The 45,842-nt window shown below is 54.4% G+C and carries 42 protein-coding genes; 36 read left to right on the plus strand and 6 right to left on the minus strand.

From position 1 onward, the window contains the following. Positions 1-118: 118 nt before the first annotated feature. Positions 119-718, minus strand: coding sequence for a 30S ribosomal protein S4 (rpsD, locus tag IM700_RS21310; RefSeq protein WP_155605556.1), 600 nt, complete (start codon positions 716-718; stop codon positions 119-121). Positions 719-1,193: 475 nt separating this feature from the next. On the opposite strand from rpsD, the gene IM700_RS21315 reads away from it, so the two are divergent. The 5 genes from IM700_RS21315 to IM700_RS21335 all read left to right on the plus strand — a co-directional run bounded on the left by IM700_RS21315 (position 1,194) and on the right by IM700_RS21335 (position 6,314). Next, the gene (locus IM700_RS21315; RefSeq protein ID WP_193418645.1) at positions 1,194-3,194 is read left to right on the plus strand and encodes a diguanylate cyclase; all 2,001 of its coding nucleotides are present in this window, start codon (positions 1,194-1,196) and stop codon (positions 3,192-3,194) included. A 148-nt stretch (positions 3,195-3,342) separates the two neighbouring features. After that, positions 3,343-4,248, plus strand: a complete 906-nt coding sequence (locus IM700_RS21320) for a hypothetical protein (RefSeq protein WP_336244921.1) — start codon at positions 3,343-3,345, stop codon at positions 4,246-4,248. Between the two features lie 149 nt (positions 4,249-4,397). Then, positions 4,398-5,513: an aminopeptidase gene (locus IM700_RS21325; RefSeq protein WP_193418643.1), complete on the plus strand. Its 1,116-nt coding sequence runs from the start codon at positions 4,398-4,400 to the stop codon at positions 5,511-5,513. An 82-nt stretch (positions 5,514-5,595) separates the two neighbouring features. After that, positions 5,596-5,841, plus strand: coding sequence for an HPr family phosphocarrier protein (locus IM700_RS21330; RefSeq protein ID WP_155605553.1), 246 nt, complete (start codon positions 5,596-5,598; stop codon positions 5,839-5,841). A gap of 182 nt (positions 5,842-6,023) precedes the next feature. Further along, a complete protein-coding gene (locus IM700_RS21335; protein WP_155605552.1) occupies positions 6,024-6,314 on the plus strand; it encodes an Fpa/YlaN family protein in 291 nt (96 codons plus the stop codon). A gap of 84 nt (positions 6,315-6,398) precedes the next feature. On the opposite strand, the gene cax is transcribed toward IM700_RS21335, so the two are convergent. Continuing rightward, the gene (gene cax, locus IM700_RS21340; protein WP_155605551.1) at positions 6,399-7,469 is read right to left on the minus strand and encodes a calcium/proton exchanger; all 1,071 of its coding nucleotides are present in this window, start codon (positions 7,467-7,469) and stop codon (positions 6,399-6,401) included. 137 nt (positions 7,470-7,606) lie between these two features. Here cax and IM700_RS21345 point away from each other — a divergent pair, with 137 nt between their 5' ends. After that, positions 7,607-7,969 carry an Asp23/Gls24 family envelope stress response protein gene (locus IM700_RS21345; RefSeq protein WP_016311598.1) on the plus strand — a complete coding sequence of 121 codons (363 nt, stop codon included), beginning with the start codon at positions 7,607-7,609 and terminating at the stop codon, positions 7,967-7,969. Positions 7,970-8,105: 136 nt separating this feature from the next. Here IM700_RS21345 and ftsW read toward each other — a convergent pair whose 3' ends face one another. Continuing rightward, positions 8,106-9,356 (minus strand): putative lipid II flippase FtsW, encoded by a 1,251-nt coding sequence (ftsW, locus tag IM700_RS21350; protein WP_155605550.1) that lies wholly within the window; start codon positions 9,354-9,356, stop codon positions 8,106-8,108. Positions 9,357-9,368: 12 nt separating this feature from the next. Further along, the gene (locus IM700_RS21355) at positions 9,369-9,710 is read right to left on the minus strand and encodes a YugN family protein (RefSeq protein WP_155605549.1); all 342 of its coding nucleotides are present in this window, start codon (positions 9,708-9,710) and stop codon (positions 9,369-9,371) included. A gap of 228 nt (positions 9,711-9,938) precedes the next feature. Here IM700_RS21355 and IM700_RS21360 point away from each other — a divergent pair, with 228 nt between their 5' ends. From IM700_RS21360 to IM700_RS21400, 9 genes are all read left to right on the plus strand, one after another. Further along, positions 9,939-11,108 (plus strand): M20 family metallopeptidase, encoded by a 1,170-nt coding sequence (locus IM700_RS21360; protein WP_193418641.1) that lies wholly within the window; start codon positions 9,939-9,941, stop codon positions 11,106-11,108. A 45-nt stretch (positions 11,109-11,153) separates the two neighbouring features. Continuing rightward, a complete protein-coding gene (locus tag IM700_RS21365) occupies positions 11,154-11,576 on the plus strand; it encodes a CBS domain-containing protein (protein WP_155605592.1) in 423 nt (140 codons plus the stop codon). Positions 11,577-11,669: 93 nt separating this feature from the next. Beyond that, positions 11,670-13,364: a DNA repair helicase XPB gene (locus IM700_RS21370; RefSeq protein ID WP_193418639.1), complete on the plus strand. Its 1,695-nt coding sequence runs from the start codon at positions 11,670-11,672 to the stop codon at positions 13,362-13,364. Next, complete coding sequence (locus tag IM700_RS21375) at positions 13,361-15,256, plus strand: helicase-associated domain-containing protein (protein WP_193418636.1); 1,896 nt, start codon at positions 13,361-13,363, stop codon at positions 15,254-15,256. Before IM700_RS21370 ends, IM700_RS21375 begins: the two co-directional genes overlap by 4 nt. A gap of 108 nt (positions 15,257-15,364) precedes the next feature. Beyond that, a complete protein-coding gene (locus IM700_RS21380; protein WP_155605545.1) occupies positions 15,365-15,802 on the plus strand; it encodes a YlbF/YmcA family competence regulator in 438 nt (145 codons plus the stop codon). A gap of 91 nt (positions 15,803-15,893) precedes the next feature. After that, positions 15,894-16,157 carry a YlbG family protein gene (locus IM700_RS21385; protein WP_155605544.1) on the plus strand — a complete coding sequence of 88 codons (264 nt, stop codon included), beginning with the start codon at positions 15,894-15,896 and terminating at the stop codon, positions 16,155-16,157. Between the two features lie 265 nt (positions 16,158-16,422). Then, positions 16,423-16,860: a hypothetical protein gene (locus IM700_RS21390; RefSeq protein ID WP_155605543.1), complete on the plus strand. Its 438-nt coding sequence runs from the start codon at positions 16,423-16,425 to the stop codon at positions 16,858-16,860. 129 nt (positions 16,861-16,989) lie between these two features. Continuing rightward, positions 16,990-17,913 carry a selenium metabolism-associated LysR family transcriptional regulator gene (locus tag IM700_RS21395; protein WP_155605542.1) on the plus strand — a complete coding sequence of 308 codons (924 nt, stop codon included), beginning with the start codon at positions 16,990-16,992 and terminating at the stop codon, positions 17,911-17,913. Positions 17,914-17,926: 13 nt separating this feature from the next. After that, entirely contained in the window at positions 17,927-18,808 is an 882-nt protein-coding gene (locus IM700_RS21400) for a PHP domain-containing protein (RefSeq protein ID WP_193418634.1), read from the plus strand. A 162-nt stretch (positions 18,809-18,970) separates the two neighbouring features. Here IM700_RS21400 and IM700_RS21405 read toward each other — a convergent pair whose 3' ends face one another. Continuing rightward, entirely contained in the window at positions 18,971-20,740 is a 1,770-nt protein-coding gene (locus IM700_RS21405) for an Rqc2 family fibronectin-binding protein (protein ID WP_193418632.1), read from the minus strand. 197 nt (positions 20,741-20,937) lie between these two features. On the opposite strand from IM700_RS21405, the gene IM700_RS21410 reads away from it, so the two are divergent. From IM700_RS21410 to spoVM, 18 genes are all read left to right on the plus strand, one after another. Continuing rightward, positions 20,938-23,742, plus strand: coding sequence for a calcium-translocating P-type ATPase, SERCA-type (locus IM700_RS21410; RefSeq protein WP_193418630.1), 2,805 nt, complete (start codon positions 20,938-20,940; stop codon positions 23,740-23,742). 70 nt (positions 23,743-23,812) lie between these two features. Further along, the gene (gene dapF, locus IM700_RS21415; protein ID WP_193418627.1) at positions 23,813-24,649 is read left to right on the plus strand and encodes a diaminopimelate epimerase; all 837 of its coding nucleotides are present in this window, start codon (positions 23,813-23,815) and stop codon (positions 24,647-24,649) included. A gap of 195 nt (positions 24,650-24,844) precedes the next feature. Continuing rightward, positions 24,845-26,746, plus strand: coding sequence for a bifunctional homocysteine S-methyltransferase/methylenetetrahydrofolate reductase (locus tag IM700_RS21420; RefSeq protein ID WP_193418625.1), 1,902 nt, complete (start codon positions 24,845-24,847; stop codon positions 26,744-26,746). Between the two features lie 32 nt (positions 26,747-26,778). Then, a complete protein-coding gene (locus IM700_RS21425; protein WP_193418623.1) occupies positions 26,779-27,666 on the plus strand; it encodes a YicC/YloC family endoribonuclease in 888 nt (295 codons plus the stop codon). Positions 27,667-27,719: 53 nt separating this feature from the next. Beyond that, the gene (remA, locus tag IM700_RS21430) at positions 27,720-27,980 is read left to right on the plus strand and encodes an extracellular matrix/biofilm regulator RemA (RefSeq protein ID WP_018751582.1); all 261 of its coding nucleotides are present in this window, start codon (positions 27,720-27,722) and stop codon (positions 27,978-27,980) included. A gap of 13 nt (positions 27,981-27,993) precedes the next feature. Further along, positions 27,994-28,572 (plus strand): guanylate kinase, encoded by a 579-nt coding sequence (gmk, locus tag IM700_RS21435; RefSeq protein ID WP_155605535.1) that lies wholly within the window; start codon positions 27,994-27,996, stop codon positions 28,570-28,572. 51 nt (positions 28,573-28,623) lie between these two features. Beyond that, entirely contained in the window at positions 28,624-28,848 is a 225-nt protein-coding gene (gene rpoZ / locus IM700_RS21440) for a DNA-directed RNA polymerase subunit omega (protein WP_155605534.1), read from the plus strand. A gap of 95 nt (positions 28,849-28,943) precedes the next feature. Continuing rightward, positions 28,944-30,164 (plus strand): bifunctional phosphopantothenoylcysteine decarboxylase/phosphopantothenate--cysteine ligase CoaBC, encoded by a 1,221-nt coding sequence (gene coaBC, locus IM700_RS21445; protein WP_193418621.1) that lies wholly within the window; start codon positions 28,944-28,946, stop codon positions 30,162-30,164. Beyond that, positions 30,161-32,710 (plus strand): primosomal protein N', encoded by a 2,550-nt coding sequence (priA, locus tag IM700_RS21450; protein WP_193418619.1) that lies wholly within the window; start codon positions 30,161-30,163, stop codon positions 32,708-32,710. The genes coaBC and priA overlap by 4 nt, the downstream gene beginning before the upstream one ends. Before the next feature lie 110 nt (positions 32,711-32,820). Further along, positions 32,821-33,303 carry a peptide deformylase gene (gene def, locus IM700_RS21455; protein WP_155605531.1) on the plus strand — a complete coding sequence of 161 codons (483 nt, stop codon included), beginning with the start codon at positions 32,821-32,823 and terminating at the stop codon, positions 33,301-33,303. Positions 33,304-33,313: 10 nt separating this feature from the next. Next, a complete protein-coding gene (gene fmt / locus IM700_RS21460; RefSeq protein ID WP_193418617.1) occupies positions 33,314-34,273 on the plus strand; it encodes a methionyl-tRNA formyltransferase in 960 nt (319 codons plus the stop codon). 149 nt (positions 34,274-34,422) lie between these two features. Continuing rightward, positions 34,423-35,811 (plus strand): 16S rRNA (cytosine(967)-C(5))-methyltransferase RsmB, encoded by a 1,389-nt coding sequence (gene rsmB / locus IM700_RS21465; protein WP_239484121.1) that lies wholly within the window; start codon positions 34,423-34,425, stop codon positions 35,809-35,811. A gap of 151 nt (positions 35,812-35,962) precedes the next feature. Next, entirely contained in the window at positions 35,963-37,009 is a 1,047-nt protein-coding gene (rlmN, locus tag IM700_RS21470; RefSeq protein WP_193418612.1) for a dual-specificity RNA methyltransferase RlmN, read from the plus strand. Between the two features lie 6 nt (positions 37,010-37,015). Further along, positions 37,016-37,789, plus strand: a complete 774-nt coding sequence (locus IM700_RS21475) for a Stp1/IreP family PP2C-type Ser/Thr phosphatase (RefSeq protein WP_193418610.1) — start codon at positions 37,016-37,018, stop codon at positions 37,787-37,789. Beyond that, positions 37,786-39,936, plus strand: a complete 2,151-nt coding sequence (gene pknB, locus IM700_RS21480; RefSeq protein WP_193418608.1) for a Stk1 family PASTA domain-containing Ser/Thr kinase — start codon at positions 37,786-37,788, stop codon at positions 39,934-39,936. The genes IM700_RS21475 and pknB overlap by 4 nt, the downstream gene beginning before the upstream one ends. A gap of 32 nt (positions 39,937-39,968) precedes the next feature. After that, entirely contained in the window at positions 39,969-40,883 is a 915-nt protein-coding gene (gene rsgA, locus IM700_RS21485; RefSeq protein WP_155605525.1) for a ribosome small subunit-dependent GTPase A, read from the plus strand. Between the two features lie 4 nt (positions 40,884-40,887). Beyond that, positions 40,888-41,562 carry a ribulose-phosphate 3-epimerase gene (gene rpe / locus IM700_RS21490; protein WP_155605524.1) on the plus strand — a complete coding sequence of 225 codons (675 nt, stop codon included), beginning with the start codon at positions 40,888-40,890 and terminating at the stop codon, positions 41,560-41,562. Positions 41,563-41,701: 139 nt separating this feature from the next. After that, positions 41,702-41,782, plus strand: a complete 81-nt coding sequence (gene spoVM / locus IM700_RS21495) for a stage V sporulation protein SpoVM (protein ID WP_036621610.1) — start codon at positions 41,702-41,704, stop codon at positions 41,780-41,782. A 192-nt stretch (positions 41,783-41,974) separates the two neighbouring features. Here spoVM and rpmB read toward each other — a convergent pair whose 3' ends face one another. After that, the gene (gene rpmB / locus IM700_RS21500) at positions 41,975-42,163 is read right to left on the minus strand and encodes a 50S ribosomal protein L28 (protein ID WP_009225259.1); all 189 of its coding nucleotides are present in this window, start codon (positions 42,161-42,163) and stop codon (positions 41,975-41,977) included. A 210-nt stretch (positions 42,164-42,373) separates the two neighbouring features. Here rpmB and IM700_RS21505 point away from each other — a divergent pair, with 210 nt between their 5' ends. Genes IM700_RS21505 through IM700_RS21515 form a run of 3 tightly spaced genes read left to right on the plus strand, consistent with a single transcriptional unit; the run spans position 42,374 to position 45,419 of the window. Beyond that, the gene (locus IM700_RS21505) at positions 42,374-42,733 is read left to right on the plus strand and encodes an Asp23/Gls24 family envelope stress response protein (RefSeq protein WP_193418606.1); all 360 of its coding nucleotides are present in this window, start codon (positions 42,374-42,376) and stop codon (positions 42,731-42,733) included. Between the two features lie 15 nt (positions 42,734-42,748). Next, positions 42,749-44,521: a DAK2 domain-containing protein gene (locus IM700_RS21510; protein WP_193418603.1), complete on the plus strand. Its 1,773-nt coding sequence runs from the start codon at positions 42,749-42,751 to the stop codon at positions 44,519-44,521. A 25-nt stretch (positions 44,522-44,546) separates the two neighbouring features. Next, entirely contained in the window at positions 44,547-45,419 is an 873-nt protein-coding gene (locus IM700_RS21515) for a DegV family protein (protein WP_155605522.1), read from the plus strand. The last annotated feature ends 423 nt before the right edge of the window (positions 45,420-45,842 follow it).

Raw genomic sequence — 45,842 nt, forward strand, 5'->3', positions numbered from 1 at the left:
TTTTGATTTGTCTCACGTTACGGGGTCAGTCCCAAGGAGGATTCGGGGTTCTTGTTATCGCCACGAAAAAACCGGCCCAGGTCGATAACGACTTGGGCCGGTTTGCGCTGTTGAAATCTTAACGGTTGTAGAATTCGACGATTTGTTTCTCGTCGATGTCTTGCGACAGTTCGGAACGTTCTGGCAAACGAATGTATCTGCCTTCCAGAGCCGTGTCGTTGAATTCCAGGTAAGCTGGAAGATGCGAACGGTTTTCCAGGGCTTCCTTCACAGAGGAAAGGCCGCGGCTTCTTTCACGAAGACTGATCACGTCGCCAAGGTTTACACGGTAAGAAGCGATGTCCACTTTCTTGCCGTTCACGGTTACGTGGCCATGGGATACGAGCTGACGCGCGCCGGCGCGGGAGTTCGCGAAGCCCAGACGGTAAACGAGGTTGTCCAAACGGCTTTCAAGCAAGAACATGAACGTTTCGCCCGCGATACCAGGCATATGCTGCGCTTTTTCGAACAGCGTGCGGAATTGCTTCTCGCCCAAGCCGTACATGTGGCGCAATTTTTGTTTTTCGAGCAACTGTGCTCCGTAGTTACTTACTTTTCTGCGTTGGTTAGCGCCGTGTTGACCCGGAGGGAACGGACGCTTCAAATCTTTGCCTGTACCGCTCAAGGAAATGCCAAGACGGCGGCTGAGTTTAAATTTAGGACCAGTGTAACGTGCCATTGTATAGGTAGACTCCTTTGTTAGTTAAATTTCGTATAGGGTTCTACTTGCGCGGGTTTTGTTTGGACGAGCGAAGGATAGATAAAAAATACGCTCCCTAACAGGAAAGTTCAGCCGCTGTCCTGTCAGCAACAAAAACCGAGAGGGTGCTCGCATGCGTTACGCCCTAAGCAAGACTCTATCCAGTCTTCATCAACAATATATATTATATGAATTTAGGGGGTAAAGTCAATAAGTGTTTTTGTTGGGAAAGGAGGTATTTTGTCGATAGGGCTTTTGGCCTAAAAAAATGCCATGAACCTTAGGAATTATAATGCAAAACCCTAAGGAAGATAGTAAAATAGAGTTAACAGACATGAACGGATCCGGCGGAGATGGACAAGCTTGAACTTCAGGGAAGGAAGCTTGTCCGTTTGGTGTTTATCGTAAGTTGAAGGGCTAAAATCCAACGCAGCATATAAAAGGAGCTTTTTTTATGGCCGATCAATCCATGGGTCAGCCGATGCTGAACCTGAATCACGCTTCTGGCCTGCAGCGGCTCGATGATGGCGACAATTATACGGATTGGCTGCGGCAGCTTGATATCACTGTCCATGATTTCCCCTACATTGAGTCTATCTTAAAACAGGGGTACGCGGAGTGGCGAAAGCTGGTAAGTGCAATGCCGGAACTTGGTAAGGCCGACTTTTTCATTTCCGGCAGTCGCGGCGAAGTGCTGCTTGCCGATTCGCTTGATCCGGGAGGGCCAATCAGCCCGACCTGGCCCAAGCCGATGGAAGAGGCGATCCTGCAAAGCCTTCGCGAGCATAGAGCGGTCACAGCCGAAACAGCGGACGGTGTTTATGTTGCCGTGCCGGTGTTTTCCCGCATTCATGGCGATTTGTTCGCTTCATTTGGTTGCTGCTTGCATGATTGCGGCGCTACGGCGGCTGTTCTGTTCGCCAAAATGGCGGCACAACTATTTCAATCTTGCTTTTATAAGTGTTTTGAAGGCTTGTTCGTTTCCGATCTGCTGCGCGTTCAGCAGCAGGCCAAACGCGAAGAGCAGCGCCGTTCCAAGCTTTTTCAAGTCGTGCAAAAGCTCCATGATAAGATCGATGTGGATTCGGTCCTGACCGAAGTGTTTGAACGGGTTTCTGGAATGTATCCTGCAGCCAAGTTGGAGCTGTTGATGTCCCAGGATCACTTAAGCCGCGATCCGCGGGTCAAATCGCTGCAGCTGCATGGACAAGGCGATGAGCTGCTTATGAGGGCATTCATGGAAGGGCGGATGCAGGTCAGGGAATCCACAGGTTCAGGTCCCGAAGAAGGCGGCGAGAGAAGGCTGGAAATTGCGGTGCCCCTCAGTGGGAAACAGGGGGTCTATGGTGTTTTTCATTTGCAAATTCAACGGGAAAAGATCGATGATGTGGATCTGCAACTGATCGGTATGCTGGCGGATACGGCTGGCACGGCGTTCGAGAATGCCAAGCTGTATGAACAGTCCAATTTGTTAATTAATGAACTGAGACTGATCAATGAGCTCACCAAACGGCTGAATCAAAGCCTGCGGCTGAAGGAAGTGTTCAAGTTTGCTACCGAAGAGCTGTTGTCGATTTTCAAAGCGGAATATTGCTGCATCTCCCAACTGAATAAAGAACGGGAAACGTTTGAAATTATGTCTAGCAACGTGCCGGGGCTGTCGAAGGAGCATTTTCCGAAAAGCTACGGGTTCAGTGGACTTGTCTATTCCACGCAGGAGCCGATCATTCTCTCGGACTTTCAGGCATATGGTAAAGTATCCTCGAGATTTATGGAGGAGACGGATTCCCGTTCACTGATCACCGCACCCTTGATCGTTCGGGGAGAGGTCAACGGGGTCATTATGCTGGCACACCGTAAGACCCGCTTCTTCTCCTATGACAACTACAAGCTCCTTCAGGTCCTGTCCTCGCACATCGGCTTGGCGATTGCCAACGCATCGCTGCATGCGGAGGTTCGCCGTATGGCCAATCGCGATATGCTGACCGGACTTTATGCTCGCCACTATGTCGATGATGCGATTCAAGAGTTCCAGAAGAAAGATACGAACGGCTCCTTGATTATCGTTGACATTGACCAGTTCAAGCAGGTCAACGATACGTATGGCCACCAAACCGGGGATAAAATCCTGAAGCAGGTGTGCGCGATCGTCAAGAGCTCGATTCGCAAAACGGATATCGCCGCCCGGTGGGGAGGCGAGGAGTTGGCTGTGTATTTGCCAGGGGCAAGCGCCGATAACAGCTATCAAATCGCGGAAACGATCCGGCTGCGCGTTGCCATGGATACCGATCCACCGGTCACCGTATCGTGCGGCATCGCCGAGTGGATTCGGAGCGACGATAAGCTTAGTGTGGAATCGCTGTTCTATCAGGCGGACATGGCTTTATATAAAGCCAAGAACAGCGGGCGGAATCAAACGCAAATCGGTTCCAGTGACGATGCCCAAGCTCCGTAAACATTCATTCGGATGTTCCTGTTGGTTTTGGACGCTCCGAGCCCTACTTTGGGCCTCGGAGCGTTCTTTATTGCGCGATCCGCTTCGGCGAATAGAGCAGCCGTTCCCGTGGCAGGATACTGCTAGATGAGGTAAGGAGAACAGTCCGGTGGAGAACTGGTGCATTATTGAAGGCGGGGGCTTGCGTATGAGAGGGATGTCACAGAGAGGGCTGAGATACCGGTTAGCCGTCATTGTAAACGGGTTGCTGTTGACACTGATGTTGGCGTCCTGTGGGATGAACGAAGCAAAGACGCCGGAGCAATGGTTCGATTTCACTTGGTCAGGGCTCGCGGGTAGCGACACTTTATCGTTCCGCGGTTTAGCTACCTTGCAGCGCGGAAACGAGCATGGGCTGGAGGAGAGTCTAAATTATACGGGTCGCTTACAGAATCACCGAGAACTGAGCATCCGAACTGAGCCGGCAAACAACCGCAATGGCAACCTCGGCAGCCGACTGCAGATGACGGGATTAGCGAAGCCAAGCGGATGGGAAGCCAAGCTGCGCTTAGAAAACGGAAACTGGCTGGTACAGTCTGACAACCACGATGCCTTGCTGCAAGGGGTTGTGCGGTTAAATCCCTTGGATCAGCTTGAGGAAATCCGCATGGCAGCAAAGAAAACCATCACCTCCGAAAGTGGCGCCGCACGGGGGACGAAGGTACTCCGGATCGAGATGGACCCGGCGGAAGCCAGCATCAGATTAAAGGATCGTCTGCTGTCCGAAATGGAGCTTACACGCGAAGGGGGCATGGAACGGCTCGCGAGTGTTCCGGCTCCGCTTCAGGAGTCGCTGCGCGGCGAGTTATCGAAGATTTGGACGGCGGGGAACGATCAGTTGTCGGCCATGCTCGAGCAGTTGAACGCGACCGTTGTTTATCACTTGACGATTGATCGTAAATCCGGACTTCCCGCCAGGCTAACCTCGGAAACAACGTTAACTTACCTGTCAACCAAGGGCGTACCGCAACGAGAGGTGCTGCGCACTGATAATCGATTCGAGAGCTATAAGTAGTCGTGACATCCTGGGTTAGGCTGACTTTCCGCCCCCATCGTGCTACAATAACAGAAGAATTAACCAATGGTTAAACAACGCGGGACGTTTGAACGGCACGGGTTGCCCAACAAAAGTCCCGCTACGAATTTTGGAGGAGAGTGAGCCAGATGCGAGATCCTAGAGTTCAGAAGCTGGCGGAGAACCTGGTCGGTTATTCCGTAGATGTACAGCCGGGAGAGAACGTCCTGGTCGAAATGATCGGTGATGAACGCGATTTGCTGAAAGCCGTGGTGGAAGAGGTTGGGAAGAAGGGCGGCAATGCCTTCGTCGAGATTACCGACCGCACCGTGCAGCGTGCGCAATTAAAATACGCGACCGAAGAGGGCATGAAGACCTGGGCGGAATACGATTTGAAACGGATGCAGATGATGGACTGCTACATCGGCATTCGCGCCGGTTCTAACGTCAATGACATGTCCGACGTACCTGAAGACAAGATGAAGTTGTACAACTCGCTTTATTCCCATCTCGTACATAGCGAACAGCGGGTAAAACGCACGAAATGGGTCGTGCTCCGTTATCCGAATGCCAGCATGGCCCAATTGGCCAACACGAGCACCGAAGCTTTCGAGGATTTCTACTTCGATGTATGCAACCTGGATTATGCCAAAATGGACCGGGCGCAGGACGCCTTGGCCGAGTTGATGAACAAGACGGACAGAGTTCGGATTGTCGCACCGGGCACGGACCTGAACTTCTCGATCAAGGACATTCCGGCCATCAAATGCTCCGGACAGAAGAATATTCCTGACGGCGAGGTCTATACCGCTCCGGTTCGCAATACTGTAAACGGTACGATCAGCTACAATGCGGCAACACTGTATAATGGGATCACGTTCGAGAATATCAAGTTCAGCTTCGAGAACGGCAAAATCGTCGAAGCGACAAGCAACGATACAAAACGCATGAATGAAATCCTGGATTCGGACGAAGGGGCTAGATACATCGGCGAGTTTGCCATTGGCTTCAATCCGTACATCTTGCATCCCATGAAGGACATCTTGTTCGACGAGAAGATCGCCGGCAGCCTGCACTTTACGCCGGGGCAAGCGTACGAGGAAGCCGATAACGGCAATCGTTCTTCGATCCACTGGGATCTTGTGCTGATCCAGCGCCCGGATTACGGCGGCGGAGAAATTTATTTCGACGACGTGCTGATCCGTAAAGACGGGATTTTCGTGATCCCTGAGCTTGCGGGATTGAATCCGGAAAACTTGAAATAAGAAGAAATTTCCTTGCTAGGAAAGCGGATTCAATGTATGATTAAAGTATGTAATTTCCAAAGTTAAAGACGGAGGGATCCCTATGGCCACGAACAATGAAGCGGTAGTCGAAATTGCCCAAACTGCAGGCAAATTCACTTCTTCCATTGTGCTCCAAGCGGACAACAAGTACATCGATGTAAAAAGTATCCTCGGCCTCTTCACCACACTCGTAAACACGAAGAGCTATGAGCTTCACGTTCACGGACCGGATGCGGATGAAGCAAAGAAAGCCGTAACCGAAGTGTTCGCCAAGCACGGTTTGGATGTCAAAGTCGTCGCTGAATAACGAAACGAAAGAAACGCTCCCGCTTGAAGCGGGGGCGTTTTTTAATGCCTTCGTATGGCGACACTCGGCGTTTTCTTGTGTTTAGGTTAATTTGAGGAGGTTCTTGTATTGGCCTTCGATTTCGTCTAATATTAAGATTAGAGCAGATTGGTAGGCGATTTTGGACATAGGGGGGAAGAAGCATGACTTCATCTGAGTTGCAGGAGCAACTTAACCTGAAAGCACTTAATCTTCTGAAAGAAGATGCAGATAAAATTGAGAAGCTGATCGAAGTACAGATGGAGAACTTGGCCACACGTTACTGCCCTCTCTATGAGGAAGTGTTGGATACCCAGATGTATGGATTCTCCAGACAAGTAGATTACGCGATTCGCGTCGGACTTATTCAAGAAACGATAGGCAAGCAAATCATCAGCAGATTGGAACGGAATTTGGCTACACTGTATGAAGCCATGAACAATAAACAGCAGTAAACGTAATTTGCCGCTAAATGATACAAGCGTATGCTTACGGAAAGCTTCCGGGAGCATACGCTTGTTTGTTTTTTCTTATTGAGGTTATACCAGGTAGAACGAAACGCCGAGTATGGCATAAACCGCCAGAAGCAGTAAACCCTCATACCAGTTTGTTTGACCGTCTTGGGTGATCGACTTGGCGATGAACACCGAGACGCCAATCGCGGCCAACTCGATCACGGTAAAGACGATATCCATTGGTTTGCCGAATAGATGGCTGACGAAGATCAGCACCGGAGCGACGAACAAAGCGATCTGCAAGCTGGAGCCAACGGCGATCTCTACGGCTGCTCCGATTTTGTTCTTCAAGGCCAGCATGATGGCTGCGCTGTGTTCGGCGGCATTGCCGACGATAGCTACGACAAAGGCCCCGACGAAGAGTTCGCTCAGCCCGAATTCAGCGGTAAACGTGTCAAGCGTATGTACAAGCCATTCGCTGACGAAAGCAACCATAACGGTGGCGATCACCAGGTAGAGGATGGATTGACCTTTTGACCAGGCCGGAGCATGCTCGTGCGGCAACTCCTCTGCGTCTTTCTCACTGATGTCGGCAAGGTAATTCTTATGCGTGACCATGGAGAAGATCAGCCACAGCAAGTAAGCGACGATCAGGATCCCGGCGACGACCAGGCTGAGCGTAGAACGGTCAGCCTCATGGAGAACATGGGTTTGCAGAAATATCGCCGGGACGAACAAGGCGATGATCGCCACGATCATGAGCGAGCCGTTCATGCCAGCCAGGGCGACGTTATATTTTTGCACCTTGTGCTTCAGACCCCCGGCAAACAAGCTGAGTCCGAGGACGAGCAGCAGGTTTCCGATGATGGAGCCGGTAATGCTGGCCTTCACCATATCGAATAGTCCTTCCCGGACGAGCATGATGGCGATAATTAATTCGGCGGCATTACCGAAGGTCGCATTGAGGAAGCCGCCCAGCCGTTGCCCCGCGTAATGCGCTACGCTTTCCGTCGCCCGGCCGAGAAAGCCGGCCACCAGAACCACGGCGATCGCGGAGATGATAAATTCCAAAGTTGCTGACCAATGCGCGTAATGCCCGATGGCACTAAGTGCAAAGAAAATCAGCAGCAATGCAGGTGAAATATACTTTTTCATGGAACACCTCGTGTTAGTCATTTTTTGGCAAAAGCCGAATGTAACAATTTTACTCAAAAATAAGCTGAAGGTCTACATTTGCTTTAAATCGACTTCCGATTTACAATGAAACTAATGAGGTTGAAGGAGGAATGACCATGACCGAACAACTGCAGTTGGATAATGGGCTGATTCGGATTTCAGACGATGTCGTTGCGAAAATCGCCGGAATGGCCGCTCTGGAGACACCGGGGATTGCCGCGATGTCCGGAGGGCTGTCCGAAGGCTGGGCGAAACGGTTAAGCGGCAAAAATGTGCAAAAGGGCGTGACGGTCGAAGTCGGTCAATTGGAGGCGGCCATCGACTTGCGGATTATCGTGTTGTACGAGACACCGATCCACGAGGTTTGCCGGATGCTTCAGCAAAATGTTCGAGAAGCGGTAGAGAGCATGACGGGGCTTAAAATTGTAGAAGTGAACGTGAAAGTCGAGGGCGTCGCGTTTAAGGACGATGAGATCTGATCGATCCTACCTTGACCTTCTGCAGCATATAGAGTTTCGCTTTCGGCCTCGAATGACCGGATTGCTGGCATAAGCAACAAACACAAAGAAGACTACGGAGCGATTGCTTCCGTAGTCTTCTTTGCGATTAGGACTATTATCCGCGCCGTGTCTGGCTTCGCATTTCAAACGGCGTTGATTCACGAATCACCACCGACTTGGTGCGTTCCTGCTTCACCGGCAGAGACGATTCGCGCGATATACTAAGCACGATCCCCATTGACACCATCGTGACGAGCAGCGAAGAGCCACCGTAACTGATGAAGGGCAACGTGACGCCGGTCACCGGAATGGTGTTGGTGACGCCGCCGATGTTAACGAAGGCCTGAATCGCGATTAATCCCATGATTCCGACCCCGGCGAGCGTGCCAAACGTGCTTTGACAGCGAAGCGATACCAGCAGCCCGCGCCAAATGAAGTAAATATAAAATAGCAAGAAGATCAAAGTCCCGATAAAGCCAAACTCTTCGCCGATGACGGAGAAGATGAAGTCATTATACGCATTCGGCAAATAGTGCAGTTTCTGAATCCCTTGTCCGAATCCGGTGCCGGTGAGTCCGCCATGACCGATTGCGGTGAGCGATTGAATCAGGTTATAGCCGGTTCCTTGCGTATCATGCCAAGGATCCAGGAAGGCCTCGATCCGGCCCATCCGATAATCGCCACCCGCAGCAACGGTCGGGTCGGGAGGGTTGATTTTGTCCCACAACGCTCCGACACCAAGCACGATGCTTGCGCCAAGCACGAGTAGCGCGATCGAACCGAGAATATGCTTCAAATTAGCGCCGCCGGCGAAAATAATGAGCCCAGCCGTAGCGACGAGAATCAGACAGGAACCAAGGTCTGGCTGGAGCATGATCAAGCCGGCAACGAAGCCGACGATCACCATAACCGGGATATACCCGGTTCTTAAATCCCGAAATCGCTCGCCTTTCTTGGAGATGAGGGCCGATAAGTACAAGATCGTCGTGATTTTGGCCAGCTCCGTTGGTTGAATCCCCAGCGTGCCGATAGTAAACCAGCTGGTCGCGCCATTGATGCGCCCACCGATGAAAGGGACGAGCAACAGCATGATGATGGCCAGAATAAAAATGGGTATAAACAGCTTCTTATATTTCTCGTAAGGGATATTCATCGTCACGAACATACCGACAAGCCCGATCAGGCCGAATATCATTTGCCGTTTGGTAAAATACATCGGGTCATATCCGAAATTTTCGTTGACCAGCGTGATGCTGGAGCTGGAGCTGAATACCATGACGATTCCGAAACCGACCATCAGTAAGGTCAAGATGAGCAATTGAAAATCGGGGGCTCCGCGTCTTGGTTTCTCTGTGCCTTCTTTCATCGCCGTGTCCGCTTAGGCCTCAAGAAGTTCCTTCAATTCCGTCAATTTATGATTGGCGGTCTTCATTACCATTGCGGGAATCTCCGATTCATACTCTAATCCATGCGGAAAAGTGGCCCGCCCCATATAGACCGCTTCGATCGCCAGTACCGTGTCCGGACGTTCCAGTTTGCCTTCTACTGCCCGCGTGTTGATACGGAGGTAGTAGTCACTGTTATTGTATTCGATTTTAAAATCGTATGTAGCGCGATAGTATTCCCATTGCCAGCGTACGAAGCCCACCTTCTCCGCAGCTTCGTCCAAGTATGCCAAATCGCTTTGCAGTCCGTCCAATCCGGTATTTTCTACGATCATTGTAAAGAGTGCCCCCTTAAAAATATTGGTCCAAAAGTTCGCTGTTCAAATTGTGAACTTTCATCAAACTTATCACACTTATCCTCATGATATTATGTTTCCATCGGTTGTGCAAGCATAGGAAAACCTCGCAAATCGGCGATTTCTCGCAAGGTTGACCTGATCCATGAACCCGTTTTCTGCTACAATAAGCTAAATGAGATCGTGAAAGAAAAGAGGAGTGGGACGATGGAGGAGAAGCGGTTAAGCGATTTGTTTCCATCCATGGTGGAACGGCGGCGGCACTTACACCGTCATCCGGAGCTTTCCTTCATGGAGAAAGAGACTTCGGCGCAGATCGCCGGAATCTTGCGGGGGCTAGGCATCGATACGGTAGCCAACGTCGGCGGGTTTGGACTCGTGGCCAAAATTCGGGGGGAGCTTCCCGGCAAAACGATAGCGCTTCGAGCCGACATGGACGCGCTGCCGATCCAGGACGAGAAAACGTGCGAGTACGCCTCTTTGCACCCCGGCGTGATGCACGCCTGCGGGCATGATGGCCATACGGCTACGTTGCTGGCGCTGGCCGAATACTACAGCCGGACCCAAGCGAAGCTCCGCGGAGAAATCCGACTGCTCTTCCAGCCGGCGGAAGAAGTGTGCCCTGGCGGGGCAAAATCGATGATCGAGGAAGGGGCGCTGGACGGGGTAGACGTCATCTACGGAGTTCACTTGTGGACACCCATTCCCGTCGGCATCGTGGCGAGCGCCCCGGGACCGCTGATGGCCTCGACCGATGAATTTTTCATCGATGTGCAGGGGCGTGGGGGACACGGCGGCATGCCGCACAAAACGGTGGACAGCGTAGTAGCCGCTTCGGCACTGGTGCTGCAGCTTCAAAGCGTTGTGAGCCGTTCGGTTGATCCGCTGGATCCGGCCGTCGTCACGATTGGCTCCATCCAGGGCGGCACGGCGCAGAACATCATCGCTGACCGCTGCAGGCTATCCGGTACGGTTCGTTGCTTCCGTGAGGAGACAAGAGAGCTGATTCGCGAGCGAATCCATGTTCTGGCTAAAAATACGGCAGAGGCGTACGGCGCGGAAGCCCAAATCAACTATATGATGGGTTACCCGAGCTTGGTGAACGACGAAGGTGAATACCGCCGATTTATGAAAGTGGCTCCCGGTGTATTCGGGCTTCGGGCCGAGTTGTCGCCGAAGATTATGCCGGCGGAGGATTTCGCTTACTATTTACAGCAAGTGCCGGGCTGCTTTATGTTCGTCGGGGCCGGAAACCCCGACAAAGGCGCGATTTACCCGCATCACCATCCGAAATTCGACATCGACGAGGACGCCATGCTGCATGCGGCGGGTCTGCTGGCCGCGATGGCGGAATCCTATCAGGACGAACACGCATAAACCGCTTCCTTCTTTGGCACGCTATGTCCGAAGGAGGGATATATGTTGAAAAAAGTTAGCGAAATCATGACCGATGACATCGTGACTGTGACCCCACAAGATAATGTCTATGAAGTGGCGGTAAAGATGAAAGAAAACGACACGGGGTTTATTCCGGTGGTCGAAGGCGGGGATAAGCTGATCGGCGTTATCACCGACCGGGATTTGGTCATTCGCGGGATCGCTGAGAAGCGGCCCGGCTCTACCGCGGTCGATGAAGTGATGACCAAAGGGATCAAAACCGCTTCCCGCGACATGTCGGTGGATGAGGCGGCTGAACTGATGGCCCAGCAGCAAATTCGCCGGCTTCCGGTATGCGAAGGGGATCGCTTGATCGGAATCGTTTCGATCGGCGATATGGCCGTGCGTAACATCTTTGCCGACAATGCGGGAGAAGCTTTGTCCGAAATCTCGGAGCAGGTGCATTAGGAGATGGAAACAAGCGGGAGAGGTCCGCGGCCAGTGCGGCGGACTTCTCCTTTTTGCTGATTGCGGCGAACTGAACTAAAGGAGGGCAAACCGATGAATGAAACGGGAGCATGCATCGTTCAAAGAGATTTGACGGTGCTGCTGGAGAAGGAGCATCCCGGCTTCGATACGGCACGGGAGCAGTTATCCCATTACGCCGAGTTGGTGAAGAGCCCGGCTTTCTATCATACATATCGAATCACCCCACTCACTTTATGGCACGCCGCTTCCTGTGGAATCGACGCGGACCAAGTGCTGGATCAACTTGCGTCCTTGGCCCGGTACGGGCTGCCGAGTGGTGCTGCCGAAGACATCCGACGCTGGATGGGCCGGTATGGGCAATTAAAGCTGCGTCCGATTCCTGGGGAATCGGACCGACTGGAATTGGAGTGCGACGATACCGTTGAAGCCGGCTTCCTGGAGCCTATAGCCGGCCAACTGGCTTTGCCGGCGGGGACATGGTGCCTGGTGGACGAGCGACGCCTCCATTTGCCAGCCTCGTGCCGCGGCTCCTTAAAGCAGGAGCTTGCCCGGCTGGGCTATCCCGTGCTGGACGAAGCAGGGTATCATCAAGGCCGCACCCTCGAGATCGTACTTCGGCAGGAGCTGGACGAGGGGCATCCGTTCCTGCTCAGACCGTATCAGCGGGAAGCCGTCGCTGGATTTGCCAGCGAGACGGGCGACGGCGGCAGCGGTGTCGTGGTGCTCCCCTGCGGTGCGGGCAAAACTGTGGTTGGTCTTGCGGCAATGGAAAGGTTTCAATGCGAGACGTTAATTCTGACTTCCAATGTGACTTCGGTGCGCCAATGGATTGCCGAGTTAAATTCGAAAACAACGCTGCCTGCCGAGGCGATCGGGGAGTATTCGGGCGAGAAGAAACAGGTCAAGCCGGTTACCGTATCTACGTATCAAATATTGACGCACCGCTCGCGGAAAGAGGAAGGCTTCAAGCATATGTCTTTGTTTAATGAACGTGATTGGGGGCTGATCATATACGATGAAGTGCATCTACTTCCGGCACCGATCTTTCGCGCAACGGCCGACATCCAAGCGACGAGACGCCTCGGCTTGACCGCCACGCTGGTTCGAGAGGACGGCTGCGAGCGGGATGTCTTCTCCCTGATCGGACCGAAGCGGTACGATGTTCCGTGGAGAACCCTGGAAGAAAGCGGGTTTATCGCACAGGTTGATTGTCAGGAGATCCGGGTGGCGATGCCTGAACCCCAGCAGGACAAATACGTTCAAGCCGAAGGACGTGAGAAGTTTCGCATCGCTGCGGAAAATCCATACAAAAACGAGATTGTAAGGCGGCTTTTGGATCGGCATCGGGATCGTCAGGTGCTGGTTATCGGACAGTATGTAGACCAACTGCAGTGCATGGCAAGGGAGCTTCAAGTCCCGCTCATCACCGGAAGTACACCCCAGGCGGAGCGTGGCAAACTGTTTCAGGCTTTCCGCGATGGGGAACTGCAGGTCCTGGTGGTTTCGAAAGTCGCCAATTTCGCGGTAGATTTACCAGATGCTTCGGTGGCCATTCAAATATCCGGCAGTTTTGGCTCACGCCAAGAGGAGGCCCAGCGTCTGGGCCGGATCTTGCGGCCGAAGCGGGACGGCAGCCGAGCCTATTTTTATACGCTTGTTTCGGAGAACACCCGGGAGCAAGAGTTTGCTTTACGGCGGCAGTTGTTTTTGCTGGAGCAAGGTTATGAATATGCCGTGCTGAGAGATCGGGAGGGGGTTGAAGCATGAGCAGGGGACCAAGTATGTCGGCTTATGAAGGCGAGCTTCCTTTGAAGGAGATGCGGAATGCGAACTCGTTGAATGAAGCCGAAATGCAGGCGCTTCAGCTCCTGTTTCGCCGCTTTGCCGGTCAGCCGTTTAAGCTGGAACAGGCCAACGCCGCTGCGGCCGGAGACGTAAGCGGAGCGGACATACGCGCAGCGCTTCCGGCGTTGCTGCGCTCCGGAGACCTCGCCGCGGTGCGCAAAGCTTGGGGCGAGAAGCTGTATTACCTGCCGCTGGACCGGCTGCTGGGAATAGGGGACGCGTGGGGGTACGCGGAGCTGCGAGAGCAGGACTCTACGCGGGTTAGTCTGCAGCGGGAGGCGAAACCGGGCTTAGCGATGGATCTGTTCCGCGCCTTAACCTGGATCGCAGGAAATGGGCTGCGAATGACGGCAAAAGGGACAATTCATCAGAAGGAACGCGGCAAGCTGGAAGCGCGGATCGCGTTGAAAGCGGAGGACGTTGCCGATCTAAAGCTAAACTATCCGCATCCGGACGTGTATTCACCCGCGCTTGCCGTCGCGCTGGATCTAATGCTGGCGTTGGGGTTGATCGTCAAGGAACGGGCGTTATGGCGGGTTCATCCGCCGGGATTGGCGGCGTGGCTATCCTTTGACCTGCAGGCAATGAACGTCGTCCTGATGCACGAAATGCTGCAGCGCTATGTACCGGCAGATGCCGCGTTACAGCATGTTGTTTTGCGAATGACGGCGGCGGATTTGAGAACCGGCGTTTGGTATTCGCTCGAGGAATTGCTCGGCTCACTCCAAGACCAGGGGCTGCTGGGACCGGACAGCAATCCGTCCACGGAGCGCGAAGTCTGGATCCAAGGTTGGTTGGACACCCTTTGCGGCTGTGGCTGGATGGAGCTCGGCAGCCATCCTGAGGACGGTGCAATGTTCCGTTGGCTGATCGAACGGAGCCCTTCTTCGCCAGTGACATCTCAAGCCTCTGAAGGAAAGCTGATTGTACAACCCGATTTCGAGCTACTCGTTCCGCCAGACGTGCCCTTTACAGTCCGTTTCGAACTGGAGGCTTATGCCGAGTTGGCTTCGTCCGGCATGATGAGCATCTATCGACTGACGCGTGCGGGGCTGGAGCAGGCTTGCCGCATGGGTCGTACCCCACAAGACATCCTGCGGCATCTGGAGGCGTGTTCTGCCGGCATACCGGAGCCGGTTCGCGAGGCGCTCCTTCAGTGGGGACGAGAAATCGGTCGGACAACGCTGGCTGATGCGAAGTTGCTGAGCTGCGCCGATGAGGAAGCCGCAGATCGTATCGGCAGCCTGCCGCTATTGGCCGATAAGCTAGAGCGGATTGGCCCGCTCCATTTTCTCATGAATCCGGGTTGCGAGGTGGAAGTTCTGAAGATCTTGGACGGAGAACGTTTGGCTCCCGTCGACCGGGCTTCGCAAGATCCGGACGAACCGATGTATCCGAAGTTGACGGAGATGGCAAATCCGAATGGCGAGAATCGGCAACCTCAGGAAAACCAAGGGTGGATTTACAAAGGAGCGGACTTGCATTTTTACGAACCGGATCTTGATCCGCCAGACAATGAGGAGTTGTTCCCGGGATGGACGGAATTGCCAGCCATGTGGTGGAGAGAATTGAGGAAGTATCACGCATCGACCGCACGAGAACTCGTGCAACGAGCCTTGGCCTGGCAAGCCAAACTGATGGTGCAAATCGGTGGGGAGGCTATTCTTTACGTACCGCTTACCGTGGAAGGTGAAGCGGATTGGAGAGTTAAGGTGCGGACGCTCCCTTCTTCCGAAGAACCGGCAAAGGAGACCGTTCTTTCCCCCGGGGACTGGCAAGCAATTCGCCTCATTCTCCCCGCAGGTTTACGCTAAACGGGAGATTAGGAAGGATGAACCTCTTCTGCTCGCTAAAGGATTGTGGTATGATAATGTCGTCTACCTCAGGGTGGAACATTTCACATCAAAGCGAGATGAAAATTCATGAGCGTAATCGAGAAGAACACGGTCGACATGGCCGAAGTGCTGACAAACGCCTATGAATTGGGCGATATGATAAATCAATCCGCCGCCGTATCCGAATACTTATATTGGAAGCAGCGCGTGGAGGAGGATAGCGAAATTCAGGCATGGGTCAAGAAACTGGAGGCTCAGAAGGAGCTGTTCCGGGAGACCGAGCGTTTCGGACACTTCCACCCCAACTATCACGAAGCGAAGGACAAAGTGGCTGAGGTAGAGCGGGAATTGGAACGCTTCGAGGCGGTCCGCAAATTCAAAGCGGCCGAGAACGAGCTGGACGATATTCTTCACCAAATGTCGGAAATGATCGCTTATGCTGTTTCAACTACGATCAAGGTGCCAAGCAATGATCCGAACCCAAAAGGCGGCTGCGGCAGCGGCGGAAGTTGCGGCTGCGGCTAATGCAAATAGGCAGCCGAGAATTCCGGAAGAAGCGGCGGAGTCGCTGACTTTCCGGAATTTTCAATAGTTGAGGAACGGGAGGGAGAAAGTCATGTTTCCGGAGCGTACAGGCTATATCATTTGGGTCAGCGACTTAAAAGCGGCAAGGAACTTGGATAAATACGGAAGCGTGCATTATTTGTCCCGCCGGATGCATTATGTGGTGATGTATGTAAACACCGATCGGGCGGAGGAAACGATGCGGAATATCCGCAAGCTTTCTTATGTTCGCAAGATTGAGCGGTCTTACCGCGGAGAAATTAAAACGGAATACACCAAAGACGTCCCGGATAAAACCCGCTTCTATGGATTGTAACCTTCCCCATTTAAGGGGCGTCAGTGCCGTGCAGCGAACACCTTCGTTGCGCGGTATTTTTTTGCCGAAAATCGCCGTAGGACGGATGACCTGCATAGGTTGATGAGACTAAAGTTCTAAAATACTCCTTTTTCTTGGGAAAAGAGAGCTTTGACCTTGTAGAAAAATAGGGTTTGTTGTAATATAATAGGCGAAAGCGCTTAGTTAAAAAGACCTAATTCAATCGTCTTCTATTTTTACAGACCTATTTAATGCGAGGTGCGGCATGAGAGACCGGGCAACGGAACGCTGGAGAACCTATGAATCCTTCCATATTGCGCTAGGGGACAAGAGAGTTGCCGATATCGTAGTGACGAATCATGCCAAACTCAGATATCAGGACAGAATCGATCGGGACAATATCGGGTTTGAACAGATTGCCGGATGGGCATGGGAATGTCTGAAGCAGGGCCGGATTACGCCGTACTATCGGAAGGAAGAGGACGTCTACCTGATTGATGACGATCTTGTGATGGTCGCTGAATTTGCGGAAATTCCGGGCGAATTTGATCTCTCCGGACGCCCGATGCACCGCATGATCATTGTAACCTTCCTGGGACGGATGTCGGAAACCATCGAACTGCGCGATTTGAAATCTTATTATTCCTGGTTGCGCCATTCCCGGCGAATGACGTTGATGAAGAATAGCCGCAAGCGCCGATAGGATGGTTTACGGTGGAAAGTAGATGATGAAGAGGCTATGGAATCAAGCATGCTGGGTGACGGCATGCTTTTTTTGTTGGTCCGGGCATGCTATTGTAGGGGAAAGAACGAGAAAGGGGAGTGCCGGACGATGGCGTTGAACTACCACCAGCTCCATATTTTCTATACGGTGGCGCAACGGGGCAGCTTCTCTGCAGCCGCCCAGGCGCTGCATATGACGCAGCCTGCGGTCACGATGCAAATCCAATCGCTCGAAGATTACTTTGGCACCAAGCTGCTGGTCCGGTCCACGAAAAAGATCGAACTAACCGAAGCCGGGCATACGCTGCTTCCGTTCGCTCGCCAAAGCGTGGAATTGATCCGCGAAACGGAACAGGCGATGTCGCGGCATACCTCCATGTTGGAAGGGCGGTTACAACTCGGTTCCAGCTTGACGATCGGGGAATACGTCCTGCCCCGGTTGCTAGGGCCATTCGGCCAACGGTATCCGCATATTTCGATCGTCATGAAGGTGATCAATACGACGCAAATCATCGATGAAATCATGAATCACCAGCTTAATTTCGGATTGGTCGAAGCCCCGGTTCAGCATCCGGATATGGTATCCGAGCCCGTTATGGAAGACGAACTCAAGCTGATCGTTCCTGCCGGTCACCCGTTGTCGGGGAGAAAATCCGTCACGATGGAGGAAGCGGTTCATTACCCATTCGTACTGAGAGAGAAAGGCTCCGGCACCCGCCAGGTGATGGAGGATGAAATGCGCAGGCGAGGGGTAGATATCAGCCGAATTCACACCGTTATGGAACTCGGAAGCACTGGGGCGGTGAAATCGGCGGTGGAGGCCGGAATCGGCATCACGATCATTTCGCCTTCTTCCGTGAAGCATGAGCAGGCGTTGGGACTGCTGGAGGTGCTGGATATTGAAGGGCTGTCCTTTAAACGAATGTTTTATTCGATTCATTTGAAATCGACGCTGCTACCGGTTACCGCGGTGACATTTTTAACCTTCTTGCGGGAATATCCGCAAACGACTTCAGGGCATAGCTCACCTTAAGGAGGGGATGGACATGGAAAAGCAGACGGCAATGGAACGTTATGACCTACATACGCACACTCAAGCTTCGGACGGGATGAATCAACCGGCGGAAAATGTGAGGTTGGCCAAAGAGAAAGGGCTAACGGGCTTGGCCATCACGGACCATGATACCGTTGCCGGGATCGCGGAGGCACTGCTGGCCGGGAAAGAGCTTGGATTGGACGTCGTCCCCGGCATCGAAATCAGTACCCGGGTCGGAGAAAAAGATATTCATGTACTGGGGTACTTTGTGGATCCGGAGGATAACCGGTTTAAGAAGCGGTTAGCCCGGCTGCGCTCGGTGCGAGAGGAGCGGAATGGGCTGATCATCGCTAAGCTCCAGCAATTAGGCCTTTCGATTACACTGGAGGAGGTGAAGGCGGGGCTATCCCGACCGCTGCGTCCGGATGAAAGCCTCGGTCGACCCCATATCGCCGATACCCTCGTCCGCAAAGGGTATGTGTCCGATATGCGGGATGCCTTTGATCGGTATTTGGCTGAAGGCAAACCAGGATACGCCTCGTTGCCGCGCATCTCCCCGGAGGAGGCAATCGTCTGGATCCGTGAGGCGGGCGGTGTGCCGGTGCTGGCTCATCCAGGTCTATACAGCGATGATGATTTGGTACGGTCGATCGTAGAGCGCGGGAAGCCGGCCGGGATCGAGGTGTACCACTCCGACCACGGGCCGGAGGAGGAGCTCCGTTATGCTGCGATGGCTGAGAAGTATGGGCTCATCGTCACCGGTGGGTCCGATTACCACGGCGTGCGGCAGGGCGTCGTATTCCATGGGGATTTGGGCGGACGCACGGCTCCGCCAGGGACGGTTGAACGGCTGAGGCAGACGGCGGCAGCTGCATGGGCAGAAGGGAACTGAAAAAACGGTGTTCCGAAGGGGTTATGAATCTTGAATCCCTTTGGAGCACCGTTTATTTATGGAGCAAATGCAAAAGTGAAGCAGTTTCGGATGAGTTCAACTGCACTTTTGCATTTGGACCTTCATATGGGCGGGCGGTCCTTCCCACGCGAGCCTCGATCATCAGCCGTTTTTCACCGTATTCGGCAACGCCTTAATCATCTGCTCCTCCGGCGTGACGAATAACGTCCGCTGATGGTCGTAAATCACGAAGCCGGGTTTGGCACCGCTTGGTTTGCGGACGTGACGAATCAACGTGCAGTCGACTGGGACGCTGCTCGATTGCTTCGCCTGGCTGAAATAGGCGGCGAGCTGCGCGGCTTCATTCAGCGTTGCGTCACCATACGACTCGCTGCGGATCAGCACGTGCGAACCTGGAATGTCTTTGGTGTGCAGCCAAGTATCGTTGGGTTTGCCGAGCCGGTTCGTGACGTATTCGTTTTGCAGGTTGTTTTTGCCAACGTAAATTTCGATGCCCTCCGACGAGGTATAGACATGCAGCGTCGGACGATCGCCTTTTTTCTTCTTCTTCCCCCGTTTGGCCCGATCCCGTAAGTACCCTTGCTGGGTCAGCTCCTCGCGGATCTCGTCGATATCGCTTAACGTCGCGTCATTCAACTGCTGCAGCAAGCCTTCGAGATAGGCGACTTCCCCCTTGGCTAGTACCATTTGCTCGTCGATGACGGCGAGGCTGTTCTTGAACTTGTTGTATTTCTTAAAATAACGCTGGGCGTTCTCCGAAGGCGTCAGCAGCGGATCCAACGGAATCGTCTCCATCTTCTGCTCTTCATCGTAATAGTTGACCAGTTCAGCGGAGGTGTCGCCTTTATGGATCGCATGTAGCGAAGGAAGGAGCAACTCACCCCAGATGCGGTAACGTTCGGCGTCCTCCGCTTCGTTCAAGTCTTGCTCCAAGTTGGTCAGCTTCTTTACATTTTTGTTCCGCTCGTTTTGCAGGAAACGTAGCAGGTCGCTCGTCTTTTGCTTGACCGTATCCCGCAGTGCTTTATCCCCGTAGTAGTCCTCCATGCATTCGCTGATCGAAGGGTAGGTACGAATTTCCCCGCAGGCGCTTGTGAGCCGAATAGCGGAGAAGATGCTCTTCCCCTTTGCGTTCTCGCCGGTCATGGGGGCGTATTGTTGGCCGCGAACCTCCTCCATTAATCCGGAAAAAGCCTGCCACAACCGCTCCGCCTCCTCCGGGTTCAGCCCGATCTCCATCGCGGCAACGCCAACTTCGGCACGAGCGTAGATTTCGCCGGCCATCAGCGGACTTAGTCCGCCAAAGGCGTCGACCAGCCATCCGCTGCCAGTGCCTTTGCCTTCGGCCGTTGCCGCTCGCCAAGCAGCCATAAAGGACTCGCGATCCGCTTCAAGCGGATTGCGCTTATGCTGCTCCGGCGGCGCCGTATAGGCGAACCCGGGCATGACGACCCGGTAGCCGGAAATCGCCGGCGTTACGTGATGAATTCCGTCCAACTGGGTCCCGGTGGCCGGATCGACCAGAATGATGTTGCTGTGTCGTCCCATCAATTCGACGATGATTCGTTTGATGGATAAGTCGCCGAGCTCGTCGCGCGTACGAACGTCGATATGGATGATCCGTTCCATGCCGACCTGGGTCACGGCTTCAATGCTGCCACCTTCGCAGTACTTGCGCAGCAGCATGCAAAACATCGGCGCCTCTAGCGGATTGGGAAATGACGCTTCCGTGAAATGAACCCGCGGATACGTCGGGTTTGCCGACAGCAAGAGTCGTTTGTTGCCAGCCTGCGTGCGCAGGTGAAAGACGAGATCGCTCCCTGCAGGCTGATGTATTTTATTGATGCGACCGCCGATGCAAACTTGCAGTTCGTGTACGATCGCTCGAGTTACGATACCGTCGAGTGCCATTTTATGAGATTCTCCTATTCTTTTCTTATAAATGAAAGAGGTTGTTCAGCGATGGAGCCTTCCTCTATGATGCCATACTTCGGGCAAAAACTTAAGGGCTCCTCTGTGATAATTTGGGACTGGCCGGAATACATTTACCCTAGGTGGAAAAGCCTTCACGCCGATACTGCATAATAAACGGAAGGGGAATAAGGAGGATGGAACAAAAATTCTGGCACCAGTGGAGCAGTGAAGCGCTTCTGGAACGCTTCGGCGTCACGCGTGAACAGGGCCTGACCGATGAAGAAGCGCTGAAGAGACGCGAGGAGTCCGGCTGGAACGAACTGCAGGAGGGAGAACGTATCTCCCCGATCCTGCTGTTTCTGAACCAGTTTAAGGATTTTATGATGCTGGTGCTGATGGGCGCCACGCTGATTTCTGGTTTTCTCGGCGAATATCTGGATGCCATCACGATCATCGCCATCGTTATTCTGAACGGGGTGCTTGGATTCATCCAGGAATTCCGCGCGGAACGTTCCCTACGGGCGCTGAAAGAGCTGTCCGCGCCCCATGCTAACGTACTACGCCATGGTGTTGTCAAGAACATACCGGCTAGAGAGCTTGTTCCGGGAGATATCGTTCTGCTGGAAAGCGGGGACCGGATTCCTGCGGATATCCGTTGGTTAGCCACAAATAGCCTGGACGTGGAAGAATCCGCATTGACCGGCGAATCCCATCCGGTGGGTAAACATGCGGGAGTGCTTAGCGAAAGCGATGTTCCGCTGGGTGACCAGAAGAATATCGGCTTCATGGGCACGATGATCACGCGCGGTACGGGTCGAGGAGTCGTCATTCGCACGGGTATGGACACCGAGATGGGGAAAATCGCTGATTTGATCCAAAATACCGAGGTCCAAGAAACCCCGCTGCAGCGGCGTCTGGAACAGCTCGGCAAAATTCTGATTTACATGGCGCTTGGCTTGACCGTTGTTGTGGTGCTGCTGGGGATTCTGCAAGGACAGCCGGCAAACAGCATGTTCTTTGCCGGGGTCAGTCTGGCCGTTGCGGCTATTCCGGAAGGTTTGCCGGCCATCGTGACGATCGCATTGGCGTTGGGCGTGCAGCGTATGATCAAGCGCAAGGCGATCGTCCGCAAGCTGCCGTCGGTGGAGACTCTGGGCTGCGCCTCGGTCATCTGTTCGGATAAGACCGGCACGCTGACCCAGAACAAAATGACCGTTACCCGGGTGTGGTTGGAAGGACGGTCGCTGGAAGTGACGGGCGAAGGGTACGAGCCTGTAGGGAACATTCTGGATCAAGGCATGCCCGTCGATTTGCGCAAGGACCAAAGCCTGCGCCGGCTGCTGCAAATTAGCGCCTTGTGCAGCAACGCGGTCATCTATGAGGACGACCCGGAGAAGCGTGGCCGCCGCAAGACGAAGGAAGAGGCTGCCCAAGTCGGCCCGCTCTGGAAGCTAAAGGGCGACCCCACTGAGGGAGCATTGGTCACGCTAGCTTCCAAAATGGGCTTGTCGCCCGTAACCTTAAGCGGGATGTATGCCCGCGATCAGGAGTTTCCTTTCGATTCTAAGCGCAAGCGGATGTCCGTGATCGTCTCCCATCAAGGTGGCAAAATGGCGCTGGTCAAAGGCGCGCCGGACATGCTGCTGGAGCGATGTTCCTATATTTTGTGGGAAGGCAAAGTCGTCCCCTTCACAGGCACGTTCCGGCAGAAAGTGCAAGCGGCCAATGAACAAATGGCTCGCAGCGCGCTGCGCGTGCTTGGGATGGCTTACCGCGACTTAAAACCAGCGGAAGGGTCGGATCACGAGGATCATGTGGAATCGCAGCTGATCTTCGTCGGCTTGACCGGGATGATCGATCCGCCGCGCCGCGAAGCACGGGATGCCATCACGGTCTGCCGCCGGGCAGGCATCAAGACGGTGATGATCACCGGCGACCACGGATTAACGGCGGAGGCGATCGCAGCGGATCTCGGCATTTTGCCGCGAGGTGGTACCTCGATGTCGGGCCAACAGCTGGAGATGCTTAGTGACGAAGAACTGGAGAAGCAAGTCGAGAACATTTACGTGTACTCCCGGGTATCCCCGGAGCATAAGCTGCGGATCGTTAAGGCGCTGCAGCGGAATGGGCATGTCGTGGCGATGACGGGCGACGGCGTGAACGACGCGCCGGCGATCAAGGCGGCCGATATCGGCATCGCCATGGGCATAACGGGCACCGACGTGTCGAAGGAAGCGTCCTCGCTGATCCTAAGCGACGATAACTTCACATCCATCGTGGCTGCGATTGAAGAAGGCCGCAGTATTTACGAGAACATCCGTAAATTCATTCGTTATTTGCTGGCTTCCAATGTCGGTGAGATTTTAACGATGTTCTTCGCCATGCTGGCCGGCTTGCCGCTGCCGCTCTTGCCGATCCAGATTTTGTGGGTCAACCTCGTGACCGACGGTTTGCCAGCGATGGCGTTGGGTGTCGACCAGCCAGAGAAGGATCTGATGGAGCACAAACCGCGCGGTGCAAACGAGAATATCTTTGCACGGCGTTTGGGCTGGAAGATCATCAGCCGCGGGGTGCTCATCGGCCTTTGCACGCTAGGTGCCTTCTGGCTGACACTTCGGGTCGCGCCAAGCGATCCGGCGCAGTTGATCAAAGCGCAATCGGTCGCTTTCGCCACCCTGGTCATGGCGCAACTGATCCATGTGTTCGATTGCCGCAGCTCGCGTTCGATCTTCCACCGCAACATTTTGCAAAATAAATATCTGGTAGCCGCCGTTCTGTCGTCGATCGCGCTGTTGCTAGGAGTCATGTACATCGAACCGCTGCAACCGATCTTCAAAACGGTACCGCTTGGCATGCGGGAGTGGGCGATCACATTGGTAGCCGCAGGCATTCCGACCTTCCTGATGGGTGCGGGCAGCGTTTGGTCCAGCAAACGAAACCGGCGTAGCAGCGGGCCTCGCCCGTTCGTCACCGCGAAAAGTACAAATATTCGTGCATAAAATCAATACCTTTTGCCCCGGGCAAAAGATAGACTAACCCTATCATTTAACGATGCAGGAGTGGGTTAGCGTGGAATTTACGAAAATGCACGGACTAGGCAATGATTTCTTAGTGTTTTACGGTGAACAACAACTGCCGGACAACGTATCTGAGCTGGCGATTCAATGGTGTGACCGATATTTTGGGGTTGGCGGGGACGGATTGGTGTTCATACTCCCGTCGGAGAAAGCGGATTTTCGAATGCGCATCATCAATTCGGACGGCACGGAAGCCGAGCAATGCGGGAACGCGATCCGCTGCGTGTCCAAATACCTATACGACCATCGTTTAGTGGATAAGACGGACGTAACGATCGAAACGTTAGGTGCAGGCGTTCAGCAGGTGACCTTGCAGGTTGAAGACGGAGCCGTTAAGGCGGTCCGGGTAGATATGGGTCAGCCGATCTTGGACGGCCTGGCCGTGCCGACGACGTTGGATCAACAACCGGTGCTAAGTCAGCCGATCGAGACGAGCGGCCGGGAATTTACTTTTACGGCGGTTTCTATGGGCAATCCGCACTGCGTCATTTACGTCGACGATGCGCCAAACTTTGATTTGGCAACATGGGGCCCGAAGCTGGAGGTGCACCCGTTCTTCCCGCGTAAGATCAACGTCGAATTCGCCACCGTGACGAACCGTCAGCGGGTCGAGATGCGCGTTTGGGAGCGCGGTGCGGGCCCAACGCTGGCTTGCGGCACAGGCGCATGCGCCACGTTGGTTTCCTCGGTGTTGAACGGATTAACGGATCGAGCCGCCTGGATCGGACTTAAGGGCGGCGACCTGTTCATCGAATGGAGTGAACGCGACAATCACGTATACATGACGGGTCCGGCGGAAGAGGTATATAAAGGTAGCATCGAAATATAACGTTCCGTTAATTCTTGTTGCAAGTAAGCCGGGCTCTCCTTAGCGGGGGTCCGGCTTTTTTGTGACGAACCTTGCAGGAGATGTGGAAGGATACCTTATCATTCTGAGCGATTTATGCTAAATTAATATGATAATAGTTTGCGCCGGGTTGATCATGAGGCGAATCAGACATCACGGCAGTCAGGGGGCAGAAGCATGAAACCGGATTTGCGTACGACATGGAAACGCGAAATTCTCGTTGGCGACGGAGCCATGGGTACTTACTTGTATCAGCTGGGTTTTCCGGTCGGCATTTCATATGAAGAATTTAATTTGCTGCGCCCGGACGTGATTGGCGACATTCATCGCCGCTATCTCGATGCCGGTGCTCGGCTGTTGGAAACCAATACGTTTTCGGCGAATTACTATAAATTGTCTAAATTCGGGCTGGAGGCCAAGGTAGAAGACATCAATCGGGCCGCGGTACGGATCGCCAAACAGGCGGCGGGAGACCGCGCATACGTTGCGGGTGCGGTCGGTTCCATCCGCGGGGGCAAGCGGGCGAACGTCACTGCCCAAGAGCTCGGGAGTTACTTCGAGCAGCATATTGCCGCCTTGCTGACCGAAGGGGTGGATGCGCTGCTGTTCGAGACGTTTTACGACCTGGAAGAAATGCGGATTGCCTTGGGGAGAGCCCGCAAGCTGACGGACATTCCGGTCATTTGCCAGTTCGCTGTCGATCAAATCGGACGTACGCTGGATGGATTTACGATTCCGGAGGCCTTCGGGGCGCTGGTGCAGGAAGGGGCCGACGTGCTTGGCTTTAATTGCCACTCCGGGCCAAAAGGCATTATGGCTGTAATGGCCGGGGTGGGCGGTCCTCTCGAAGTACCGATGTCCGTCTTCCCGAATGCAGGTTTGGCAGACTACGTCGATGGAGAGTATGTATATGGAGCGACGCCGGAATATTTTGGGGAATGTGCCCGCTCCTTCGCGGATTTGGGCGCGAGATTGATCGGCGGCTGCTGCGGGACGACGCCGGAGCATATTGCCGCCATGGCGACCGCGCTTGAGGGATATGCCGTTGCGCCGCTGGCGAACGAGACGAAGCTGCCCGAGCCGCGTTCGTCCGTTGCCGTAACGCTGAAAGAGCGGCCGACTACTGCAACTGCCGGCATCGATGGCGAGGATCGTGATCTTTCGAGCTTGACCGAGCTCGTGAAGCAGCGTCATACCGTCATTGTGGAGCTGGACCCTCCGCGTGACCTGGACATCGGCAAATTCATGGAAGGTGCAGCGGCTTTGAAAGAAGCAGGCGTCGACGCGCTCACGCTAGCGGATAACTCGCTTGCCGTAACGCGGATGAGCAACATGGCGCTGGGGCATCTGGTCCAGTCTCAGCTTGGCTTGAGACCGCTGGTGCATATCGCTTGCCGCGACCGTAATCTCATCGGTACGCAGTCGCACATGATGGGCTTCGATGCGCTTGGGATCGACCACGTCCTGGCCGTGACAGGCGATCCTGCCCGTTTCGGCGATTTGCCGGGAGCCAGCTCGGTGTATGACTTGACGTCGTTCGAGATCATTCGGATGATCAAGCAGTTGAACGACGGGATCTCCTTCTCAGGGAAACCTTTGAAGCAAAAAGCCAAATTCGTCGTTGGCGCAGCGTTTAACCCCAATGTGAAGCATCTGCACAAAGCGGTGGAACGGCTGGAGAAGAAAATCGCCTCCGGTGCCGATTACATCATGACCCAGCCGGTCTACGATCGCGAGCTGATCGTGGCGATCAAGCAGGCGACGGCGCACCTGGACGTGCCGATATTCATCGGCATTATGCCGCTGGCTAGCGGAAAGAACGCCGAATATCTGCACAACGAAGTCCCGGGAATCCAGCTGTCGGATGACGTCCGCAAACGGATGGAAGGACTTCAAGGCGAAGAGGGGCGGGCGATGGGGGTCGAAATCGCCAAAGAATTGCTCGATACGGCGATGGAGCATTTTAACGGAATTTATCTCATGACCCCGTTTATGTTCTACGAAATGAATGTCGCCTTGATGAATTATGTTCGCGAGAAGTCCAAACCGAGCTCGGCCCACTTGTCTCGGTTCACATAATCAATTACAATAGGGTAACGGATGTGATGCCTGTGTCGCACAGTATGACAGGGTACGGTGGGGCCGTCAGATCGTATGGCGGTTACGTCGTCCAATTTGAAATCAAGTCCGTCAACCACCGGTACGCCGAGGTCGTCCTGCGGATGCCGCGGGAATGGACGTGCTATGAAGACGGACTTAGGCGTCTGGTTCAGCGCCATATCAAACGGGGACGTATTGATGTGTACATCAGTAAAGAACGTGATGAATCCGGCACCCTTCCTTATGTGTTGAACCGGCCGGCCGTCGAAGCGTATCTAAAGGCTGCTGATGAGCTCGCCCGACACTATAGCGTTGATGCGAAGCTTAGCGCCAGGGATCTCTTGTCCCTGCCGGACGCTTTGACGGCACCTGCGGAAGTAACACCGGCCGGCAGTGCCGAGTCTGACTGGGAACAGATATTGACCGAAGGCTTGGAGGAAGCGCTGATTGGGCTTCTGGGCATGCGGGAGCGGGAAGGGAAGCATCTGGCCGCGGATTTGGGTCAACGCCTGCAGCGGTTGGAGGCGATTCACGGTGAGTTAGTCCGGTTGGCTCCGGAAGTCGTGAGTGAATACCGGAGCCGTCTGAAAGGGCGGCTTGCCGAATTGCTGGATGGGAATTATGATGAACAGCGATTTGCGATGGAAGTGGCCGTGTTTGCAGACCGGTCCAACATTGACGAAGAGCTGATTCGTCTGAAGAGCCACTTCGAGCAGTGCCGCAGCCTGCTTCAGGCATATGAACCGGTAGGCCGCAAGCTGGATTTTCTTATACAGGAAATGAACCGGGAAACCAATACGATCGGATCTAAAGCCAATCATTTGGCTCTAGTCAACCTGGTCGTCGAGATGAAGGCGGAATTGGAGAAGATCCGCGAACAGGCGGCGAATCTCGAATAAGCCATCCCATCGGCACCAGGTGAGTCAAGCAAATTAGGGGGAACTACCTGAACATGGCAATCAAACTTATTAACATCGGCTTCGGAAATATCGTATCGGCCAACCGGATTATTTCGATCGTCAGCCCTGAGTCCGCGCCGATCAAGCGGATCATTCAGGAGGCGAGGGATCGCCATATGTTGATCGACGCTACATATGGGCGACGGACGCGTGCCGTGATCATCACGGACAGCGATCATGTGATATTGTCGGCGGTGCAGCCGGAAACCGTCGCTCACCGTTTGTCCACCAAAGATGAAGACAACGACGAATAAAATGGAGAGAGATATGTCTAAAGGGTTACTTATCGTATTGTCCGGGCCGTCTGGCGTTGGCAAAGGCACGGTATGCACCGAGCTGCGCAAACGGATGCCGGAGCTGGTTTATTCCGTATCAGCCACCACACGGCAACCCCGGTTGGGGGAAGAAAACGGCATTAACTATTTTTTCAAAAGCCGGGAGCAGTTTTTGGGAATGATCGAAAATGACCAGCTCTTGGAGTATGCGGAATACGTCGGCAATTATTACGGAACTCCCCGCGATTTCGTGGAAGAGACGCTGGCTGGCGGGAAGGATATCATTTTGGAAATCGAGGTTCAAGGGGCGCTCAAGGTTAAGGAGAAATTCCCCGAAGGCGTGTTCGTGTTCCTGCTTCCTCCTTCACTTGATGAGCTGAAAGGCCGTATTCAAGGCCGGGGCACGGAGAATCAGGCCACGATCGATCACCGCATGAGTGTGGCGGCCCACGAGATCGGATTGATGGAGAATTATGATTACGCCGTCGTGAATGACGAGATCGATTTGGCCTGCCAAAGAATACAATCCATTATCATCGCCGAACATTGCAAAATTAGAAAGTCGTGCTAAAGTCCAACGTTCATAGAGTGATGAGTCCAAATAAGAAGAGGTGTTTTGAACATGCTGTATCCATCGATTGACAAAATGCTCGGAATAGTCGGAAGCAAGTACTCTTTAGTTGTCGCCGCCTCCCGGCGTGCCAGACAGCTGCGCGAAGGGGAGAAAAGCGAATTGAAGCAGCCAAGATCGCATAAACAAGTGGGCATCGCCCTTGAAGAGATCTATGGCGACTATATCAAGCTGAAACCCCAAATCGGAGAGATCGTCGAGAATACCAAAGACTAGATAACTTATAGACATATACGAAAGGCCTCCGGGCTTCTTTTTACGACAACCGCGAGGTTGTTATTTTTTTCGTTTGGGGAAAGCGAGGGGTAGCGATGTTAACCGGCAAAAAGATTCTATTAGGCGTGACCGGCGGCATTGCCGCGTTTAAAGCGGCGTCCTTATGCAGCAAGCTGGTGAAGGAAGGCGCGGAGGTCCGCGTGATCATGACCGATTCTGCGACCCAATTCATCACAGAGCTGACGATGCAGGCGTTATCGAAAAATTTCGTATACACCGACACCTTTGACGAGAAGCATGCCGAATCGATCGCACACATTCATTTAGCCGATTGGGCGGATCTGGTATTGGTAGCGCCGGCAACGGCGAATATCATCGGAAAAATGGCGGCAGGGATCGCTGACGATATGCTGTCGACCACGCTGCTGGCGACCCAGGCTCCGATCATGCTTGCGCCGGCGATGAATGTGCACATGTATGAGCATCCGGCGGTCACCCGCAATTTAGCGGAGCTGGCGGCGCGAGGCGTCTTGATGATCGAACCCGGGGAAGGTCTGCTGGCGTGCGGATATACCGGGAAAGGGCGAATGGAGGAGCCGGAGTCGATCGTCCAGGTTGTTAACGACTATTATGCCCGGGAAGCCCGTATTTCGCAAAAGCCTTTGAGCGGCAAGAAGGTTGTTATCACCGCAGGCGGTACGGTGGAACGGATCGACCCGGTCCGCTATATCACCAACGATTCCTCGGGAAAAATGGGGTTCGCCATCGCCAAAGCGGCACAGCGCCTCGGTGCGGAGGTCGTGCTGATTGCGGGGCATACCCAGGTGGAGCCGCCGACCGGCATCCCGGTCACCCGTGTACTCTCGGCTCAAGACATGTACGAGGCGGTACGGGCGGAATGGGCGGATACGGATATTCTGGTCAAGGCGGCGGCCGTAGCGGATTATCGGCCGAAGGAAACCGCTGTCCAAAAAATCAAAAAAAGCGATGATTCTCTCGTGCTGGAGCTGGTGAAAAACATCGATATCCTAGAAACACTGGGTAAGCAGAAAACGACGCAGTTCCTGATCGGATTTGCAGCTGAAACGGAGAACGTGGAGCAGCACGCCATGGATAAGCTGAAACGCAAAAACTGCGATCTCCTGGTCGCGAACGACGTTACCGCGCAGGGAGCGGGGTTCGGTTCCGAAACCAACATCGTGAACATCTACGATTTGTCCGGCTTGGTTCTGTCTGTGCCGCAAATGGCCAAGGACGAAGTGGCGCTTCGAATTCTGGAGCTGGCCAGCGAGCGTTTGGCGGGAACGAACCGATGACCTACCGTATGGCCAAAGTAATTGTCGATGTGCCGAGCCGGGAAACCGACCGGCCTTTTGACTATTTAATCCCTGAATCGATGGCCGGCTGGATCGAGGTGGGCAGCCGGGTTGGCGTTCCGTTCGGGCGTCGTACGGTTCAGGGGTTTGTTGTTTCCCTGCACGAACAGCCGGAGATGGACCGGGCACGGATGAAACCGATTCAGGAATTGCTCGACATGACGCCGCCGATGCCGCCGGATCTCGTTGAATTGGCGGAGTGGATGAGCCGTAAGTACGCTTGCAGCCTGATTGCGGCGTTGCAGGCGATGATTCCGGCGGCTTTAAAGGGCAAGGCCGAGCGGTATATCCGCGTGGCGGACGCCGATGTCACGGTCGAAGAGGGATCGTCGGATAGCATAGACAGCCTATTTGCGTTGCCGCGTCTCGTTACGCCGGAAGAAGAGGAGATTCTGGGCTTTGTCCGGGCCTCCGACTCGGTAACGATGACCCAGTTGGGCGCAAGATACCCGGACGCAGCCAGCTTGATCAAAGATATGCTGGCCCGGGGGGTGCTGACGGAAAGCCAAGCGATTAAGGACAAGGTGCGCAAGAAGACGGTCAAAACCGTGTCTGCCTCAGTTAGCGGCCAAGCAGCACAGGAAGCGCTAGCTTCGTTTGGTCCGCAGGCGCGCCGTCAAAAGGAAGTACTGGAGTTTCTGCTGGAGCTGGGTTTGCCGATGTCGCTGCAGGAAGTATTGTCGATACTACAGGTAACGGCCGGAACGGTCAAAAAGCTGGCGGAAAAGGGCTTTGCTGTCATTGAGGACGTTGAGGTGTTTCGCGATCCGTACCAAGGTCGGCGCTTTCAACATAGCGAACCGCTGACGCGAACGCCGGAGCAAGAGCGGGTCTACCACCGTCTGGCGGAATCGCTGGACGCGGAGCGGCATGAAGTATTCCTGCTGCATGGCGTCACGGGCAGCGGTAAAACCGAGGTGTATTTGCAGACGATCGAACGCTGCATCGCGTCGGGCCGGCAGGCGATTGTTCTGGTGCCGGAAATTTCGCTAACCCCGCAGATGGTCGAACGGTTTAAGGGGCGTTTCGGCGCGAAGGTAGCGGTGATGCACAGCCGCTTGTCCACCGGCGAACGTTACGACGAATGGCGTAAAATTCGCGAGGGTCGCGTGGAGGTGGCCATCGGCGCACGCTCGGCGATCTTTGCTCCGTTTAACCGTCTGGGGTTGATCGTGATGGACGAAGAGCATGAGACCTCCTATAAGCAAGAGGAGACGCCGAAATATCATGCCCGGGACGTGGCGGTGATGCGAGCTCGCCAGCATGGGGCAGCCGTGATTCTGGGTTCGGCCACGCCTTCGCTGGAAAGCTATCATGCGGCGCGTTCGGGAGGCGGCGATTACGGCGAGTTTGCGCCTGTATTGCTGGAAATGAAGCAGCGTCCTTCCGGCAGTCAGTTGCCGGGCGTTCAAATCGTCGACATGCGGGAGGAACTGAAGGAAGGGAATCGCTCGATGTTTAGCCGCGCGCTGCATCAGGGGATTGCAACCCGGCTGGAGCGCGGCGAACAAACCGTGCTGTTGCTTAACAGACGCGGATATTCGACGTTCGTGATGTGTCGGACCTGCGGTTATGTAGCCGGGTGCCCGGATTGCGACATTTCGCTGACTTATCATCAGAAGTCGAACAATCTGCGTTGCCATTACTGCGGTTACGCGGAAGTCGCGCCGTCCGTTTGCCCGGAATGCGGCAGCGAGCATATCCGGTACTTCGGAACCGGGACCCAGCGGGTCGAAGGGGAATTGGCCAAGCTGTTCCCCGGCATCCGCGTCATTCGCATGGACGTAGACACCACCAGCGAAAAAGGGGCTCACGAGAAGCTGCTGCAAGCGTTCCGCGAAAAGAAAGGCGATGTGCTGTTAGGAACGCAGATGGTGGCGAAGGGGCTGGATTTCCCCGAAGTAACCCTGGTTGGCGTCATCGCCGCGGATACGGCGCTGAACTTTCCGGATTTCCGTTCGGCGGAGAAAACGTTCCAGCTCCTGACGCAGGTCGCCGGCCGAGCAGGGCGGCATCAGCTCCCTGGGGAAGTATTCATTCAATCTTATATGCCGGAGCATTATTCCATCGTTCACGCCAGCGGTCATGACTATTTGTCGTTCGTCCGCGAAGAGTTAAAAACGCGCAAGACGCTCCATTATCCGCCTTACAGCCGGTTAATCCTGGTTACGTTGTCGCATGAGAAGCTGCCGCTGCTGCTGCGGATGGCGGAGAATTTTGCCGTTGACCTGCGAGCTAAAGCTCAGCGCCAAGGGTGGTTTGGTAGCCTGGATCGGTTTGCGCCAGCCGCACTGGACATTCTAGGCCCGGTGGCCTCGCCGATTCCGCGGATCAAGAACCGCTACCGGTTCCAATGCATGGTGAAATACCGCGGCGAGCTCGACGCGGTGGGCCTGGTCCGGGAGACAGCGGCGACGACGCTGGACCAATTGCGCGATGCGATGCTTCAGATCAGCATCGACGTTGATCCGCAAATGCTGATGTAATGGATTGCGCTTGAAATGATCCATTTTTTATCCGTTGACATATATTTGGGTTAGAATAAGGAAAGAGCCATAGAAACTAGCAAAGTGAAGACGGGAAAGGGAGTGTCACCATGGCGATTCGGATTATCGTGAAGGAACCGGACGAAGTGCTGCACGAAGTAGCCAAGGAAGTCAAGAAAATTACACCCAACATTCAGAAACTGTTAACCGATATGGCAGATACGATGTACGACGCAGAGGGCGTCGGTCTGGCTGCACCACAAATCGGCATTCTCAAACGGTTGATCGTGGTGGATGTCGGGGATGAGCACGGACTGATCGAGCTGGTTAATCCAGAAATCGTGTCCACGGAAGGCGAGCAATTTGGGCCGGAGGGCTGCCTTAGTATTCCAGGTTATCGCGGGGATGTCCGCCGGGCGATGACCGTTACGGTCAAAGGGCTGGACCGCAACGGCAAGGAAGTGACGTATACAGGTTCGGAACTGCTGGCACGGGCTTTTCAACATGAGATTGACCATCTGAACGGTGTGCTGTATACGGATGTGGCGGAAAGAGTATATGAGATTACGCCTGAAGGTGAAGAGAAGGAGTGAATACCGCCCGATGAATATCGTTTTTATGGGGACGCCGGCGTTTGCGGTGCCTTCACTCGAAGGGCTGCTGCGCGAAGGTTATAACGTTGTTGGCGTCGTCACGCAGCCGGATCGGCCGCAAGGCCGCAAGAAGGTGCTGACGCCGACGCCGGTGAAGGAAGCCGCTTTGCGCCGTGGGCTTCCCGTGCTGCAACCCACACGGATGCGCGCGCCGGAGGCTGTGGCGGAAATTGCTGCACTTCAGCCAGATTTGATCGTTACCGCGGCGTATGGCCAGATTTTGCCGAAAGGCGTGCTTGAGCTGCCGCAATACGGCTGCTTGAATGTGCACGGATCGCTGCTGCCGAAATACCGCGGCGGGGCGCCGATTCAGCGGGCGATCATTAACGGTGAGAAAGAAACGGGCATCACCTTGATGTACATGGCCGAGGGGCTCGATACCGGCGACATGATCGCTAAAGCCGTTGTGCCAATCGAGGATGAGGATACGTCGGGCACATTGTTCGAGAAGCTGAGCGAAGCCGGAGCGCGGTTACTGCTGGAGCAGCTGCCGCAGATCCTTGCCGGGACGGCGGCACGCATTCCTCAGAACGATGCGGAATCGACCTATGCGCCGAATCTGTCGCGTGAGGACGAGCGCATCGACTGGAGCGCAACCTCGCGGCAAATTTATGATCGCGTACGGGGACTTGTACCTTTCGCCGGCGGATTTACGACCTGGAACGGCGAGGTGTTCAAGGTCTGGGCGGTAGCCAAGCCAGCGGAAGGCGGTGCATCTGCAGGGGCGGAACCGTTGAGGGTTGGACAAGTGCCGGGGACAGTGCTGGCGCTCTCGCCGCAGGGGATCCAAGTTAGAACCGGTGACGGCTCCGTATGGCTGACCCGGGTTCAGCCTGCCGGCAAGAAAGCGATGGAGGCCGGCGAGTTCATACGCGGCGGTGTGATGAGCATCGGGACGGTCCTGTCATGAGCCGCGCCAATCATGGCTCGGGTTTGGGCACAGGCACGGGCACGGGCTCGAGCGGCAAAGGGCCGGGCCAAGGCCGAGGAGCAATGAGACCAGCCGGCGGGGACGGCCGAAAACCAGCGAAGCCAACCGGAACTTCATCCTCCCAGGGGATGGGCCGTGGTTTGATAGCTCCGTCGGCCCGCAGCGTGGCGCTGCAGGTATTGACGGCCGTCGAGCAGGAGGGCGCCTATAGCAATCTGCTGCTGAACGGGGCCCTGCAAAAATCCGGGTTGACCGGACCGGACGCCGGACTCGCAACCGAGCTGGTCTACGGCACTATTCAGCGGTTGAATACCATCGATTATTTTCTGGAGCCGTTTGTAACGAAGGGACTGGCGAAACTGGCGCCCTGGGTCCGTAATTTGTTGCGGCTCAGCTTCTACCAGCTGCATTACCTTGACCGGATTCCCCCGCATGCTGCCGTGAACGAAGCGGTGAACCTGGCTAAAAAGAAGGGGCATCAAGGGATCTCCGGCATGGTAAACGGCGTCTTGCGCAGCGTCCTGCGCAGAAAGGAAGAACTGCGTTTCCCAGAGGGAATGGACCCTGTGCAGCGCATCGCTCTTGAGCATTCCCATCCCGAGTGGATGGTCAAGCTCTGGATTCGGCAATATGGCGAGGAGGCGGCCGAAGCGATTTGCCGAGCCAATAACGAGCCACCTTCGGTCAGCGTTCGGGTCAATCGGGCGAGAATAAGCAGGAACGAAATGATACGTCTGATGGAGGAGCAAGGTCTGCAGGCTGCTGCTTCGAAGATCTCGCCTGACGGTATCGTAGTACATAGCGGCGGCAATATGGCGCTGACCTCGTGGTACCGGGAGGGCTTGATTTCCGTACAGGATGAAAGCTCGATGCTGGTGGCCGAAGCGCTGGATCCGCGACCAGGCATGACCGTTCTGGATTGCTGCGCGGCGCCCGGAGGCAAGACATGCCATATCGCCGAGATCATGGAAGGCCGCGGCCGAGTGCTGGCGAACGACATTCATCCGCACAAAGCGAAGCTGATTGAGGACCAGGCTAAGCGTTTAGACCTGGAAAATATCGATACGTTGTCGAGCGATGCGATGCAGTTGGCCGAGCGGCTGGATGCGTCTTCCTTTGACCGGATTTTGCTGGATGCTCCTTGCTCCGGGCTTGGCGTCATCCGCCGGAAACCGGATTTGAAGTGGGCAAAGACCCCGGGAGATGTGGCGGAGATCGCCGGCGTTCAGCGGGCGCTCCTAGACTCGGCGAGCGGGCTGTTGAAACCGGGCGGCTTGCTTGTCTATAGCACCTGTACGATCGAGCCGCGAGAAAATGCCGAGATGGTCGCCTCCTTCCTGAACCGCCATCCGGAATTCGAGCTAGCCGTGGATGAACCGGCTGGCTGGAGCGGGCGGCAGCCTTTGGAAGCCGCTGCAGGGCGGGTGGAAGCCGGCCTGCAGATTTTGCCGCAGGACGCCCATTCGGACGGATTTTATATCGCCAGGTTGCGCAAGAAGAGCGAAGGAAACGGATGACAAGATAGGTCAAGCGGCTGCCGTAACTGGCGGGCTTGGCCTTTTTGCGTGGACATGTCACGGCTTGCGACTTTAGTCGAAAGGCGATTTATGATAAAATGGGAAGAATGAGTGGACAAATTTTGAAATTAACATGGACAGGTGTGTGAAAATGAAACCTTTTATATATGATTATACGTTGGAAGATTTACAGGAATGGGCCGTCTCGCAGGGAGAACCTGCGTTTCGCGGCGGCCAAATTTTCGATTGGCTGTACGTGAAGCGCGTGAGCTCCTTCGAAGAGATGACGAATCTGTCCAAGCCGCTCCGGCAGAAGCTGCACGGTGAATTCGCGTTCGTTACCCTGCGGGAAATTACCAAGCTCGAATCGAAGGATGGGACGGTGAAATTCCTGTTCGGGCTGCATGACGATCATGCGATTGAAACGGTTATCATGAAGCACAATTACGGCAACAGTATCTGCGTAACTACCCAGGTCGGTTGTAAAGTGGGCTGTACGTTTTGTGCCTCGACGTTGGGCGGCTTGAAGCGTAACCTGACGCCGGGAGAAATCGTCGCTCAGGTTGTGCAGGCGCAGAAAATCCTGGATACGAGAGGGGAGCGCGTTAGTAGTATCGTTATTATGGGAACGGGCGAACCGTTCGAAAACTATGACGCGACAATGAAATTTTTACGGATTATGATTCATGAAAAGGGCTTGAACATCGGACAACGGCATATTACTGTATCAACGAGCGGGATTGTCCCGAACATTTATCGGTTTGCGGACGAGGACACGCAAATCAATCTGGCGATATCGATTCATGCGCCAAACGATGCGCTCCGCTCCAAGCTGATGCCGGTCAACCGGCGCTTTCCGTTTGACGACGTGATGGAGTCGCTGCGCTATTATATCGCTAAAACCGGCCGCCGCATCACGTTCGAGTACGCGCTCATCGGCGGGGTTAATGACCAGCCGGAGCATGCGGAGGAACTGGCCGGCGTGCTGAAGGATATGTTATGTCACGTCAATTTGATTCCGGTCAACTATGTGCCGGAGCGCAAGTACGTGAGAACGTCGCGCAACGATATTTTTCAATTTCAGCGCATACTGGCGGATAAAGGCATCAATGTGACGATCCGCCGCGAGCAAGGCCATGATATTGCCGCGGCCTGCGGGCAACTGCGGGCGAAGCACATGGAGTCTGGTGCGAGGTGAGCGAATGTGATGAATTGTGTTTATGTGAGTGATGTGGGACGAGTTCGTTCCGTCAATGAGGACAGCACGTGGGTAGGCCGGCTGGAGTCGGGGTATACGCTAGCGATTGTCGCGGACGGGATGGGCGGCCATCAGGCTGGAGACATTGCCAGCCGCATGACGGTTGAGACCATTACCGGGGATCTGGGAGAGCTGCCGGCGGGGTTATCGGCGGAAGCCTGCGGGGAAGAATTAAGGAAAGCGATTCTTCACGCGAACGATGCCGTGTTCCGCAAAGCAACAGAACATGTGGAATACCACAGCATGGGCACCACGGTGGTTGCCGGAATATTTGAGGGCAGCGACGGGGTGATCGCCCATATCGGAGACAGTCGGGCTTACCATTTCCGGCAAGGTCAGTTGGTTCAACTGACCGATGATCACTCGCTCGTCAACGAGCTGTTGAAAAACAAACAGATCAGCGAAGAGGAAGCAACGGTTCATCCACACCGCAACGTGGTAACCCGCGCGCTGGGCACCGATGAGCACGTGGAGGTGGACATGAACCGGGTGTCGCTGGAGCCGGGGGATATTCTGCTGCTATGCAGCGACGGGCTCAGCAATTACGTGACGCCGGAACAAATGATCCTGACGCTCGGAAAGGGCGATCTTGGATTACACGATCGCGCCGATCGTTTGCTCCAGCTGGCGTTGAACGCGGGAGGCGACGACAACATCAGCGTCGCTCTGCTGGAACAACATGAAGATGCCGGGTCAGGCATAAAGGAGTGGAATTCATGATCGGACACGAATTGGGCGGTCGTTATCAAATTATCGAACGGATCGGCGGAGGGGGCATGGCGCTGGTATACAAGGCGCAGGACCTTTTGCTGAACCGCTACGTGGCCATCAAAGTGCTGCGTCAACAATTTGTGAACGACGAGGAATTTATCCGGCGTTTCCGCCGGGAGGCGCAATCTGCCGCTTCCTTGTCGCACCCGAATATCGTCAGCGTGTACGATGTCGGACAAGAAGACGAAGTCCATTACATCGTCATGGAATACGTTGAAGGTCAGAACCTGAACGAAATCATCAAAGAACGCGCCCCGCTGCAGGTCGATGAATCCGTACGGATCGCATCGCAGATCGCTGATGCATTGGATCACGCCCATCAAAACCAAATCATTCATCGCGATATTAAGCCTCATAACATCTTAATTGGGCGAAACGGACGAGTGAAGGTAACCGATTTCGGGATTGCGCGTGCGGTCACATCGGCGACGATTACGCAAACCGGCTCAGTAGTGGGCTCGGTGCATTATTTCTCGCCGGAGCATGCCAAAGGTGTTGCCACCGGAGAGAAGTCCGACCTGTACTCGCTCGGAATTGTGTTGTATCAAATGCTGACAGGCCGGTTGCCGTTCCTTGGCGAAAGCCCGATTAGCGTAGCGTTGAAACATCTGCAGGAGCAATTTGACGAGCCGCGGTTGGTTAACCCGATGATTCCGCAAAGCGTAGAGAACATTATTCTCAAGTCGATGCGTAAAAATCCGGCTGAACGGTATCAATCCGCCAAGGAGATGCTGCGGGATCTGGAAACCTGCCTGCTGCCGGAACGAAAAATGGAATCCAAACTGGCCTTTATTGAAGATCATGACGAAGACAGCACGCGAATCATTCCGGCGATCCGGCCGCAGAATCAAGGTTCTTCGGCAGGTCCTTCCAAGCTATCCCGTGATGGAGGGACGGCAGTAGAGGAGCGAGGCAGTTCCCAAAAGAAGAAGGTTTGGGGAAAGCCGGCGCTCTGGGTCAGCCTGACATTGGTCGTCTTGCTCGCTTTGGCCGGTGTCGCCTGGTATGTCACGAACCTGGTCACCGTCCCTGAAGTCGCGGTGCCAAACGTAATCAACCTGGAAGAGGAAAAGGCCATTCAGACGCTGACTGATAAAGGTATTGCCGTCGGGGACATCACCCGGGAATACAAAGAAGGCGTGAATGAGGGCATCGTCTATGAGCAGAGCAAGCCGGAGGGCACGATGGTGAAGGAAGGTTCGGCCGTCGACCTGAAGGTTAGCACGGAGAAACCGCTGGAGAAAATGCCGGCGTTAACCGGGACTTACGAAGAGGCGCTGAAGCAATTAAAGGATCTCGGTGTTGACGAAGCCCGTGTGACGAAAAAAGAGGAAAACAGCAACGAGATCGAACCGAACATGATCATCAGCCAATCGCCGGACGCCGGTTCGGAGTTTAATCCGGAGTCGGTAGACGTCGTGCTGAAGGTCAGCAAAGGACCGGCTGAGGTGAAAATGCCGGATCTCGTGAACAAGACGCAAGCGGAAGCGGAAGCAGCGATTACCGAGCTTGGTTTAAAGCTGGCCGCGGATGGCATAAAGCAAGAGACGAGTTTTGAAGTTGAGGCGGGCAAAGTCACCAAACAGTGGCCGTACGCGCCAAACGATACCGTAGCTCCGGGTTCAGAGGTCACCTTGTTCGTTAGCACCGGGTATCCGCCGGAAGCGATCAACTATACGTTCCAGGTGCCGGCCGTACCAGCCCAAGAAGGTCAAATCAGCAAATACACGATCGTATACGGGGATGCTCGAGGCGAAGGCCGCGAATGGGGCACGCAGAAGGTAGGTAAAGCGCAATACTTGGCGGTAGATCTGGTTCTGGCGCCAAACAAGAACGGTTACGTGACCGTAACGCGTGACGGCGTCATGCTGGATACCTACCCGATCTCGTATATCGATGCCAAGCAAGGAACCGTCCCGGTGCCGCAATTCCCGGATACCGGCGGGACGGATCAGAATACGATGGATATGGATTCAGGTGATAACCCACCCGATACCGGCATGATTTTATCTGGCAAGCTGGCTTCACTCCAGAATGAGTTGGGCATAGTCAAAGGTAAAGGAAAGGCGGGTAAACGAGACAAACATGGCGATTAAGTCAGACCGATACGAAAGAGAGGCCGGCCGATATGCCTGAAGGCTTAATTGTGAAGGCATTAAGCGGTTATTACTACGTGAAGCCGACGACGGCGCAGGCCGGGGCACCGGACGGTTACGTCCAGTGCCGTGGCCGCGGCATTTTTAAGAAGAGAGGCGAGAGTCCACTGGTGGGCGATCGGGTCATCTATTCCCCAACGGAAAACGGGGAAGGGACCGTTGACGAGATTTTGCCGCGGGAAACGGAGCTCGTCCGCCCGCCGGTCGCCAACGCCAAGCTGGCTGTGCTGCTATTTTCTTTGCGGGAGCCGGATCTCAATCTGCAATTGCTGGACAAGTTTCTGGTGCATATCGAGCATGCGGGTCTTAAAACGCTGATCTGCCTCACCAAGGAGGATCTGGTGGAGGAAGACGGACCTGAGGAAACGCCTGAAATCATTAGCCAGGTTAAAGCGTTGTACGAATCGATCGGTTATGACGTCATCGTCACCAGCTCCGTGACCGGGATGGGAACCGAGGAAGTGAAATCGAGCCTGGCTGGGGAGATCAGCGTCTTCTCGGGACAGTCGGGCGTCGGGAAATCCTCGCTTCTTAACGCCATGCTCGGCTTATCGCTGGAGACGAGCGAAATCAGCCTCAGGCTGGGCCGCGGACGTCATACTACGCGTCATGTCGAGCTGATCGAGCTGGAAAACGGCGGTTACGTAGCCGATACACCGGGCTTCAGTCAGCTGGATTTTCTCGAGCTGGGCGTCGAGGAGTTATCCAGCTGCTTCCGGGAATTCACGGATTACGCGGAAGGTTGTAAATTCCGCGGCTGCAGCCATTTGCACGAACCGGGCTGTAAAGTAAGAGAAGCCGCGGACAAAGGCGAAATCGCCGCGACTCGCTATGAGCACTATGTACAGTTCCATGAAGAGATGAAGGAGAAGAAGCGGAGGTATTGACGTCATGAGCAACAACGTATATATAGCGCCATCTATTCTATCGGCCGATTTCGCCAAGCTGGGCGAGGAGGTCGCCGATGTAGAGCGGGGAGGCGCCGACTGGCTGCATGTGGACGTCATGGACGGACACTTCGTTCCGAACCTGACCTTCGGGGCACTGGTGCTGCAGGCCATCGCTCCGCATACCAAGCTGCCGCTGGACGTCCATCTGATGATTGAGAAGCCGGAGGAATACGTTCCGGCCTTCGCTAAAGCGGGCGCACACCTCATTACGGTGCACGCCGAAGCCTGCGTGCATCTGCACCGGGTGCTGCATCTGATCAAGGAGCAGGGGGTTAAAGCAGGGGTCGCGATCAACCCAGCCACGCCGGCTTCGGCTATTCGCGAGGTGCTGGAGGATGTGGACCTTGTCCTTGTCATGACGGTAAACCCCGGTTTCGGCGGGCAAGCGTTCATTCCGGCTACGTTGCGCAAGATTCGTCAGTTGAAGGCCTGGAAGGAAGAACTGGGCTTAAGCGATTTGCGGATCGAAGTGGATGGCGGAATTGCGGCTGCAACGGCGCCGCTGGTCGTGGAAGCGGGGGCGGATGTGTTAGTTGCCGGAAATGCGGTGTTCGGCCAAGCCGACCGACGTGCGGCGATGGCAGAAATCCGCGAGAGCCTGGCCGGATTGGCATAGGCGCTTCAAGATGTGCATACAATGGGTTACATGAGCGAAGGTTCTCATGTAGCCTTTTTTTTGTGGCGGGAATACACGGGTAAATGACATCGAACATAGAATATGGGTGAAGGCATGAGCACGATGGGGAGGGTGAACGATGAAATTTTACACATTCAAGCTGCCTAAGTTTTTGGGAGGTTTCGTTAAGGCGGTACTGAACACGTTTCACAAGAACTAGCGGGCGGGGCCTGAGAACCCGCCCCAAGCAGCGAAAGGGCGCGCCTGGCGGTTCCCGCCATGAAAGGAATGCATCGACCGCGGCTAGAAATGCAGCTGGCGTTAGCCTTTTTGGCGGCTTAAAGCAAAAAGCGTAGTAAAAAAGCACCTCCATAGGAAAAGGTGCTTTTTGTCTATAGTTCGTCCCGAGCCATTACACGCGGGTCACTTTACCGGATTTCAAAGCCCGAGTGCTGACGTATACGCGTTTCGGTTTGCCGTCTACCAAGATCCGGACCTTCTGCACGTTTACGCCCCAAGAGCGCCGATTGCGATTGTTTGCGTGAGATACATGGTTACCGCTGCCTGGCTTCTTGCCAGTCACATAACATTTGCGAGCCATTCATTACACCTCCTGTTCCAGTACACACTGTCTTGAAAATAACAGTTTCTCTTCAAATCACGGTTATTGACAATACTTAAATATAATATCACAGTAAAAAAAGCCCCGTCAACAGATATTGACGTTGGACTCTTTTATTTATTTCTCTCTGTTCTTATAGTACAATATAGTTTAGTCCATAATAATTTCTATGGAAGGAGTGAGGTTGGCGTGGCTGTGAATCTTACGACCGAATATGGACGAATCGATATTTCGGAGGAAGCCATCAAGGTTATCGCCGGATCGGCCGCCATGGAGTGTTATGGACTGGTAGGAATGGCAAGCCGAAAACAGTTGAAGGACGGTATTGCCGAATTGCTGGGGCGAGAGAACTTGGCCCGGGGTGTGGAAGTGAACCTGGATAATCATCGATTAGCTATTCATCTTTATATTATAGTCAGTTATGGCACGAAAATTTCCGAGGTCGCACACAACATACAGCTCAAAGTGAAATACGTATTGAATGAAATCGTTGGACTCGAAGTGGATCAGGTGAATATCGTAGTCCAAGACGTACGCGTATCAAGCTAGGAAGGGGAATTTTCATTGAGTAAGCGTTCTTTAACTGGAACAGATTTCACCGCTATGGTATTGGTCGGTGCGCAGCGGCTCACGGAGCATGCTGAACACGTCAATTCTCTAAACGTATTCCCGGTACCCGATGGGGACACCGGTACGAATATGAATTTGACGATGACCGCTGGCGTAACGGAATTGAAAAACCATGGAGCCGGAGGTTTAGGCAGCAGAGCAGCCACTTTATCCAAGGGCCTCTTGATGGGCGCACGCGGGAACTCTGGCGTCATCTTGTCCCAGCTGTTCCGCGGGTTTAGCCGTTATGCCGCTTCGTTAGAAGAAATGAATACCGTTCAATTTGCCGCTGCTTTGCAAAGCGGGGTGGATACCGCCTACAAAGCGGTCGTCAAACCGGTGGAAGGGACCATTCTGACGGTGGCCAAGGAAGCAGCCAAGCATGCCGTATATTATGCGCGCAGAACAACGGATATCACGGAATTGATGACCGAGGTGCTGGCCAAAGCGAAGGAAGCGCTCGCGGGTACGCCGGAGCTGTTGCCGGTGTTGAAACAGGTTGGCGTCGTGGATTCGGGCGGTCAAGGACTTGTTTATATTTATGAAGGATTCTTGCAGTGGTTGACCGGAGGTGCCAGCAGCGAGGCTGCAGCGACTTTAGGACAAGCCCCCGCGGCCATCGCCAAACCGGAACTTCACACGCCAGTCGCTGCACCGATACATGTCCCGGCTTCGGCACAAGCAAAGCTGGAAACCGAGGATATTGAATTCTTGTATGACATGGAATTTTTCATTAATCGAACGATCGGCGAAATTAAGAATGCTGTTTTTGACGAGGATCAGTTCCGGAAAGCGCTTTCAGTCAATGGCGATTCGATTATCGTGATTGCGGACGACGAGATCATTAAGGTCCACGTCCATTCCAAAACACCGGGTGATGTGCTGAATTTGGCGCTTCGTTACGGTGAAATTACTCAAATTCATATTTTGAATATGCGCGAGCAGCACCGTGATCTGTTGATCGCGGGTATGGACGCAGCACCGATGCCGGAGCTGTTTGCCGAAGTCCCGGTAGAACCTTCACGCCTCGTCGATCCAGCGAGTTTGCCTGCCGATGAGCTGGCACCTTATGGATTTATCGCCGTTGCTTCGGGCCAAGGCATTTCGGAAATCTTCACCAGCCTGGGTGTCGATGTCGTTTTGTCCGGTGGGCAAACGATGAACCCGAGCACCGAGGATTTCGTTAAGGCGATCCAATCGATTTCGGCTCAGCACGTGTTTGTGTTGCCGAACAACTCCAATATTATCTTGGCCGCTCAGCAAGCGCGCGATTTGCTTGAAGGGGAACGCAGCGTTACCGTTATCCCTAGCAAGAGTATCCCGCAGGGGATTGCCGCAGCGTTTGCTTTCCAAGAGGAAGAAAGCGTGGAGTCCAATCAGGATAACATGCAGAACGCCGTACAACATGTGAAGACGGGCCAAGTCACGTATGCAGTTCGCGACACCATGTTCGACGATTTGGAAATTACGGCCGGCCACTATATCGGCATCGCCGATTCCAAGATCGTAGCAACCGAAGAAGGCCTGTTGGAAACAAGCCAGGGTTTGCTGGCTAAGATGTTGGCCGGGGGCGACGAAATTGTGACGGTTCTGGCCGGTGAGGAAGCCGACGGAGCAATGACAGACGCATTGGTGGGCTGGATTCATGAGGAGTATCCTGACGTCGAAGTCGAGGTCCATAACGGCGGACAACCGATTTATTATTATTTATTTTCGGTAGAATCCTGATCCCGAGGAGAGGATGAAGATACCTATGAATCAGGCTGTCATCATTGCCGACAGTACGTCGGATATCCCGCAGGAGACGGTGTCGGAATACGGTATTCATATCGTTCCGATGCGGCTCGCCTTCGGTGACCAATCTTATCTCGAAGGCATCGACATCACGGCGGAAGAGTTCTACGACAAGTTAACGAAGTCAAAGGACCTGCCAACGACGTCGCAAACCTCACCCTCCCAGTATGTGGAGGTTTACCGCAACCTACTTGCGGCCTATCCGGGTTCGCCAATCATTTCAATCCATATCTCCTCGGGGATGAGCGGGACCTATCAATCCGCCGTGCTTGCCAAGGAGATGCTGGAGGAGGAATTGGGGCACCCCGTAGACGTAACGGTAATTGACTCGCTGTGCGCGACATACGGCTTTGGCCTTCAGGTTGTGCATGCCGCACGGATGGCGAAGCAAGGGGCTTCGGTCGAAGAGATTCAGGCGGAGGTTGAACGGTTAGGAAAAGCTCGGCGACTGTATTTTCTCGTTGATTCGCTGGAGTATTTGCAAAAGGGCGGACGGATCGGCAAAGCTGCTGCGATTCTGGGCACGTTGCTGAACATCAAGCCGATTCTGTCGGTGGACCAGGAGGGCGTCATCTACGCTGTCGATAAGGTCCGAGGCCGTAAGAAGGCGGTGTCCCGCGTCATCGAATTGTTCGTGAACGATTTCGGTGGGGTGAAAGATATCAACGTCGCCGTTTGCGACTGCGTGAATCCGGAAGGGTCCGAGGAGATTCTGGAGATGTTACGCCAACACTTCACGTTGCACGAAATCGTCCGCACCAGTATCGGCGCGGTCGTTGGCACGCATGTCGGTCCGGGTACCGTGGCGACGTTTATTTGGCCGGCAAAGTGATTGAGGTTAGGTTGTGGACCTCAAACTCGTGAGGTTTGGAAGAAGCACGTGGTTTGTGCTTGGGCAGCAAACCTAACGGGACGGACCGTAACGTAACTTAACGGACCGTAGAGACCTTATTTGCTTATTTCCCGGGTATTTCCCAAGCTAACGGACTTCAGAGACCTTATTTGGCATATAGGACAGCCCTCCTGTTGTTTTTGTCCGAAATAAGGGCTTCTCGGTCCGTTAGAAGCGGAAGCTGCCGAGAATCGGGCGAATAACGTCACTGGTGTCCGTTAGGTTGGATGAAGCTAGGGAGTGAGTAGCGGAGCGTAGCTGTAAGCTACGTGAGCAACGGAAGGCCCGGGTGAATTCAAGATTTGACGTCGAAATGGCTTCCTCGCTTGTGCTCCGTGATCCAAGGATGACTTTTTGAACTAC

The sequence above is a fragment of the Paenibacillus rhizolycopersici genome, assembly GCF_014947195.2.
GTDB classification, from domain to species: domain Bacteria; phylum Bacillota; class Bacilli; order Paenibacillales; family Paenibacillaceae; genus Fontibacillus; species Fontibacillus rhizolycopersici.

What these genes read in the sequence shown, in the direction of transcription:
- rpoZ (WP_155605534.1), top strand. Translation starts at nt 28,624, where the DNA reads ATGCTGTATCCATCGATTGACAAAATGCTCGGAATAGTCGGAAGCAAG.
- remA (WP_018751582.1), top strand. Translation starts at nt 27,720, where the DNA reads ATGGCAATCAAACTTATTAACATCGGCTTCGGAAATATCGTATCGGCC.
- IM700_RS21360 (WP_193418641.1), top strand. Translation starts at nt 9,939, where the DNA reads ATGGAGGAGAAGCGGTTAAGCGATTTGTTTCCATCCATGGTGGAACGG.
- fmt (WP_193418617.1), top strand. Translation starts at nt 33,314, where the DNA reads ATGAATATCGTTTTTATGGGGACGCCGGCGTTTGCGGTGCCTTCACTC.
- IM700_RS21370 (WP_193418639.1), top strand. Translation starts at nt 11,670, where the DNA reads ATGAATGAAACGGGAGCATGCATCGTTCAAAGAGATTTGACGGTGCTG.
- IM700_RS21345 (WP_016311598.1), top strand. Translation starts at nt 7,607, where the DNA reads ATGACCGAACAACTGCAGTTGGATAATGGGCTGATTCGGATTTCAGAC.
- cax (WP_155605551.1), bottom strand. Translation starts at nt 7,469, where the DNA reads ATGAAAAAGTATATTTCACCTGCATTGCTGCTGATTTTCTTTGCACTT.
- IM700_RS21420 (WP_193418625.1), top strand. Translation starts at nt 24,845, where the DNA reads ATGAAACCGGATTTGCGTACGACATGGAAACGCGAAATTCTCGTTGGC.
- rlmN (WP_193418612.1), top strand. Translation starts at nt 35,963, where the DNA reads ATGAAACCTTTTATATATGATTATACGTTGGAAGATTTACAGGAATGG.
- IM700_RS21315 (WP_193418645.1), top strand. Translation starts at nt 1,194, where the DNA reads ATGGCCGATCAATCCATGGGTCAGCCGATGCTGAACCTGAATCACGCT.
- IM700_RS21335 (WP_155605552.1), top strand. Translation starts at nt 6,024, where the DNA reads ATGACTTCATCTGAGTTGCAGGAGCAACTTAACCTGAAAGCACTTAAT.
- pknB (WP_193418608.1), top strand. Translation starts at nt 37,786, where the DNA reads ATGATCGGACACGAATTGGGCGGTCGTTATCAAATTATCGAACGGATC.
- IM700_RS21380 (WP_155605545.1), top strand. Translation starts at nt 15,365, where the DNA reads ATGAGCGTAATCGAGAAGAACACGGTCGACATGGCCGAAGTGCTGACA.
- rpe (WP_155605524.1), top strand. Translation starts at nt 40,888, where the DNA reads ATGAGCAACAACGTATATATAGCGCCATCTATTCTATCGGCCGATTTC.
- IM700_RS21515 (WP_155605522.1), top strand. Translation starts at nt 44,547, where the DNA reads ATGAATCAGGCTGTCATCATTGCCGACAGTACGTCGGATATCCCGCAG.
- IM700_RS21375 (WP_193418636.1), top strand. Translation starts at nt 13,361, where the DNA reads ATGAGCAGGGGACCAAGTATGTCGGCTTATGAAGGCGAGCTTCCTTTG.
- IM700_RS21330 (WP_155605553.1), top strand. Translation starts at nt 5,596, where the DNA reads ATGGCCACGAACAATGAAGCGGTAGTCGAAATTGCCCAAACTGCAGGC.
- coaBC (WP_193418621.1), top strand. Translation starts at nt 28,944, where the DNA reads ATGTTAACCGGCAAAAAGATTCTATTAGGCGTGACCGGCGGCATTGCC.
- def (WP_155605531.1), top strand. Translation starts at nt 32,821, where the DNA reads ATGGCGATTCGGATTATCGTGAAGGAACCGGACGAAGTGCTGCACGAA.
- IM700_RS21400 (WP_193418634.1), top strand. Translation starts at nt 17,927, where the DNA reads ATGGAAAAGCAGACGGCAATGGAACGTTATGACCTACATACGCACACT.
- rpmB (WP_009225259.1), bottom strand. Translation starts at nt 42,163, where the DNA reads ATGGCTCGCAAATGTTATGTGACTGGCAAGAAGCCAGGCAGCGGTAAC.
- IM700_RS21385 (WP_155605544.1), top strand. Translation starts at nt 15,894, where the DNA reads ATGTTTCCGGAGCGTACAGGCTATATCATTTGGGTCAGCGACTTAAAA.
- gmk (WP_155605535.1), top strand. Translation starts at nt 27,994, where the DNA reads ATGTCTAAAGGGTTACTTATCGTATTGTCCGGGCCGTCTGGCGTTGGC.
- ftsW (WP_155605550.1), bottom strand. Translation starts at nt 9,356, where the DNA reads ATGAAAGAAGGCACAGAGAAACCAAGACGCGGAGCCCCCGATTTTCAA.
- spoVM (WP_036621610.1), top strand. Translation starts at nt 41,702, where the DNA reads ATGAAATTTTACACATTCAAGCTGCCTAAGTTTTTGGGAGGTTTCGTT.
- IM700_RS21355 (WP_155605549.1), bottom strand. Translation starts at nt 9,710, where the DNA reads ATGATCGTAGAAAATACCGGATTGGACGGACTGCAAAGCGATTTGGCA.
- rsmB (WP_239484121.1), top strand. Translation starts at nt 34,423, where the DNA reads ATGGGCCGTGGTTTGATAGCTCCGTCGGCCCGCAGCGTGGCGCTGCAG.
- rsgA (WP_155605525.1), top strand. Translation starts at nt 39,969, where the DNA reads ATGCCTGAAGGCTTAATTGTGAAGGCATTAAGCGGTTATTACTACGTG.
- rpsD (WP_155605556.1), bottom strand. Translation starts at nt 718, where the DNA reads ATGGCACGTTACACTGGTCCTAAATTTAAACTCAGCCGCCGTCTTGGC.
- IM700_RS21410 (WP_193418630.1), top strand. Translation starts at nt 20,938, where the DNA reads ATGGAACAAAAATTCTGGCACCAGTGGAGCAGTGAAGCGCTTCTGGAA.
- IM700_RS21405 (WP_193418632.1), bottom strand. Translation starts at nt 20,740, where the DNA reads ATGGCACTCGACGGTATCGTAACTCGAGCGATCGTACACGAACTGCAA.
- priA (WP_193418619.1), top strand. Translation starts at nt 30,161, where the DNA reads ATGACCTACCGTATGGCCAAAGTAATTGTCGATGTGCCGAGCCGGGAA.
- IM700_RS21325 (WP_193418643.1), top strand. Translation starts at nt 4,398, where the DNA reads ATGCGAGATCCTAGAGTTCAGAAGCTGGCGGAGAACCTGGTCGGTTAT.
- IM700_RS21395 (WP_155605542.1), top strand. Translation starts at nt 16,990, where the DNA reads ATGGCGTTGAACTACCACCAGCTCCATATTTTCTATACGGTGGCGCAA.
- IM700_RS21390 (WP_155605543.1), top strand. Translation starts at nt 16,423, where the DNA reads ATGAGAGACCGGGCAACGGAACGCTGGAGAACCTATGAATCCTTCCAT.